Here is a 56,539-nt window from a genome sequence, read left to right as displayed (position 1 = left end):
CAAGGCTCCCTGGCTACCGCTGTTGCGCCCGCTGTCTGCCCTGTATCGCCATCTGGTGGTTCGCCGACGGCAGGCTTATCTGAGCGGCGAGCGGGCTCAGTGGCAGCCACCGGTGCCGTTGATTGTGGTCGGTAATATCACCGTGGGCGGGACCGGCAAAACGCCCATGGTGGTCTGGTTGATAGAATTTCTGCGCGCGCGTGGTTATCGCGTAGGAGTGGTCAGTCGAGGCTATGGGGCTCGGCCGCCACGGTATCCGTGGCACGTATCGGCAACGGATGAGCCCGCGCTTTGCGGCGATGAACCGGCGCTACTGGTTCGGCGCTGCGATGTGCCGGTGGTGATCGATCCGGACCGACCGGCAGCCGCACGGCATTTGCTAGCGACCACGGATGTGAACCTGATTATCAGCGATGACGGCTTGCAGCACTATGCGCTGGGTCGGACGGTCGAGCTGGTGATGCTTGATCATTTGCGTGGCTTGGGAAACGCTCGCTGTCTACCCGAAGGCCCACTGCGTGAGCCAGCCGAGCGGCTGGATGCCGTAGATCTGGTGGTCAGAAATGGCGCTGCGAACGACTCCGTGAAGGGCTTTGCCATGCAGCTGGTACCGCTGACGCTAGTCAATCTGGCCAGCGGGGAGCGGGTTGCTGCGGCGCGCTGGTCTGGGCCCCGTCAGGTTACCGCGATGGCCGGCATCGGCAATCCTCAGCGTTTTTTTCGGACGCTTGAAACCCTCGCCTTCGAGTTTGATACTCGCATTTTTCCCGATCATGCCAATTATGACGCGTCGACCCTCAGCACCCTGCCGGTAGATCGGCCGGTGCTTATGACTGAAAAGGACGCGGTAAAATGTGCTGGTTTGGCGCAGGACAACTGGTGGTACCTCAGTGTTGAGGCGCACCTGAGTGATGCTTTCGAGGCGGCGCTGCTGGGTTTGCTGCCGTCGTCTCACCCCGATGAAATCAAGCAGGAGTAACTGATGGACCCTAAATTGCTGGATGTGCTCGCTTGCCCCCTGTGCAAGGGACCGCTGGTGCTGAGCGACGACAAGCAGGAGCTTTGGTGCCGTGCTGACGGCCTGGCATTCCCGGTGCGTGATGGTATTCCGGTGATGCTGGAGACCGAGGCGCGCCCCCTGAATGCCGACGAAAAGCTGGGTGACTGAGCATGTTTCACGTCATCATTCCGGCCCGCTACGCCTCAACTCGGCTGCCGGGCAAGCCGCTGCAACTGATCGACGGCAGGCCGATGGTGCAGCACGTTTGGCAGCAGGCCTGCAAGAGTGGTGCCGCCTCGGTGATAGTGGCCACGGATGATCAGCGCATCCTGGATGCCTGTGCGAGCTTTGGTGCTACCGCAATCATGACGCGCGCAGACCATCCTACCGGCACTGACCGGCTGCAGGAGGTAGTCAGCCAGTTGGGTCTGGCGGACGACGCCTGTGTGGTCAATGTGCAGGGTGATGAACCATTGATCCCGCCAGCGGTGATCGACCAGGTCGCAGCTAACCTGATGGCAGCCAGGGACGCGGGTATAGCCACGCTGGCTGAGCCAATACGGGATAGCGAGACCCTGTTCAACCCCAACGCGGTCAAAGTGGTCTGCGATCATCAGGGTTACGCACTGTACTTCAGTCGCGCGCCGATGCCCTGGTGTCGTGACCAGTTTGCCAATGGTCCGGCCGCGTTGCCTGAGGGTATTCCGTTCCGCCGTCACGTCGGTATTTACGCCTATAAGGTCAGTTTCCTGCATGCCTATGTGGGTTGGCCAAGCAGCCCGCTGGAAACGGCTGAATCGCTGGAGCAGCTCAGAGCACTCTGGTTTGGTACGCGGATCCATGTTGCCGACGCATGCGAGACGCTGCCGGCTGGGGTGGATACGGCAGAAGATCTTGACCGGGTGCGAGCGCTGTTGGGGGCGTCATGAAGCGCGTTCTGTTTGTCTGTCTCGGCAACATTTGCCGGTCTCCATCGGCTCAGGGAGTGTTTGAGTCGATGGTTTCAGCGCGTGGCCTGCAATCACAGTTTGAAATCGACTCGGCTGGTACCGGCGGCTATCACGCTGGCGAGCCGCCTGATCGGCGTGCTCAGGCCGCGGCGCGGCGGCGCGGATATGACCTGAGCGGGCAGCGCGCGCGTGCGGTGCGCCCATCAGATTTTCAGCAGTTTGACCTGATTCTGGCTATGGATCGTAGCAACCTGGAGAATTTGCTGCGGGTCGCTCCAGCCAATTGTGCGGCCCGGGTCAGGTTGTTCATGAGTTACGCGCCGGCATGGCCGGCAGAGGTTCCTGATCCGTACTTTGGTGGCGATCAGGAGTTCGAGCAGGTGCTCGATATGCTGGAGGCTGCTTCTGAAGCGCTACTGGACGAGGTCGCCAGTTGATGTTGACGGTTGAGTCGGGAGTGGGTCTGCAGCCGTTCAATAGTATGGCTATCAAGGCACGAGCCGAGCATCTGGTGCGGGTTCAGTCCGACGCCCAGTTGCGTCAGGCACTAGAGCTGGCTCAGGCCAGTGGTTGGCCAGTTACCTTGTTGGGTGGTGGCAGCAATGTGGTGCTTGCGGGTGACGTCGCCGGGCTGGTGGTGGTGATGTGCAGTCGCGGGCGTCGTGTGCTGGCGCGCGAGCCCCATGGTGTGTTGATTGAAGCCGAGGCAGGGGAGAACTGGCATCAGCTTGTGTGCTGGACGCTTGATCTCGGCCTGGCCGGGTTGGAGAACCTGTCGCTGATACCGGGTACCGCAGGTGCGGCTCCAGTGCAGAACATCGGTGCCTATGGTGTTGAGGTTCGAGAGTTATTTGACAGCTTGGACGCACTGGATCGAGAGACTGGCGAGATTCGTTCTTTTTCGCTTCAGGAGTGTGCCTTTGCTTATCGTGACAGCCTGTTCAAGCGAGCAGCCGGGCGTTATGTGATCCTCCGCATTCGGCTTTGTCTGCAGAGCAGGCCGTGCTTACGGGTCGACTATGCTCCGCTCGCTGCAGCTTGGCAGGCGACGGGCTTGACCCGGGCGGATGCGCGGGTTGTTGCCGAGCTGGTGATGTCGATTCGGCGCAGTAAGTTGCCGGATCCTGCCTTGATTCCCAATGCTGGCAGCTTTTTCAAAAATCCGCTGGTGTCGGCCCGGGTCGCAGACGAGCTGGCTGCGCGGTTTCCGACGATGCCGCAGTTCCCTCAAGAAGGCGGTGAGGTCAAGCTGGCGGCTGGCTGGTTGATTGATCAGGCGGGCTGGAAGGGGTTCAGGGACGGGCCGGTTGGGGTCCACCGAGAGCAGGCGTTGGTGCTGGTCAATCCGGGTGGTGGTACTGGTGCCCAGGTGCTGGGGCTGGCGGAGAAGATCAGGCAGGACGTGTTGCAGCGCTACGGTGTCTTGCTGGAGCAGGAGCCGCCTGTGGTTGGCGGTTAGAGCGTCAATCGCGGGGTATAAAAAAAGGGGATGCAATGCATCCCCTTTTTCGTGGCTGACTATCAGGGCTTGCCGCCCTCGGTCAGCTCAGGCTTGCGAGGAGCTTCCTCTGCGTCAGTCTGCTCCGAAGCTTGCTCTGCTGTTGCTTCAGTTTGCTCGACTTCTTCAGCGGCGGCCGTTTCCGTGCTCGCGGCGGTTTGCTCTTCAGTTGCGCTGTCGAGCAGATCGACCTGCCGAGGTTGGCTCGGTTCGGCGGGGGCTTCAACCGTCGGAGCCGGCTCAGAGGATTCTGCTGCGGTCTCTGCTGTTTCGGCTGGAGCCGCTTCTACAGCTTCCTCTGGCTGGGCCTGTGCAGCTTTTGCTGCCTCGGCTTCGGCCTGGCGCTTTGCCTCAAGTTGGCGCTTGCGAATTTCGCGTGGGTCGTTGTAGGCACGGCCACTTTCGGTCAGCGCCGGGATGGTGGTTTCAGCTTCAACAGGTTGCTCCGCAACAACATCGGCCTTGGGCTCTTCCGCTGCTACGGGCGGAGTCGCCTCAGTGTCGGCTTCGACGACCACTTCGGCTACTTCGGTCGTAGCGGCAGGGGTGGTCGGCTCGGCAGCTTGCTCGTCCGCTGCGGCTTCGCTGACGGCCGGTGCCTCGACGCTCTCTGCTGGTGAGTCGGCCGGCGTGCTTGCGGCTTCGGCCTCGACCTCTGTTTCCTTCGGTTGGGCCTGGCTGAACGCTTCGACTGCGGTTTCGATGGAGGCTTCGACCTTGGTTACTGCCTCGGTCAGGCCGGTCTCGACCGGTGTCTGCACGTCTGCAACATCGTCTGCGCCTTCTTCTGCCGCTTTCTGCTCGACTGGCGTTGCTTCTGCCTGTACGGACTCAGTTGCGGCGACGGTTGCTGTGGCCGCTACTGGTTCGGCACTGCTTTCTGCTGCGGCTGTTTCGGTCGCTTCGTTGTTGCCATCTGCATCGGTAGCGCCTTCGCTCTGCGGGCGGCGGCGGTTGTTGCGGCGACGCTGGCTGCTGCGTGAGCGGCGTTTCGGACGCTCACCTTCTGCACCGTCGCTGTCCGCGCTGGCAGCTTCGTTGGTCACATCAGCCACGTCTGCGGCGCTGACCTGCTCTTCAGCCTGCTCGGCCTGCTCAGGTCGCGGCTGTTGTGGACGGCGCTCACGCTGCTCGCGAGGCTGGCGCTCCTGGGTGTTGTCCTCACGGTTGCCGCGTTGGTCTGCTTCGACAGCGGCGGGGGCTGCTGCTGAGCGACGGCGGCGACGTTGCTGGTTGGTACCTTCGCTGCGCGTTGCTTCAGTATTTTCTGCTTCGCTGCGTTCGGCGCGCGGCGGTTGCTGCTTGCGCTCGCTGTCCTGACGGTTGCCGCGCTCGTTGCGCTCAGTGCGTTCGCCTCGTTCGGCGCGCTCACCACGTTCACTGCGGTCGCCGCGCTGACGGCGGTTACGGTTGTTGCGGCGCTCGTCTGCGTTGCGGCTGCTGCGCTCGCGCTTGCGTTCAGTGCTCGGTTGCTCTTCCTGCTTAGCCGGCTCTTCCGCGGGTTGCTCGCTGGCGAACAGGCCCACCAGGCTCTTGATCAGACCTTTGAACAGGTTCGGTTGGGCAGCTTGAACCGCTTCAACGGCGGCCGGCGGAGTCGGCGCAGGGCGTGCCGGGGAGAGTGCCTTGACAGCGGCTTCCTGGCGGACAATGGCGCGGGTCTGGCTGACCGGGGTCGGCTCTTCCACTTCGACTGTGCTGGTCGCGTTATAGCTGGTTTCGCCGTTGAGTACCGATTCGTGGTCGTCACGCAGGCGCTGAACGTCGAAGTGCGGGGTGTCCATGTGCGGGTTCGGCAGAACCAACACGCGAACACGGGTGCGGGCTTCGGTCTTGGCCAGCACATCGCGCTTTTCATTCAGCAGGAAGGTGGCAACCGGCACCGGCACATGGGCGCGGACTTCGGCGGTGCGTTCTTTCAGGGCTTCTTCTTCGATCAGGCGCAGAACAGACAGCGACAGGGATTCGACGTCGCGGATGGTGCCGCGGCCGTTACAGCGGGGGCAAACGATACCGCTGGTTTCACCCAGCGACGGACGCAGGCGCTGACGGGACATTTCCAGCAGACCAAAGCGGGAGATTCGGCCTACTTGTACGCGGGCGCGGTCGGCTTCAAGGCTTTCACGGACACGCTCTTCAACTGCGCGCTGGTTCTTGGCCGGAGTCATGTCGATGAAGTCGATGACGATCAAGCCGCCGATGTCGCGCAGACGTAGTTGGCGAGCGATCTCTTCGGCCGCTTCCAGGTTGGTCTGCAGCGCGGTTTCCTCGATATCGCCACCCTTGGTTGCGCGGGCGGAGTTGATATCGATGGAGACCAGTGCTTCGGTGTGGTCGATCACGATGGAACCGCCGGAGGGCAGCTTCACTTCGCGTTCGAAGGCGGTTTCGATCTGGCTTTCGATCTGGAAGCGATTGAACAGCGGTACGCTGTCTTCATACAGCTTCACCTTGCTGGCGTACTGCGGCATCACCTGGCTGATGAAGTTGAGCGCTTCTTCCTTCACGGTTTCGCTGTCGATCAGCACTTCGCCGATGTCCTGGCGCAGGTAATCGCGGATGGCGCGAATGATGACGTTGCTTTCCTGGTAGATCAGGAAGGGCGCGCTGCGCTCGGCGGAGGCGCCTTTGACTGCGTCCCAGAGTTGCAGCAGGTAGTCCAGATCCCATTGCAGTTCTTCAGCACTGCGACCCAGGCCGGCAGTGCGCACGATCATGCCCATGTCGGCAGGCACGTTGAGGCTGTTCAACGCTTCGCGCAGTTCGTTGCGCTCTTCGCCCTCAATGCGGCGGGAAATACCACCGGCACGCGGGTTGTTCGGCATCAGCACCAGATAGCGACCGGCGAGGCTGATGAAGGTGGTCAGGGCGGCGCCCTTGTTGCCACGTTCTTCCTTGTCGACCTGGACGATGACTTCCTGGCCTTCTTTCAGAACATCTTTGATGTTGACGCGACCTTCAACCTGTTTGGAGAAGTATTCGCGGGAGATTTCCTTGAGCGGGAGAAAACCGTGGCGTTCGGAGCCGAAGTCAACAAAGGCGGCTTCCAGGCTGGGTTCAACGCGGGTGATACGGCCTTTGTAGATGTTGGCCTTTTTTTGCTCGCGGGCGCCGGACTCAATGTCCAGATCGTAGAGGCGCTGGCCGTCTACCAGGGCGACACGCAACTCTTCGGGTTGAGTTGCGTTAATGAGCATTCTTTTCATGAAGTACCGTTGTGTTTCCGATGCTTTCCGGTCTACACGGGCACGGCACCTGCGACTCTCTGGTTCGGTGTCAGGTGTGTTTCTGTCATCGGCTAAAGGCCGAGATGCAGAGTTCACATCGCCATGTTCTGACGACAGTTCATTCTGTTACAGCTACTGCATACAGAGAAACTGCTTCTGGACCCCCGGCAGAACGGTTCTGGCGGGCGCGGCAGCGGGTGGCTGCCGGAAGGGGCTCTAGGGTGTCAGCGCATTGTCTGCGGGGGCCTTCGAGCCATACAGCCGTCGCACCTGGCGCGGCTGCCGGGAATCCTTGGGGAGGAATCAGCTGGACTGGGGACGGGGACACGCTGTTTGGCAAGTGTCTACGCTCGTCACATCATCCTGAAGCTGTGCATCTCCACCTAAACACGTACCCATCTGAATCGGGTGCCGCTCCGTTGTTGGTCGGTAGCGGGTTAATGTTCTGGCCTTCATCACGATGGCCAGGGTGTAAACATGAGCCCTGTCGGCGGCGGGTGTTGCCTGCTGCGACCGGGCTGCATGTAGTTGTTTCTGGGGTTTGGCAGGTGGTTTTGACCTGGGATCCCCGGCTGCAGAATCGGCAGCTCGCCGGACTATAGCAGTATTTTTTAAGTGCTTCAATTGAATGAAAAATTGTATGATGCACCGATGAAAAACACCTCTCCAGAACTGCCTGCCCAGGTTCAATTCGATGATATCTCCGCCGACCAGGCGGGGCAGCGCATTGATAACTATCTAATCACCCGCCTAAAGGGCGCGCCCAAGACACTTGTCTATCGCATTTTGCGCAAGGGTGAGGTGCGGGTGAACAAGGGACGGGTCAAGCCGGATTATCGTCTGCAGGCGGGTGATCAGTTGCGCATCCCGCCGGTGCGCTTGCCTGCGCCAAACGAGCCAGTGCTGGTCGGGCAGGGCATTCTCAATGCGCTTGAACAGAATATTTTGTTCGAGGACAAGGGGATTATCGTGGTGAACAAACCGGCTGGTCTGGCGGTTCATGGCGGTAGTGGTCTGCATTTCGGCGTCATTGAAGCGATGCGCCAGTTGCGCCCGGACTGTCCGCAGATGGAGCTGGTTCACCGGCTGGATCGCGATACCTCTGGTTGTCTGATGATTGCCAAGAAGCGCAGTGTGCTGCGGCACCTGCATGCGGCGCTGCGAGGTGATGGTGTTAACAAGCGTTACTGGGCGCTGGTGCGCGGGCGCTGGCCAGGCTCGACGAAAAAGGTGCATGCGCCTTTGCAGAAAAATAACCTGCGCTCCGGCGAGCGCATGGTTGAAGTGGACCCGGCTGGCAAGGAAAGTCTGACCGAGTTCAAGGTGCTGCAGCGCTTTGCCGATTACGCCACTTTGGTTGAGGCGCGGCCGATTACGGGGCGTACCCACCAGATTCGGGTGCACGCCAAGCATGCGGGGCACCCCATTGGTGGGGATCCCAAGTACGGTGATGACGACTTCTCTCGCGAGCTGCGTGAGCTGGGTGGCAAACGCCTGTTTTTGCATGCCCGCTCGTTATCGGTGGAAATGGCTGATGGCAGTATGCTGGAAGTTGAGGCTGAGCCGGGAGCTATGTGGGACGATACGTTGCGCAGGTTGGTCAATGCCGGTAATTGATACGCTGATCTTTGACTGGGACGGCACTCTGGCTGATTCGGTGGGTCACATCGTTCGTGCCATGCAGGCGGCGGCGGAGGCGGTCGGGCTGAATGTACCCAGTGCGCACGCGGTGCGCGGCATTATCGGTTTGGCGCTGCCGGAGGCTGCAGAGGTGCTGTTTCCGCGAGATCGCCACCTTGCTACGGCGGTGGTCGAGGCCTACAGGGATTTCTATCTCTCCGGTGAACAGGTTCCTGTCGGGCTGTTTCCTGGTGTGCGTGAGGCGTTGGATGACTGGCGTGCGCAGGGTTTTCAGTTGGCAGTGGCGACCGGTAAAGGCCGCAAGGGCTTGGCTCGAATTCTCGAGCAGCACCAGATGCTAGATTACTTTGATGCTACCCGCTGTGCCGATGAGTCGGTCAGCAAGCCGGATCCGACTATGTTGCATCAGTTGGTTGGCGAGTTAGACACGTCAGCGTCTCGCGCGTTGATGGTTGGTGATAGTGGATTCGATATTCAGATGGCGCATAACGCCGGGATGCGCGCGCTGGCAGTTAGCTATGGTGCGCAGTCGAAGGAGCAGTTGCTCGCCTTGTCGCCGCTGCACTGCATTGATGAGTTTGCCGAGCTGCCGGTTTGGTTGCGAACTCAGGGTGTTGTGGCGGCGCATAAATAGACAGAGAGGATGTGATGGATCGGGATCGCTGGACTGAGGGTGAGATGGTTGCGTCGGCAGGCTCGAAAGGTGCTAATGAAGACGCCAAGGCATGGAAGCTGCTGGAGAAAACGCTTACTGCGTCGCTGCAGGAGCAGCGGCGTTCGCGTCGCTGGGGGATCTTCTTCAAACTGCTGACTTTTACCTATCTGTTTGTGGCGCTGCTGCTAATTTCGCCGCTCGGCCGGCTCGGCTCGGCCGCGGCGGTAGGTCCACATACGGCGGTCATTGAGGTGCGCGGGGTGATTGCTGATCAGGAGGAGGCTAGCGCCGACAATCTGGTGGGGGCTTTGCGTGAGGCTTTCGAGGACGAGAATACTAAGGGTATTGTGCTGCGCATCAATAGTCCGGGCGGCAGTCCTGTGCAGTCCGGCTACGTATACGACGAAATCAAGCGTCTGCGCGCACTGCATCCTGATGTGAAGGTGTATGCGGTGATTACCGATATCGGCGCCTCGGGTGCGTATTACATCGCTTCTGCTGCAGACGAAATTTACGCCGACAAGGCTAGTTTGGTGGGCTCCATTGGGGTAACCGCGGCCGGCTTCGGATTTGTCGGTACCATGGACAAGCTGGGTGTTGAGCGGCGCACTTACACCGCCGGTGAACACAAGGCCTTTCTGGATCCCTTCCAGCCGGAAAAGCCTGATGAGCGCGCCTTCTGGCAGCAGGTGCTGAACACCACCCATGAGCAGTTTATTCGCAGCGTGCGTGAAGGGCGTGGTGATCGCCTGAAGGAAACGCCGGACATGTTCAGCGGCCTGGTCTGGTCGGGCGAACAGGCGCTGGAGCTTGGTTTGATTGATGGGCTTGCGAGCACTTCTGCGGTGGCACGTGATGTTATCGGTGCCGATGAGCTGGTCGACTTTACCCGCCAGGAATCACCGCTGCAGCGTTTTACCCGCCAGCTGGGTGCTAGTGCCGGGGCGGAATTGGCGACACGTCTTGGGCTGGAGGGGCCGTCGCTGCGCTGACTTTAGGGCAGGGCCAGGCCTTCCTTTGCTAGCATGGCGCGCAGGCGGATCAGTGGGAGCCCGATCAGGCTGGTCGGGTCATCACCCTGCATGCGGGCGATCAGGGTGATGCCGTAGCCTTCCGATTTGAAGCTGCCGGCACAGTCATAGGGTTGTTCCTGGCGCAGGTAGCGCTCGATTTCTTCTGCTTGCAGGTCACGAAAGGTGACGTGCACGGGCTCGATGCAGGTTTGCTCGTGACCGGTTGTGCTGTTGAGAACGCAAAGGGCTGTCGAGAAGGTCAGTGTGCGGCCGCTGCTTCGGGTCAGCTGGTCGACCGCTGCGGCATGGTTTAGCGGTTTGCTGACGGGCTCGCCGTCGAGCTGTAGTACCTGGTCCGAGCCGATGATCAGGTGGTTGCTGAACTGGTTGCGCAGTGCTCGGGCCTTGGCTTGCGCCAGGCGTTGGGTGAGTTGCTCGGCAGATTCACCGGGTTGAGGTGTTTCGTCGATATCTGGTGAGGCGCACTCGAACGGCTGCTGAAGGCGTTCAAGCAGGCTCTTGCGATAAGGTGAGCTGGAAGCAAGAACCAGTTTTGGCATGGTGTATCTCCGTGGTGGTGAGGCGTTTATGGTAGCCGCTGCGATCATCCTTGCGCGAGCCGCCGAACGGCATGCCCAAGGGCTTAAATAGTTTTGACAGGCGGGGCTTGTGCCCCTAGAATTGCGCGCTTATGTCTGGAACCATACCCTCGCACATTGAGCCGGCTCGACTGGTTGACCGCAGAATTACGCTGAAAGGCGTAGTGAAGGTGGGCAGTCTTGAGCGTTTTGCGGCGGTGTTGCAGGCCGCAACCGGAGAGGTTCAGGTTGAACTGTATTTCTCCCGGGATGAGCAGCGTATAGCAACCATGCATGGCCACTATCAGGTTGATGCGCCGTTGCTGTGTCAGCGTTGTCTCGAGCAGGTTGTTGTGCCGATCGACAGTGAATGTGATGTGGGTTTTGTAACGAGCGATGAGGCAGCCAAGCAGCTTCCTCGTCACTATGAACCGGTTATTGTGGGTGAGGAACCGCTCGATCTGTTTGCGCTGATCGAGGATGAACTGCTTCTGGCTTTGCCTGCAGTTCCGATGCATCCGCAACAAACATGTCAGCATCCGCCAGGGTATCGCCCTGAGACGGCGGAGCTGGAGGAAAAGTCTGAGAAGCCTAATCCTTTCAGCGTGCTGGCCAAATTAAAACGCGATACCTGAGCTTAGGAGCTTATTAGTCATGGCTGTTCAGCAGAACAAAAAGTCCCGTTCCGCACGCGGCATGCGTCGTTCGCATGATGCCCTGTCCGCCGCCGCCTTGTCCGTTGACAAGACCACTGGTGAAACTCACCTGCGTCACCACGTTTCTCCTGACGGTTTCTACCGTGGTCGTCAGGTGATCAACAAGGACAACGACGAATAAGTCTTGTCCACGTCAATCCGCATTGCGATTGATGTGATGGGCGGGGACCGTGGTCCCCGCTGCATTATCCCCGCTGCGCTGCGCAGTCTCTCGCTGTATCCCTCCCTGCACATTACTCTGGTTGGCGCTGCCGACGTTGTCGAGCCGTTGCTGGCCGATGCTGATTTCGATCGTCTTTCGTTCCGTCCTGCCCGAGAGCAGATTCTTGCTGATGACCCGCCTGCCAGTGTGTTGCGCGGCAAGCGCGATGCATCCATGCGTATCGCTCTAGAGCTGGTTCGTGACGGCCAGGTTGATGGTTGTCTGAGTGCTGGTAATACCGGTGCGCTGATGGTCTTGGCGCGCGCGGTCCTGGGTACGCTTGAGGGTATCCGGCGACCTGCAATCATGGCTGCATTGCCTGTGTCCGGGCGGTTATGTCATGTGCTTGATCTGGGCGCGAATGTGGATTGCCCGGCCGACCAGCTGGTTGAGTTCGCGATCATGGGCGCTGCTGCTGCGGCCGAGCTGAGTGGAGGCTCGGCACCACGGGTCGGATTGCTCAATATTGGCAGTGAGACGCATAAGGGGAATCGTCAGGTTCGCGAGGCGGCCGCGCTATTGCAGGCCTGTCCGGCGCTGAACTACGTTGGCCCGATCGAAGGTGATGGGTTGTTTCGTGGTGAAGCCGACGTGGTGGTCTGCGATGGCTTTGTCGGTAACGTGCTGCTTAAGGCGAGCGAGGGTGTGGCGGGTTACCTGCAAGCTGAGCTGCGTAGTGCGGTCGCGGGCAGTTGGCTGTTGCGCTGGTTGGCGCCACTGGTCCTGCATGCGACCCGGCGCACACGTGAACGGCATGATCCAGCACGTTACAACGGTGCCAGTCTGCTTGGTTTGCGCGGGGTAGTAATGAAGAGTCATGGTGCCGCTGATGAGGGTGCGATACTGGCAGCCATCGGGCATACCGTGAGGGCGTGCGAGGCGCGTTTGCCGGAGCGCATCGCTGGTCGTATACGCGAATGCAGGTCGACGCTGTGACCTCGGACGCATGGCTGGCATCCAAATTCCAATGTCACACGCATGTGTCTAGACTCTCTGCAATCTTTTGATAACAGGATGATGTTATGACTAACTCCCTTGGCTTTGTATTTCCCGGTCAGGGCTCGCAGTCCGTTGGCATGCTCGGCGAATTGGCTGAGCAGCACGCGATTATCAAGGACACCTTTGCTGAGGCATCCAGTGCGCTGGGTTACGACCTCTGGGCGCTGAGCCAGAATGGTCCCGAAGCTGATCTGAATCGTACCGATCGCACCCAGCCGGCAATTCTCACTGCGTCCATCGCACTATGGCGTCTGTGGTGTGCCGAGTCTGCAGTGCGTCCCGGATTTGTGGCTGGCCACAGTCTGGGTGAGTACTCGGCGCTGGTCGCTGCCAATGTGCTGGATTTTGCCGATGCTGTACGTTTGGTTGAACGTCGCGGCCAACTGATGCAGCAGGCTGTGCCCGAAGGGCAGGGCAGCATGGCGGCCATTCTGGGGCTGGAAGATCAGCAGATCATCGATATCTGCGCTGCAGCGTCGCAAGGCGACGTGGTGAGTGCGGTCAACTTCAATGCACCCGGTCAGGTAGTGATTGCCGGTCAGGCTGATGCGGTTGCTCGTGCAATTGACGGCTGCAAGGCTGCCGGTGCCAAGCGTGCGTTGCCGCTGCCGGTCAGTGTGCCGTCGCACTGTGCGTTGATGCAGCCGGCTGCTGAGCAGTTGGCTGCTGATTTTGCCGCCCTTAACTGGCGTGCTCCGGAACTAACCTTGGTGCAAAACGTCAACGCTCGACCGGCCTCTGATGTTGCTGCGCTGCGCCAACTGCTGGTGGAGCAGCTGTACAGCCCGGTTCGCTGGGTTGAGTCGGTTGTCTACATGGCTGAGCAGGGCGTGACCGATCTGGTTGAATGTGGTCCGGGCAAGGTGCTGGGTGGTCTAAACAAGCGTTGCGCCAAGGGCGTCAACAACCACAGTCTGGAAAGCGTCGCGGGTTTTGAAGCATCCCGTGCGCAGTTTGCTTGAGGAGCGAGACATGAGTCTGGAAGGAAAGGTTGCACTGGTCACCGGTGCCAGCAGAGGGATTGGCCAAGCTATCGCCCATGCGCTGGCTGCTCAGGATGCGGTGGTTGTGGGTACGGCGACCAGCGATGCGGGTGCTCAGGCTATCGCGGACAAGCTGGCCGAAGCGGGCTACAAGGGTACCGGGATGAAGCTTGATGTACGTGATGCTGAGTCCATCAGTGCAGTGCTGGCGGCGATCACCGAGGCTTACGGTGCGCCCGCGATTCTGGTCAATAATGCCGGTATCACCGCCGATAACCTGCTCATGCGCATGAAAGATGATGAGTGGGATGATGTGATCGGCACCAACCTCAGTTCGGTCTACCGTTTGTCCAAGGCCGTTCTGCGAGGCATGACCAAGGGGCGCTGGGGGCGTATTATCAACATCAGTTCCGTCGTGGGCTGCATGGGTAACGCTGGCCAGTCCAATTACGCAGCAGCCAAGGCGGGCATGGAGGGCTTTACCCGTGCGCTGGCCCGCGAAGTGGGCTCGCGTGCCATTACTGTGAACGCAGTAGCACCGGGCTTTATTGACACTGACATGACGCGTGCGCTTAATGACAGCCAGCGTTCGGTCATGCTGGAGCAGATTCCGCTCGCTCGCTTGGGTCAGGCTGAAGAAATTGCTGCGGCTGTGGCTTTCCTGGCAAGCGAAAGTGCTGGCTACATTACCGGTGCTACACTGCCGGTCAATGGTGGCATGTACATGTAATTCATCGCTGTGACGGCATGCGCTGGCACAGCGTGAGTTCCAACGGGTGGAAGCCGCAGGCTTTGACCTCTTTGCGTCAGAGACGATTCGCGCTTGAAACCAAGAGAATTGTTTCTATAAACTACCCGCAGTCCGGCTTCTCGGAACTGCAAATAGGAGTGAGAACAAGGTATGAGTACCATCGAAGAACGCGTCAAGAAAATCGTGGCCGAGCAGCTCGGTGTCAAAGAAGAAGAAGTAACCAACAGTGCTTCTTTCGTTGAAGATCTTGGCGCTGACTCCCTGGACACCGTGGAGCTGGTGATGGCTCTCGAAGAAGAATTCGAGACCGAGATTCCGGATGAAGAAGCCGAGAAGATCACCACTGTTCAGGAAGCTATCGACTACGTGAACGCTCACCAGAAGTGATCGCGTAGCCTGCTTGCAGGACATCAAGAAAGCCGCAGTACTGGTTTCCAGGCTGCGGCTTTTTTGCATCTGGATGTTTGTACCTGTCGGGCACGCCGCTGTTCGTGTTGCCGATAACGGCATTTGCACGGACAATAGGGCGATTTTGCGCAGGCGCTGAGCCTGTGGCGCTTTTCACGAGTTGAATAAGGAGTATGCCGTGTCGCGCAGACGCGTCGTTGTAACTGGTCTGGGTATGCTGTCGCCGCTGGGTAATACCGTTGAGAGCAGTTGGCAGGCAGCCTTGGCGGGCAAAAGTGGCATTAGCCAAATTGAACACATGGATGTGAGTGCCTTCGCGACCCGCATCGGTGGCTCTGTCCGCGATTTCGAAGTAGAGCTCTACATGGCAGCAAAGGAAGCGCGCAAGCTGGATCTGTTCATTCAGTACGGTCTGGCCGCGTGCATCCAGTCGATTCAGGATTCTGGTTTGGAAGTGACCGACGAGAACCGTGATCGCATCGGTGTTGTCATGGGCTCAGGTATCGGCGGCCTGACCAATATCGAGAAAAACTGTGAGCAGTTGCTGAACAGTGGGCCTCGCCGTATCTCTCCGTTCTTTGTGCCCGGCTCGATCATCAATATGGTTGCCGGCTATCTGTCTATTCAGTATGGCCTGCAAGGCCCGAACTACGCGCTGACCACCGCATGTACCACCGGTACTCACAGTATTGGTATGGCGGCACGCAACATCGCCTATGGTGAGGCCGATGTCATGGTCGCTGGTGGTTCCGAGATGGCCACCACCGGTCTGGGACTGGGTGGGTTTGCTGCCGCGCGCGCCATGTCGACTCGCAATGATGATCCGCAGGGTGCCAGCCGTCCTTGGGACCGTGAACGTGATGGTTTCGTGCTGTCTGACGGTGCCGGTGCCATGGTGCTGGAAGAGTATGAGCACGCCAAGGCCCGTGGCGCGCGTATCTACGCCGAGCTGGTCGGTTTTGGTATGAGCGGTGATGCCTACCATATGACAGCGCCGCCAGAAGACGGTCGCGGTGGCGCCAAGTGCATGGTCAACGCGCTCAAGGATGCCGGTCTCAATCCGGATGAAGTGGATTACATCAACGCACACGGTACCTCGACCCCGGCGGGCGACATCGCTGAGACCTGCGCAGTCAAATCGGTATTCGGTGCGCACGCCAGTGAATTGGCGATCAGTTCGACCAAGTCGATGACTGGACACCTGCTGGGCGCCGCCGGCGCGGTAGAAGCGGTCTTCAGTGTGCTGGCGCTGCGTGATCAGGTGGCACCGCCAACCATCAATCTGGAAAACCCGGACGAGGGATGTGATCTGAACTACGTTGCGCATCAGGCGCAGCAACGCAAGATCGAGGTCACGCTGTCCAACTCCTTTGGGTTTGGCGGGACCAACGGCAGCCTGGTATTCCGTCGCTGCGAATGAGCCAACTGACACCAGTGGCGACGACATGGGTAAACGGGCAGGTTGCTGATAACCTGCCCGTTACTGATCGCGGACTCGCCTACGGTGACGGTTTGTTCGAAACCCTGCGTGCGAGTCATGGCAGCTTGCCGCTGCTGTCGTTACACCTTGAGCGTTTGCAGCGCGGGTGTAGCGCACTGCGGATCCCTTTTCAGGGAGAGCGTATTGAGGCAGAGCTCAACATGGCTGCGTCTGTGGTGGGCGACGGGGTGGTCAAACTGGTGCTGACCCGCGGTAGTGGTCAGCGCGGTTATGCCATGCCTGTCGATGCGGTACCTACTCGTATCCTCGCCATTTCGCCGTTGCCGGTATACCCGGCAGATCGCCGCGACGGTATTCGGCTTTATTCCTGCGCAACGCGATTGTCTGACCAGCCGCTGTTGGCTGGTATCAAGCACCTCAATCGACTGGATCAGGTGCTTGCACGCAGCGAGTGGCAGGATCCGGCGTTCGCTGAGGGGCTGGTCTGTGATCAACAGGGGCAGGTTATCGAGTGCACGATGAGCAACCTGTTTGCCCGCGTTGATGGGCAATGGGTCACGCCCGACCTTGGCCGTTGTGGTGTACAAGGCGTGATGCGCGAGTATCTGTTGGCTCGGTTAGTCGAGCGAGGAGAGCCGGCGGCTGTGTCGCGGCTTGGTCTCGGCGCGCTGCATGAGGCGGATCAGGTGTTGTGCTGTAACAGTTTGATTGGTGTCTGGCCGGTCGTGCGGCTGGGCGACCGGGTCTGGCAGGTGGGTGATGAAACCCGTCTGCTGCAATCCCTGGCTGAACAGGTTTATCAGTGAAGATTTTTGGCAAGTTCTTGGTTGTGTCGCTTTTCCTCGTCATCCTGGCCGGCTTGACCGGCGGTGTGTGGGGGTTTCTCACCCTGCAGCGTGCGCTGCATCAGCCGCTGCAACTGAATGAGCCGCAGACGCTGGTGGTCGAGCCCGGTAGTTCCCCCGGACGGGTGTTTGCCCGGTTGGAGCAGCAAGGCGTGCTTGAGGGGGGGAGTTGGCTACGCCGCTACTGGCAGTGGCAGATGAAGGGCGCGGTGTTGCATGTGGGCGAGTATGCGCTGGAGCCTGAAATGACTGCGGCAGAGCTGTTGCACATGATGGAGCGCGGTGATGTCGTACAGCGTAGTTTGACCCTGGTTGAAGGCTGGAACTTTCGTCAGGTTCGGGGCGCGTTGCGCAACGCCGAGCAGTTGCAGCAAACCCTGCCGCCGGAAATGAGCGATGCAGAGGTGATGGCGGCTCTGGGGTATGAGGGCGAGCATCCGGAGGGGCGCTTTTTCCCCGACACCTATCAGTACACGCTCGGTATGAGTGATCGGGATATTCTGCAGCGGGCGCATGAGCGCATGGCGGTGGTGCTGGAGGAGGCCTGGGCAGGGCGTGATGAGGGCTTGCCGATCAGCTCTGCCTACGAGGCGCTGATTCTGGCTTCGATTGTCGAAAAGGAAACCGGTGTACCGTCCGAGCGTCCTGCGATTGCTGGTGTTTTTACCCGACGTTTGCGAATTGGCATGCGACTGCAGACTGACCCCACGGTGATCTATGGTCTGGGCGCGGACTATCAGGGCAACATCCGCCGGCGCCACCTGCAGCAGCCGACACCCTATAACACCTACGTGATTGATGGGCTGCCACCGACGCCGATTGCGATGCCAGGACGAGAGGCCATTGAGGCTGCGGTTCATCCGGCTGATGGCAAAAGTCTGTATTTTGTCGCCAAGGGAGATGGCTCGCACGTGTTCTCCAATTCGCTGGCAGAGCACAACCGGGCGGTGCGGGCCTATCAACTCCAGCGTCGCCAGGACTATCGATCTAGCCCAGCTCCGGAGAGCACGCAATGACCGGTGTATTTGTCACCCTGGAAGGACCTGAAGGTGCCGGCAAGTCGACCAATCTGGCCTACATTGCCGACGCATTGCAGCGTGCTGGTTGTGAACCGTTGCTGACCCGTGAGCCCGGTGGTACGCCGATTGCTGAGCGGGTCCGTGGCATCTTGCTTGAACACCACGAAGAGCCAATGGACCCGGATGCCGAGTTGTTGCTGGTATTTGCTGCCCGGGCCCAGCATCTGAGTCGGGTCATCATGCCAGCGTTGGCGCAGGGGCAGGTGGTGATCAGCGATCGTTTTACCGATGCGACCTATGCCTATCAGGGGGGCGGAAGGGGGATCGACTCAGCCCGTATCGCTGCGCTCGAAACCTGGACTCAAGGTGCTTTGCGTCCCGACCTGACGCTGGTGCTGGATGTGCCGGTTGAGGTGGGGATGGCCCGGGCCAGAGCGCGCAGCGCGCTTGATCGCTTCGAGAGCGAGCAGCGTGCATTCTTTGACGGGGTGCGTTCCACCTACCTCCAGCGGGCTGCAGACAACCCCGGGCGCTATCGGGTGATTGACGCAAGTGGTGAGCTGGCTCAGGTACAGCGCAAACTCGAACCGGTGATCGAACAGATTCTGGAGCGCTGGCGTGCTTGAGCAGGCAAAAACATCGCTACCCTGGCATAGCGCGCAATGGAGCGCGCTGGTCAGTCAGCCGCACTTTGCCCATGCCTATCTTTTCTGTGGCCCGTCGGGTGCGGGCAAGCGCGCCTTTGCCAGTGCCTTTGCCGCCTGGTTGATGTGTGACCGTCCGGCTGCTGAGGGCGCCTGTCAGCAGTGCCGCAGTTGCCTGCTGCGTCAGGCTGGGAGTCATCCCGATCTGCTGCTGATCGAGCCGGAAGAGGCGGGTAAGGCCATTCGCGTCGATGCCATCCGTCAACTGGTGGACTTCATTTCTCAGACCGCGCAACAGGGCGGTCGCAAGGTCGTAGTGCTGCACCCTGCTGAAGCCATGAATCAGAACGCGGCCAACGCGCTGCTCAAGTCACTGGAAGAGCCTACCGCCGAGACCTATCTGCTGCTGGTAAGCGACCAGCCGAGTCGTTTGTTGCCGACTATCCGCAGCCGGTGTCGGGTGCAACCGCTTGGGTTGCCGGCCGAACAGCCAGCGCAGGACTGGTTGCAGGCCGAGTTGCCTGACGTCGACGAGAGGCAGCGCAGGCTGTTGTTGCAGATGGCTGCCGGTGCGCCGCTGAAAGCGCTCTTGCTCAAGGAGCAGGACGCGATCGCGCAGCGCGAAAAGGTCGTCGAGGGAGTCAAGGCCTTGCTCAAGGGGCAGGTGTCGGCGCCCAAGCTGGCTGAGCAGTGGAACAGCGTTGCCCTAGACCTGCTGCTTGACTGGTTTGCTGCCTGGACGCTGGAGCTCCTTAAGCTCAATCAAGGCGCGCAAGAAATCGCAAACAGTGCTGATATGGACAAGGTGCTGGGCTATCTGGCGCCACGTGTTAGCGTGAGCGCGTTGCTCGATTGGCAGGATTGGCTGCTGCAACACCGTCGACAGTTCGACAACAAGGCCAACCTTAACCGTCAGCTGTTCCTCGAAAAGCTGCTCGCACGCTGGAAAGTGTTGGCCGAAAGGCGTTAATCTGGCCGCCATCGCGTTGAGTTAAAGGAATGATCAATGAGTAAACCAATGGCTCCGGGGCCACGCAACGGCATTCTGTCGCTGACCATCAAGGACAAATCCGTTTTGTATGCGGCTTACATGCCGTTCGTGAAGCACGGCGGTCTTTTCATTCCCACCAACAAGAACTACCACCTCGGCGACGAGGTGTTCATGCTGCTGAACCTGATGGATGAGCCGGAGAAGATTCCGGTTGCCGGCAAGGTGATCTGGGTCACTCCGAAGGGGGCTCAGGGCAATCGTGCGGCAGGTATTGGTGTCCAGTTCAGTGATCAGGACAATACCGCGCGCAGCAAAATCGAAACCTATTTGGCCGGTGCGCTGCAGTCGGATCGGCCGACCCATACCATGTAGTCTTCATGCTTATTGATTCACACTGTCACCTTGATCGTCTTGATTTAACGCCCTATAACGGCTCTCTTGATGCATTGCTGGATGCGGCGCGCGCGCGTGGCGTCAGCAAGTTTCTTTGTATTGGCGTCGATGCCGATAACGCCGCCACGGTGCAGCAGCTGGCGGACCGTTACGAGGACGTATTTTGCAGCGTCGGTGTTCACCCGCTTGATCTGAAAGACGGCAAGGCAACCGATCTGAACTGGTTATTGGAGATGCTGACTCATCCGCGAACCGTTGCGATAGGTGAGACCGGGCTGGATTATCACTACGAGCCGGAACTGGCAGAGCAGCAGAAGACCTCTTTTGCGATTCACCTGCAGGCTGCGCAGCAGACCGGTAAGCCGGTTGTGATCCACACCCGGGCCGCACGCCAGGACACTCTGGATATGTTGCGTGAGGCTGACCTGCCCAATGCCGGGGTACTGCATTGCTTTACCGAAGACTGGGAAATGGCGCGTGCTGCGCTGGATATGGGGTACTACATTTCACTCTCCGGCATTGTGACCTTCCGTAATGCCGATGCCCTGCGTGACGTCGCTCGACAGGTGCCAGCCGACCGGCTGCTGGTCGAAACGGATTCCCCTTACCTGGCACCGGTTCCGCACCGGGGCAAGCCTAACGAGCCCCAGTTTGTGTGCGAGGTGGCGGCGTTTCTCGCAGATCTGCGGGGGGAGTCGCTGGAGTGCCTTCAGCAGCAAACGACCGATAATTTCCACCGTCTTTTCCCGTTGTCCCAGACCTGAAAACCGGGCAAAAAAAACCCGAATTCTGGGGGAGGAATTCGGGTTAAGACCATTAGGAGTGATACATCGGCAGGACAGAGCCTGCCAGTACAGGAACGACGTTTGGGGGATGTGTCGTTCCTGATAGCTTCAGTATTGTCGAATTTACCTGTCTTTCCACCGAGCTTTGCCGCTTTTATAAACTGATTTGGAATACGTTCCAGGTATCTTATCGTGAAGCGTTGTTATCGTCGGTGGCCTCAAGCAAATCCCTGAGGCGGCTCACTGCCAGCTCCAGGGTCGCCCTGTCGGTGTAGAAGTGGGGAGACCAGCGAATGCCTCCGCCACGCAGTGCGCAAATGACTCCCTGATCCATCAGTTGTCGATGCAGCGATTGCAACGCCACTCCCTTAACCGAGAAGGTGATGATGCCGGAGCGGCGGTGCGCGGTGAGGTCGCTGAGCAAGGTCACGTCGGGCAATGCCGTCAGCAGCTCGGCCAGCAGACAGATTCGCTTGTCCAGTTCCGCTGCGACTGTTTCCATCCCGGCTTCCAGCAGCAGCGACAGGCTAGCTGACAGAGCTTGTTGGGCCAGCGTGTTCGGGCTGCCAGGCTCAAAACGCCGTGCTGAACTGGCCGGACGCCAATCATGGCGGTCATAGTCGCCCATCGCCTCGACCATATGCCAGCCGTGCTGGGTTAGTTTCAGTTGCTCACGCGCCCGGGCATGACAATAAAAAACGCCCAGGCCTTCGGGGCCCAGCAACCACTTGTGGCCGTCAGCCATGGCAAAGTCGCAATCAACGTGTTGCACATCAAGCGGTTGTGCGCCGAGGGTTTGGATTGCATCCACACAAAACAGAACCCCGCGTTCGCGGCAGGCAGCGCCGAGTCGCGGCAGGTCGATACGCAGCCCGGTGCCGTATTGCACCGAGCTGATGCTGAGCAGGCGGGTACGCTCGGTCATTGCGTTGATGAGGTTCTGCTCCGGCTGGCTGTCAAGGCTGACCGGCCGGACCTTGACGCCCTGGTCGCGCAGCGCTTCCCAGGGAATGCGGTTGGATGGGAATTCTTGATCGCTGATCAGAATTTCGTCTCCGGGCTGCCATGTCAGTCCCTGTGCAACGAACGACAGGGCCTCGGAGGTGTTCTTGACCAGCGCGATGTCCTCCGCTGCTGGAGCGTTGAGCAGGGCGGTGAGCTGCTCGCGCAGGTGCTTCTCGGTGCGACTCCAGCGCGGGTAGTCACGGGCACCTTGCAGCATGTTCTCCTTGGCGAAGGCACTGACCGCCTCGGCTGCGCGTTTGGGCCAGGGCGCCACGGCTGCGTGGTTGAGGTAGCAGATCGCAGGATCCTGGGGAAATTCAGATTGCCAGCTATTGTTCAGCGCCATACTGCGCCTCCTCGGTGGTGTCGTTGTTGGCAAAGCTCAGGCTCGTGGCTCAGGGTGGAGCAGCAGTGGCCTATGGCTCCACAATGTAGACGTAGCTGAACTGCATAGTCAGCTTGTAAGCAAATCTGGGCACAGGGTCATCAACTTGGCATAATGGGGCACTTTGCCAATTTGAATCTGGGTACCTTGATGCAGAAAGAGTCACGTAAAGTTCGCGAATTTCGTCGTCGCGAGCAGGAAATCCTCGACAGCGCATTGCGTCTTTTCCTTGAGCAGGGCGAAGACAGTGTAACGGTTGAGATGATCGCCGACGAAGTCGGGATTGGCAAAGGCACCATTTACAAGCACTTCAAATCCAAGGCGGAAATTTACCTGCGGCTGATGCTTGACTATGAGCGAGCACTTGCCGAGTTGATGCATTCAGAAGCCATCGAGCGTGATAACGCCGCGTTACCACGGGACTATTTCGAGTTTCGGATGAGCGACCCGGAGCGTTATCGGCTGTTTGATCGGTTGGAAGAGAAAGTCGTCAAATCCAACCAGTTACCGTCGATGGTTGAAGAGCTTCACCAGATTCGCACCTCCAACTTCAATCATGTAACCGGTCTGATTCAGTCGCGTATCGACGACGGCAAGCTGGAAGATGTGCCTGCCTATTTTCACTACTGCGCGGCCTGGGCTCTGGTACACGGTGCAATGGCCATGTATCACTCGCCGTTCTGGCAGGATGTGATCAAGGATCAGGAAGGCTACATGCAGTTTTTGATGGATGTTGGTGTTCGCATGGGCAATCGTTTTAAGCGCCGCAAGGAGGGCGAGCAGGCCTGACATGGCTTGTGTCTGCTGAACTCCCGTCCCTCGCAGCAGTCAGATCAGGGGCAGTCATGACAGGAGTCAGCCCTTGTTCAGATCACCCATTGTGTTGGCCGGTGTACTCGCCACCGGCCTGCTGTCGTCATCTGCGCTGACGGCAAGAGAGTACCGCTACAGCGACGCCCATTTGCATTATGTCGACTTCTTTCAGGAGTCAGAGGGCATGGAGGCATTACTGCAGGCGATGGACGACGCCGGCGTCGATCACGCGATGCTCAGTGGGGTGCCGGTTGCCAAGCAGTGGCATGAAAATGAGCCCAAGCGACCACGCTATTACGCTGGCGATGACGGCGGCGCCTACTGGTTCAGTGCCACCGATGTGTTGGTCGCCAAGGCACTTGACTCCTTGCCGCCGGACCAGCGTCGGCGTTTTCACCCGTTTCTTTCCGGTTTCAACCCCAACGACAAGAACGCCGATGCCCACATCCGTCGCATGCTGGAGCTGTATCCCGGTGTTTGGCAAGGGCTGGGCGAGGTGTTCACCCGGCACGACGATCTGACGGCGCTGATCCATGGAGAGCCGCCTCGGGCCAATAGCGAGGCGATGCATCGGGTCTACATGCTGGCGGCCGAATACGATCTTCCGGTGCTGGTGCATAGCAACATCACATCGCAACGCGAGCGCAATCCGCTGTATCTGGCCGAGATCGAAGAGCCTCTGCGAAACCATCCGCGGGTGCGCTTTATCTGGGCCCACGCGGGCACCAGCATGGAGATTCATCGTCATCAGACCCGCTTGGACTTCTTGCTGCCAACATTGCGTCGACTGCTGACAGCGTATCCGAACCTGTACATCGACTTGTCCTGGACGGTGCGCGAACCCTACTTGCTCAATCAGGAGGGTGAGCCCGATCCAGACTGGGTGCAGTTGGTAGAGGATTTTCCCGAGCGCTTCATGCTGGGGTCGGACGTGGTAGGGCAGTTTGGTAGTGTCGAGAAATACATGACGGGCTTTGATCCGTTTCTGGATGCATTGCCCGAGAATGTTGCCCGCGCGGTCGCGCGGGACAACTTTCTGGCCGTGCTGCCTGATCCGGCCTCACCAACCGAGGCCGTGAGCGAGGATCAGGGCACCAGCAACGGAGGGTTGGCCCAGTAGCCGCAATGGTGATAGCCGAGGAAGCTCAGCGTGCTCACGCTGCTGGCGTTGGGTACATCAAGCATCAACAGATTGCCAGTGGCCGCCTGTGGCCACGCGGCTGCTACGCCGTCGGTGGTGCTCGGGTTACCGTCCTTGGCAAACTGGGTCCAGTAATCGACCATCTCTCCCGACAGGCTGGACAGGTCGTTTAGATCGCCCGTGTAGCGCTGCTCCATCAAACTCTGGGCGTAGAGTACGTAGGGGATTTCCCCTGCGTGGGTGGCGCCCAGCGGGAAGGTCACGGCGAGTGGCGGCACCAGCGTCCAGGGTGCGTCCTCATCGCGGAACCAATACTGGAAGGTGTTCATGCTGGCGCCGGCAAATGTGGTCGCTTGTGAGTAGGCGTTGCAGGCGAACATGAAGTCGGTCCAGATGCCTGAGAGGGCTTCGCTGTACAGGGAGGTAGATCCGTCATAGAAGTTAAGGTAGTCGGTAGCGATCTGGTCATCGTCGAACGGAATGCTGGCCTGATAGGGCTGGAAGAACGCTGCCACGCGATCACGGTATTCCGCCTCGTCGTCGATAGGGTCTCCGCCGACCTCATCCAGTGCGACAAACAGGGTGCCTTCGTTCTGGTTGCTGCCGATCATGATGTCGAGTGTGTCGTTGAACTCGCCGTCAGTCAGGGCCTGCTGGATCGACTTGGGCAGCAGGTCGCTGGATGCGTCGACAACTGGGATCGATTGAGACCCCTGGGCTGCCAGCAGGGCCGAAACCGGCAGTGCACGCAGGCAGTCTGCGGCGGTAGTCGGTTCGTTGCAGCCCAGCCCGTTGGCAACGCCGATGCCAATGGCCTGGGCCGTTGCCTTGGGCATCTGGAACGGTGCATAAGAACCGCTCTGGACGATGGCTCGCTGGAACAGATCTGCGTCGGCGGCGCGGGGGGAGACGATATGGCTCATGACGCTGTGACCGCCGGCGGATTCGCCGAACAAGGTGATATTGGCTGGATCGCCGCCAAAGGCCTCGATGTTGTCCTTGACCCAACGCATTGCCAGTTGCTGATCCATCAGGGCGAAGTTGCCAGCGTCGGATTCCAGTGCCGGGTGTGCTAAAAAGCCAAGGTTGCCAAGACGGTAGTTGAGCGTGACGACAATGACGTCCTGCTCAACCAGACGGGTGGGGTCGTACTCGCCGCTGCCGTTGCCGAAGACAAACGCGCCACCATGAATCCAGACCATTACGGGGAGGTCTGCAGCATCGGCGGGAGCGTAAACGTTCAGATACAGGCAGTCTTCGTCACCGACCGCGGCGCCGGTGGTGAGGTCTGATTGCGGGCAGCTGTTACCAAAGCTATCGCTCAGGCGCAGTGTATCGCTACGGGTTGCTGGCGGCTGCGGAGGGGCAAAACGCAGCTCTCCAACCGGTGGCTGAGCGTAAGGAATGGCACGGAAGATCCGGATACCGTTCTGGCGGATACCGACGACCGAGCCCTCCGTGGTCTGAACGGCGAGCGGGTCAGGGGTGCTAGAGCCTCCACCGCCGCCGCCAGTCAAGCAGGCAGACAGCGACAGCGTCGCGACGGCCAGGCTGAGGGCCTTGAGGGTTGGCAGGGAGGTGGCGCGTGAGCGGGCAGTACTCATTATTATTGTCCTGTACTGTGGGAGGTTTCGAGGCAGAGTTGGAAATTGCCCCGGTTCGGGGCTAATGCGTTTTCTGCACGTGCCAGAACTATATGTGAACCCTGTCACGTCTCGCTAAACACGTCCGGGTGGTTTGCTTCGTCAGGTGTACTGGCTATGATGGGCGGTTTTTTGCAGCGCAGTGTTCAGCAACAGGAGAGCAGTCATGGCGGTACAAGAGTCATTTCCGGTCAGTTACATCGAGCCGGTATTTCGCCCGCCGAGTGAAGCGCATTCGCTGATTCTGCCGGTTACCAACGGCTGCTCTTGGAACAAGTGCACGTTCTGTGAGATGTATACCGCGCCGCAGAAGAAGTTTCGTGCACGGGACGAGGCAGAGGTGCTTGATGAGATTCGCCGGGTGGGGGAGCGCTATATCGTGCAGCGTATATTCCTGGCTGACGGTGACGCGATGGTGCTGCCGACACACCGCTTGCTGCGGATTCTCGAAGCCATTGCCGAGCACATCCCGAGCGTCGAGCGGGTGACATCCTACTGTTTGCCGCGCAACCTCAAACGCAAGTCAGTCGAGGAGCTCAAGGAGTTGCGCGAGGCCGGCCTGGCGATGCTGTATGTTGGTGCCGAATCGGGTGACGACGAGGTGCTGGAGCGGGTCAACAAGGGAGAGACAGCCGCTTCGACAGCTGATGCTCTGATCAAGGCGGGCGACGCTGGATTGAAGCGCTCGGTGATGATTCTCAATGGTCTGGGTGGGGCGAGCCTCAGTGCACAGCATGCGTTGAATTCTGCCAAACTGCTGAACGAGACACAGCCCGAGTTCGTCTCGACGCTGGTTGTCAGCTTCCCGCAGGGGATGGCACGTTTTCAGCAGCGCTATCCTGATTTTGTTGAGTTGAACCAGCAGCAGTTGTTCCGCGAACTGCGCGAGTTCGTGGCGGCGCTGACGCTGGACAACAGCACTTTTCGCAGCGACCATGCCTCTAACGCCCTGGTGTTGAAGGGCGAGCTCGGGCGGGACAAGGAACGGCTGTTGGCGCAAATAGATCAGGCGATCAGTCGCCCCGAACAGGCTGGCCTGCGTCCGGAGTGGATGCGCGGACTTTAGGAGGTTTTATGCGCAAGGCTTTGATTCTGCTAGGAATGATCATGCTTTCCGGATGCATGAAGCCGTCTGATATGCAGGATCAGGCCAGCTACTATCTTGGTGACGCAGGGGTGCTAAACCACTATCGCATCCAGCGCAGCAGTACCTGGGTTTTACAATCCGATTCCAAGCTATACATTGCTCAGGGCCACTTCCTGCCGGTCGGTAACCCGTATGCTCGCCCCAACGTGGTAGCCGAGGAAGCGTTTGCGGCGGCAGTAGAAGTGTTTCCTATCGTGCGTCGAGCGGAGCAGCCGCTCGGTCTCGAAGAGGCGTTGACTGAAGCGCGTAGCTACGGATACGACTATTTGCTCTACACCCGGTTTGCCTCTGCAGAAGATGCCGTTGGCAGCGTTGAGCAGTGGGAAGACTCCGGACGCTGGGAGGATCTTGGTCTGGACCGCGCCGTATTGCAGTTGATGGTCTTTGAAGTGGGCACCCGGCACCTGGTTGACTACGCCCGGATTGAAACCCGGGGCGGGTTTCTGCAGTTTTACAAAGCGTCACCGGACGATTTGCTGCGGCCGCCATTGCAGGACTACACAGGCCAGTTGCTTGGCCGCTGAAAGTGACCACTCAGGAGGAACGATGCCGGACCGTGCGCCACCCCCACAATCCCTGTTGAACAGCCTGCCGCAACGCAGCGAACTGCAGCGTCGCGATCCGGCGCCGGTACATCTGTGGCATCCGGAGCTGAGTGGCGAAATGGATATGCGTATTGCCCGGGACGGCACCTGGTATCACGAGGGCGACCCGATCAAGCGTTTGGCGCTGGCTCAGCTGTTTTCCACCATTCTGCGGTTGGACGAGGACGGTCGTTACTATCTCGTGACTCCGGTCGAACGCTGGGGCATTCAGGTTGATGATGCACCTTTTGTCGCTACCGGCCTAACGGTGAGTGGTCAGGGCGAGCAGCAACAACTGACGTTCACAACCAATCTGGAGGACTCTATTCCTCTGGATGCCGATCATCCGTTGCGGGTTGAGTTGGACCCGCAGACGGGGGAACCCTCCCCATACCTGCGTGTGCGTGCAAATCTGGATGCACTGATAAGTCGCACGGTCTTTTATGAGCTGGTCGATCTTGCCGTCGAGACCGAGGTCGCAGATCAGCTGCGTACCGGGGTCTGGAGTGGGGGGCAGTTCTTTCCGATGGACGGCGCCGAATAGGTGCATCCTGCGTGCCGCCGCGTCATTGCTGGGCACCTTTGGCAGCCGCTTTCCCGACGTAAACACTCCGCCTGATTGTCAACCCGAAAAACGTGAAAAAGCGTGTTTTTTTGATGTTGATATTTACCATATGTGGGTCTAGCATTGCCCGGAATGCACAACAAATAGTGTTTTGTCGGCCGGGATGCGTACAGGTCAAAAGCCTCTGCGTCAAGCCCTTGGGAAGCGCTGATTAATTCCACACGCTCTCGCCCTGCGGGGCGACCAAGCTAGGCCGCACGCTGTGTTGTGGTTGCTCGACAGGTCCCGACATACCTTCGAAACCACGCCTTGATTGCGCTCGGCCTGAGCGCCAGAGGGCATGCGGAATTAACCAGCGCTTCCCTGAATGGTGGTTCAGGTCGCGTATTTCAGGAGACAGAAATGAGTCAAACAGCCAAGGTGCAGCGCCTGCATAATGTGGTTACCAGCATCCCCCTGCAGCCCGCGTCAGAAGATATCTGGGATACCAAATACCGACTCAAGACCAAAGACGGCACCGCCATCGACAAGTCTGTCGATGAGACTTTCCAGCGTGTCGCACGTGCTCTGTCTGAAGTAGAAGCGCCGGAGCTGCGTGAAGAGTGGTATGAGAAATTCCTCTGGGCTCTGCGTCATGGCGCTATTCCGGCTGGCCGTATTACCTCCAACGCCGGTGCACTTGAGCACAAGCCGGCAACATCGACCATCAACTGCACCGTGTCTGCGACCATCGGTGACTCGATGGACGATATTCTTGCCAAGCTGCACGAAGCTGGCCTGACCCTGAAGGCAGGCTGTGGTATCGGCTACGAGTTCTCCACTTTGCGCCCGAAAGGTGCCTACGTCTCTGGCGCCGGTGCCTATACGTCCGGCCCGCTGTCGTTCATGGATATCTACGACAAGATGTGCTTTACCGTGTCCTCTGCCGGTGGCCGTCGTGGCGCCCAGATGGCGACCTTTGATGTTGGTCATCCGGACGTGATGGACTTCATTCGCGCTAAGCGTGAAGGCGGGCGTCTGCGTCAGTTCAACCTGTCGCTGCTGATCACAGAAGAATTCATGAAGGCGGTTGAGGCCGATGCCGACTGGCAGCTGGCATTCCCGCTGAATCAGGCTGAAATGGAAGCGGACGGCGTTGATGTCAACGACGCTGAACAGGTGATCTGGCGCGAGTGGCCGAGCAATGAGCGCTATGTCAGCCGTGAAGATGGTCTGGTTGCCTGCCGTATCTTCCGCACCATGAAGGCACGTCGTATCTGGGACATGATCATGAGTTCCACCTACGACTTCGCCGAGCCCGGCTTCATCCTGATTGACCGTGTCAACGAGATGAACAACAACTGGTTCTGCGAGGAAATTCGTGCGACCAACCCTTGTGGCGAGCAGCCGCTGCCGCCGTATGGTGCCTGCCTGCTGGGCTCTATCAACCTGACCCTGTTTGTCCGCGATCCGTTCACCGACAAGGCGCGCTTCGACTGGGATGAGTACCGTCGCGTCGTTGATATCTTTACCCGCATGCTGGACAACGTGGTTGAGATCAACGGTCTGCCGCTGGAGCAGCAGCGCAACGAAATTTACCGCAAACGTCGTCACGGCATGGGCTTCCTCGGTCTGGGCTCTACCATGACCATGCTGCGTATGAAGTATGGCGAAGCCGACTCCCTTGAGTTCACTGAGCAGGTTTCCCGCGAGATGGCCATGCAGGGCTGGCGCACCGGTCTGGCGCTGGCAGAAGAGAAGGGCGCTGCACCGATCATGGACGAAGAGTTCGTGGTGACCGAGGCGATGCTGGCGAAGCGTCCGGAAATGGTCGCAGATGGCATCAAAGCGGGTGATACATTGGCTGGTAAGGTGCTTTGGGCCAAGTACAGCCGTTACATGCAGCAGGTAGCAGGTGAAGATGCCGAACTGGCTGCAGCGCTGGCCGAAAAAGGCTCTCGCTTCACTCACCACAGCTCCATTGCGCCGACCGGTACCATTTCGCTGTCGCTGGCCAATAACGCGTCCAACGGCATTGAGCCGAGCTTCGCGCACCACTACTTCCGCAACGTGATCCGCGAAGGCAAGAAGTCGAAGGAAAAGGTAGACGTGTTCAGCTTCGAGCTGCTGGCCTACCGTCATTTCATCAACGCCGATGCGCTGCCGAGCATGGATGCCGAGTCCCGCAACCTGCCGGAGTACTTCATCGCCGCTGATGACGTGTCCCCGACCCAGCACGTTGACGTCCAGGCTGCGGCGCAGAAGTGGATTGACTCGTCGATCTCCAAGACCGCTAACGTACCGACCGATTACCCGTATGAGTCCTTCAAGGACATCTACATGTACGCCTTCCACAAGGGCCTGAAGGGTTGCACTACCTTCCGCTTTAACCCGGAAGCGTTCCAGGGCGTACTCGTGAAGGAGCAGGATCTGGCCAACACCACCTACCGCTTCAAGCTGGACGATGGCACTTTCATCGAGGCCAAGGGTGGTGACGAGATCGAGTATGATGGTGAGCTGCATACCGCTGCCAACCTGTACGATGCCCTGAAAGAAGGCTACTACGGCAAATTCTGAACCCGTGCCGCTTCGGCGGCACTCGGTAGTTCGCAAATCTGATGAATCGGCCGCGCAGACGCGTGGCGAGGAAGTGAAAGACATGGCACTGAAGATCAACAGCAAGATCGTCGACTATGCTGTAGTCAAACCTGATGAACCGGCCAAGGCGCCGGAAGCCAAGGCCGCTCCGGCGATCGAAGAAATGCACGAGAAGCTCAAGCGCCCCGAGTTTCTTGAGGGCTCGACCTACAAGATCAAGACTCCGACCTCGGAGCACGCGATCTACGTCACCATCAACGACGTCGTGCTCAACTCCGGCAGCGACCACGAGACACGTCGTCCCTTCGAAATCTTCATCAACTCGAAGAATATGGAACACTACCAGTGGATCTCAGCCCTGACGCTGATTATCTCTGCTGTGTTTCGCAAGGGCGGTGACTGCACCTTCCTGGTTGAAGAGCTGCGCAGCGTGTTCGATCCCAAGGGCGGTTACATGAAGCGCGGTGGCCGCTGGAGCCCTTCGCTGGTGGCTGAAATCGGCGATGTGCTGGACCAGCACCTCAAGCGTATTGGCATGATCAAGGACGAAATGGACGAGCATCAGCAGGCGTATCTTGAGCAGAAGCGTGCCGAGTTCGCCAGTCTGAAGCCGCAGGGCCAGACCGAAGCAGACTGTGATGACAGCGCTTCTGCCTACCCGGAAGGTGCTCAGATGTGTGGCAAGTGCCACACCAAGGCTGCGATTCAGATGGACGGCTGCCTGACCTGCCTGGCCTGCGGCGATAGCAAGTGCGGCTGATCAAGCTCGCTCTCAGCGCCTAAATAACGCGTCCTTCGGGGCGCGTTTTTTTTGAGCCGCAAGCCGCTGTTGCAAGCCCCAAGCCCCAAGCCCCAAGCCCCAAGCCCCAAGCAAAAAGCAAAAAGCAAAAAGCAAAAAGCAAAAAGCAGAGCCAAGCCGGACGTTTTGGTTGGGCGTGGGTGGCTGATGTTTATCCGTGGCGGACGCGACATGTGGCGTCCCTAAAGACGGGTGCGGCCCAAGCTGCAAGTCAGGGACTACCGCGCAACAGGGGTAACGTTCTTCTCTTTGCTCAACCTCAGACACAAACTCTTGGCTTCCAGCTTGGTTTTGCTTGTCGCTTGCGACAGCGGCTCTCCGCTGTTGCCGGTCATTCATTTGCCCCATATCCCCCAACAGGGGGGGTGAACCCGTTTAGCCCCTGTCCCTAGCATCAAGCTTCGAAAGATGACGCGGAGCCTGCCCCATGGCCTATCTGACGGTGAATGATGTCCGTCTGCACTTCGAACGCTTCCCCCAACCGGGTAAACCGGTGCTGGTGCTCAGTCATTCGCTTTTTTTTGACTGGCGGATGTTTCAGCCGTTGATTGAGCTATTGCACCCGCACTTTGAGATTCTGGCCTACGACCATCGTGGACAGGGCCTCAGCAGTCGAAGTGGGACGCTTGATATGGATACCCTGACTGACGATGCGGTGGCGTTGATTGATGCACTTGATCTGGCGCCTTGCTACTTCGCTGGCAACTCGATGGGGGGCTTTATCGCGCTGCGCCTGGCAGCGCGTTCCCCCGAGCGTTTGGCTGGCTGCATCGTGATGGGTAGCAGCGGTGACCTGGAGCACCAGTTGCCCGAGTTTGAGCCGCTGGTTCAGCAGTTGGCACAGGATGGAGCGGCCGACCAGGTCGACACCCTGATGTACATCATGTTCGGCGACCACACACTGCGCAGTCCTGAATACACCGCCCTATGTGCGCACTGGCGCAATCAGATGCGCCAGTTGGGGCCGGAGATTGGCGCCGCAGCGATGGAGGTGATTCATCGCAGCAGTGTACTGAGCGAGTTGAAATCCCTCCGCGTGCCGTTGCTGGTACTGGCAGGGGAACAGGACCACGCCTACAGCCAGGCTCTGTCGAAGCAGATAGTCGAATACGCCGGACACGGTGAGTGCAAGGTTATTACTGGGGCGGGCCATTCGCTCGCGCTCGAGCAGCCCGTTCAGGTGGCGGACGCCATTCACGCATTTGCGCTGAGCGCCGGTTGAGCAGTAACGAACAGAAAAATAACGACAACAACAGAAGAGTCATACCCATGAAGAAGTTGATTGCCTTTCCCCTGGTTACATCGCTGCTTGGTATTGCCGCAGCGGTGCACGCTGGCGTGGTAGATACCGCCGCCATGCTTGCGGTCGAGAACGACGGTAGCGAATGGCTGAGCTACGATCGAACCTGGTCACAGCAGCGTTTCAGTCCATTGCAGCAGATCACCACCGAAAACGTCGATCAGCTGGGGCTGGCTTGGTCGATTGATCTCGACAACACCCGTGGGCTGGAGGCAACCCCGCTTTACCATGAAGGCGTCCTTTACACCTCGTTGTCCTGGAGCCGGGTACTGGCTGTTGATGCCGAGACCGGCAATATCCTGTGGAGCTACGATCCAGGTGTCGATAAATCCGGCGCGCGGCATGCATGCTGTGACGCGGTTAACCGCGGCGTGGCGCTGTGGAAAGGCAAGGTGTACGTGGGCACCCTGGATGGCCGCCTGGTGGCGCTGGATGCGAAAACGGGCGAGCCGGTATGGACGCAGCAGACGACCGACCCAAGCAAGCCTTACACCATTACCGGTGCTCCGCGGGTGCTGAATGACATGGTGCTGATCGGTAATGGCGGTGCTGAATACGGAGTCCGTGGCTACTTCTCCGCCTATGACGCGGCGACCGGCGAGATGCGCTGGCGCTTCTACACCGTGCCGTCCGATCCGGCAGAAGGCCCACAGGCGACACCCGCACTGGAAGAAGCCCTGAAAACCTGGAGCGACAAGACGCGCTGGGACCTGGGTGGTGGCGGCACCAGTTGGGACAGCATGGCCTATGACCCCAAGCTGAACCTGCTGTATGTCGGCACTGGTAACGGCTCGCCCTGGAACCGCGAAATTCGCAGCCCCGGTGGCGGTGACAACCTCTACCTGTCGTCGATTTTGGCCTTACGGCCGGAAACCGGGGAACTGGTCTGGTATTACCAGAGCACTCCGGGCGAGAGCTGGGATTACACCGCAACCCAGCAACTGACGCTGGCTGAGCTCGAAATTGACGGCAAGCCGCGTCAGGTCATCATGCAGGCACCGAAGAATGGGTTCTTCTATGTCCTTGATCGGGCCACCGGCGAGCTGTTGTCGGCCGAGAAATTTGGCAAGGTCACCTGGGCTGAGAAGATTGATATGGCGACCGGCCGTCCGGTCGAGGTGCCGGGCTCGCGCTATGAGAGTGGAGAGCCAGTGACCATCTGGCCGAGTCCTCTAGGTGCGCATAATTGGCATTCGATGTCCTACAGCCCTCTGACCGGGTTGGTCTACATTCCATATCAGGAAATGCCGGCAACCTACGCCAATGAGGGGGGGGACTTCGTCGTTCATAACGGTTTCAACACGGGCGCGGGTCTTGAAAACAGGGAGTTGCCGCGCGAGTACGCAACGGGTGCGCTGATCGCCTGGGACCCGGTAAAACAGGCGCCGGCCTGGCGCGTCGAGCGGCCCAATCACTGGAACGGCGGTACGCTGGTGACCGCAGGTAATCTGGTTTTTCAGGGCACCTCGGCTGGTCAGCTTGAGGCGTACAGTGCCGATATGGGGGCGCCGCTTTGGCACTTTCCGACCCAGACCGGGGTAATTGCCGCCCCTATGACCTACCAGCACAACGGTGAGCAGTACATTGCGCTGATGGCTGGCTGGGGTGGGTCTGGCGGATTGTTCGGCGGTGATGCAGTGCAAGCTGCCGGAGCGCGCAACGTTAGCCGAATGATGGTGTTCAAGCTGGGCGGCAAGGCGCAGCTGTCTGCACCGCCGGCAGCCGCGCCGCTGCCTGATCGGGTGCCGCAGCCTGTGGTGGCCGCTGCCAGTGATATTGATGCCGGCTCTGATCTGTATGCGTCCTACTGCATGATCTGCCACGGCGTGGGTACCGTAGGTAACGGTATTCTGCCGGATCTGCGTTACTCCAGCGACGCCATTCGTGACGCCTGGGAGGCGATCGTGTTGCATGGGGCCTTTCAGAACAAGGGTATGGCGTCGTTCGCAGACAGCCTCTCTGCCGAGCAAGCGCAGCAGATCAAGCTCTATATCATGCAGCGTGAATACGAGAGTTGGATGTCAGCCAAGCAGACCGAGGCCGAATAAGCGGTCGGTGGTCAGGGTATGACTGATATTGCCAATTGAGTATTTACTCTAAAGAGGGTGGTTCGTATGATGAGGTAGCCAGCGGCAGCCGGCTGCCTCACGATCGCATTCAGGCTGACTTGCTGTGCACGCTGCTATCTGCCTGCTAAGGTGGATGGTGTTAATAACAAAAAGAGGCTGCCTTACGCAGCCCGTGCTCGGCATGGATCGACTTCATGAACAGGAAACAGGTGGCCTGGATTGCCCCGCAATCCTCCCCCGTGCAGAACCGGGGTGCCGATCTACCAGTGCTGCTGATGACCAAGATCACGCCTCCGCGTCGCGGTCGCGGCATTCTTCCACGCCCTCGTCTTGAGCAATTCGCTGAACAGCTGAGCGAACGTCGGCTCGCGATTCTCGAAGCCCCACCCGGGTTTGGCAAAACAACGTTGGCTACCATCTGGGCAGAGCGGCTTACTGCGTCGGGGCATGCGGTTGCCTGGCTATCGCTGGATACCGAAGACGATAGTGCCCAGCGGGTTCTCTACTATCTTAGTGCGGCGATAAACCGTGTTTGTCCTGCTGTGGGAACGCGTTGTCTGGAGGTGGACGCCAGTCAACACAGCCCCCAGGTTCTGGCCAGCTGGCTGATGAGTGAGCTGGAGCAGCAGCCGGAGCCGATTACGCTGTTTCTGGATGACTATCACTGTATTGATGACACTGTGCTGGTTGAGGCGCTGCGCTTTCTGGTGCATCGCGCACCAGAGCATGTGCACATGGTCTTTATCGGTCGCCGGGACCTGCCTGAAGCCATCGTTGAGCACTTCTACGCTGATGAGCGTCTTGAAGTCGATGCGGCGATGCTGCGCTTTGAGCCTGAGGAGACGCGAGACCTCTTGCGTAAGGGCGGTTTGCAGCCAGAGCAGGGCGGTGACCTCTGCAGCATACAGGCTGTGGCGGATGGCTGGATTGCGGCACTACGCGCTTATCTGCTGACACCAAACTCGACCGGTACACGACAGCTGCCGCGCAGTATCGCCAGCCTGTTTGACGACATCCTGGTCCAGCTGGATGAGGCGACCTGTCGTTGCCTGTGTTTTCTGGGCCTGCTGGACAAATTCAGCCCCGCGTTATTGCGCACCCTGTTTGGTGACCATGCTGCGGAGGAGCTGCTGGCGTTGCTGCGTCGACGTCAGCTGTTTCTGAATGTGCTGGATGAGCAGGACAGCTGGTTCAGTTTGCATCCGATGTTCCGTGAGCATTTGCGGACGGCTTCCTTCAGTCACGACGAAGTAGCGGCGCGCGCATTCCTGCTCAAGGCAGCCAGATGGTTCGCCGAACGGGAACTCTGGTTTGACGCCATTCAGTTGGGAATGGACAGCGGAGACGTTGCACAGCTACGTGCGTGGATGCAGGAATGCGCCAGCATCCTCATGGAACAGGGTGATTTCAGTACGCTGATGTTGCTGGAAAAACGCTGGAAAGCACAGCCGGGTGACAGCTCAGTGCCGCTCAAGATTACCCGTGCTTGGGCAATGGGGCTGGCGTTGGAGCACGGTACTGCAATGCGCCTTGCTGATGAATTGGAGGCCGAAATTCGTCAGTTGGCGGTTGGTGACGAGGCGGTTGCCATGCATTGGGAGGTCCAGGCAATCAAAGCCATGGTGCTGGCGCTGGATGATCGATTTGCCCATGCTGCTCCGCTTGCTGTCGCCTGTTTTGAGTCGGGACATTGCACGGCCTGGGCCCAGAATGTACTGGTCAATGTCATTTGTGCCGCGCACATGCGGTCTTGCCGCTGGGACCAGATGTACGCTTTGCCGCCGACGCAGGGCATTGGTGAGGGCAATCGCGGCTATTTCATGCACGAGTGCTATCGCAAGTCGCTGTATGCTTTGAGCGAGTTTTACCAGGGACGCATTGTGCAGGGTATGGCAACGCTTGATGGTCTGGTGGAGGAGGCTGCCGAGCTGTTTGCCTGCAACCTGCGCCAGCCGAATCCGGTGCTGACCGCACTACCCAAGGGGTTCAGTGCCACGGGGCACTACCTGCGCGGCGAGTTCACCGAGGCCGAGGCGCTGTTGCAGGAGTGTATGCCCTATATCAAGGCTGGCAGTTTCATCGAGTGCACTGCCTTTGCATATATGGCTCAAGTGCGTTTGTTGGCCCATCAGGGCCGATTTGCCCAGGCTCGGCGCATGCTGGACGACCTGGAATCGCTGGCGTTGGCTCGGGACTGGCCGCGCTTGCAGTCGCGGGCGTTGTTGGAGCGGGTACGCCTGCATCTGCTGGAACGCAAGCCGCGCGAAGCCCGCGTTTGCTGCAGCATGCTGCAGCAACTGGCCAGCCTTGAATGGCCGGATCAGTGGTTGGACCGTGAATACTTCGCGTTGCTGTCGCGACTTTGGCTGGCATTGGAGGTTGAGCGCTGCGAGCCTGAGTTGCTGGATCAGGCCGAGCAGATGCTGGCGCGGCTCGAGAGTGCCGAAATTTGCCTCTACTACGCAGAACTGGGGGCGGTAACCGGCCTGTTATTGGGTCGAGAGCGCGGAGTGGATGTTGCAACTCCGTTATTGGGTTCGGTACTGCAGCTCGTCAAGGATACTGGCATGGTCAGTCTTTTGAGTGATCTGCCCAGCCAGGATGCCTGTGGGCTGTTTGTCCGGCATTGCCCGGTGCCCTTGCAGCAACTGGCCACTGAGTTGCTGGGCATTGATGTACAGGGTGAGGGAGTAGGGGGCAGCGAGGCGTTGCTGGCGCTGACGGTCAAGGAGCGTCAGGTGGTACAGCTGGTTGCTGAGGGCAAGTCAAACAAACAGATTGCCCGCGACCTGAATGTGACGCCCGAGACGATCAAGTCGCACATGAAAAACATCTTCGCCAAATTGAAAGTGGACAATCGTGCCCAGGCTGCGGTCATGCTGCAGCAGTACGCATTGGTCTGACGTTTTACTTTTAACCTTCGATACGGGGCGGTCTGATGGCCGCTCCCGCTATTTGTGTGCGGACCGTTCCGCTGGCTGCTTTGGGTTGCGTTCAGGGCAGCTGAAAAAAGAAAGCCCCTGTCGTCCGGAGCAGCGGAAACGACAGGGGCCCGGTGCTGCTCAGATATCAGCGAATACCGGATGCCCGCAGCGCGTTGGGAGTAAAGTCTGCCGACGACGCTCGGAAGCTGAAGTCGTAGTTCTTACGCTCCTCATTGGTCATGCCCAGTGCCATGTAGCGACCGTTTTGCAGGTCATACAGGGTTTCGATGGCGTAACCTGGCACTTGCTGGTCAAACCGTTGCATTGCAATCGCCTCTGCCACGCGCCACAGTCCGCCGCGGCCGTCATAGTGATCGATCGCACCTGCCTGCCAGTTATCCTCATCAATGAAGAAGTGACGCTTGGCGTAGACGTGGCGTTGACCTTCCTTCAGGGTCGCTTCAACCTCCCAAACGCGGTGCACTTCGTAGCGCACCAGGTCCTGGTTGATATGGCCCGGCTGGATGATCTGATCGTACTCAATGTCGCGCGAGGCGATGGCAAAGTTGTTGTACGGAATCAACAGCTCGCGCTTGCCGACCAGTTTCCAGTTGTAGCGGTCCGGTGAGCCGTTGTAGAGGTCGTAGTTGTCCGATACCCGAGTACCGTCAGCGCTGAACGCCGGGCCGTCATAGGCGACCTGGGGCGCACGGCGTACACGACGCTGACCGGCGTTGTACATCCAGGCGGCGCGCGGCTCCTTAAACTGGTTGATGTTTTCGTGCACCAGCAGGACGTCACCGGCCAGACGCGACGGTGACAGGATGCGCTGGGTGAAATAGAACATCAGATTATCGGAGATCTTCGGGCCGTAATCGGTCAGTGCGGTGGCAAAGCAGAACTCATCCTGCAGGATCACCATGGTGTTCGAGCCATTTGCTTGCGGGGTGGCCTGTGCCATGACGCGGGTGAAACTACCGCCACGGTAACGGGTAATGTGGTTCCAGATCACCTCAACGCCATTCTGCGGAATAGGAAAGGGGTAGGCTGTGTCGAAATTCTCGAGACCGTTGCCACCTTCGGCCAGCGTTGTGTTGACGGCGTTGCGGGCAATGGCATCAAACACTTCCTGGGGCACGGTGGCGCTGCGGTTGGTCTCGAAAACGCGCAGCTTGTAGGTGTCAGGATAGCGCTTGAGCATCGCCTTCTGCCCGTCGGTGAGCATGTCGGCGTACTGATCCATATTGGCGGCGGAGACGGTGTACAGTGGCTGGTCGCCGGCAAAGGGGTCGGCATAAAAACCATCCGAATCAACCGCCGCAGCGTCTTTGGCCATACCGCCGGTCCAGGCCGGGATGGTGCCGCTGGCGTTGCCGGCACGTTCCGCGCCCATCGGGGTCAGGGTGGTTTGCAGCTTGGCAGCCTCGTCGGGCGAGACGGCAGCACTGACTGACAGCGCCAGCGCGCTGAGCATGGCGCCGCCGAGAAGCTGAAGGGATCGTTTAGGAATCTTTTTCATTGCTTGCTCCGTTTCTTATTAGAAGTTAACGCCGACGCTGACAGCCACGAAATCGCGGTCTGTGTTCGGGTTATAGTCTCCACCGAAGAAGTTGGTGTAGTTGATGCTGGCGTTGTACTTGTTGTTGTAAACGCCGGTCAGACCGACGCTGGCGGCCATTGAACCTTCAACAAAGTTCGGGCCAGTGCCGTTGACGTCGTGGGAAAACGCAAAGCTGGGCTTGAGTGCCACGCCAGCGAAGCCTTCGTACTCCATGTTGACCAGTGCTCGGTAGCCCCAGGAACTGCTGGTGTAGAAACCGTCGTAGGTACAATCGGACGGGTCAGCGGCATTGAGCACGGCCTCACAGGCACCGAGTGGAAGTGGACCGGATCCGTACAGCGAATCGCGACCATAGCGCAGCTCATCAAGACCTCTCTTGATGCCGCTGATGTGGTTGTAGCCAACCTCGCCAATCACCGTCATGCTGCGGGCACCCAGAATGTTGTCAAAAATTCTGATGGCGGTTACCTGTGCTTGCGTTACAGGCATGCGGGTATAACCCTGAATCACTGTGCCGGCGGGAATGGTTGAACCCAACGATGCGCCAGGAACGTGGCCGCTGGTATTGATCGGGCTGATGTGGTTTGTCAGCGCGGCTCCGGTCAAGTCGTTCGAACTGATCTGGACTGGCTGGTTTGGCCGGTAGCTGACTTCGCCAGACAGTGCCGTGCCGCCGACGTTGGTCTGGAAGCTTACACCGTAGATACGGATATCTTCCGGGTAGGCGAGGAAGTAGTTACCCAGCAAAGGCACATCAACTTGCCCGGTCTGGTTATTGGGTTCTGCTCCAATCGGTGTCGGAGCGCCGCCGTTGCCGGCAGAAATGGTGTTATAGGTCGGTAAGCGGCTGTGAATGTTCATGAAATACAGGCCAAACTCGGTCTGATTCAGCTGCTCGGCGTAGTAGCGGAAGGACACACCAAACTGACCCTCATCCTTGGCGTCACGGTCCCCAGCGCGTGGCAGGTAGACAAACGTCGGGTCGCCGTTGGCGCCGTTCTGACTGCCACCAACGCCGACCTGATAGCAACCGTCAGCCAGGGTGTCGCTCGGTGAGAAAAAGGTGCCGCAGTTGTCGATGACGGTCTGATCCCACTCCAACTGGTAGAACGCTTCCATGCCCAGGTTGTCAGTCAGGCTCTGCGACAGATAGAGCATATTGACCGGGATCAGACCTTCCTTGATCTCGGCACCGGGACGGCGGAACGCGGCAACGTCGATGGGGTTGATGCTGTTGATGCCGTTCTGAATAAAGGTGCTTTCACCCCAGCTCACCACCTGTTTACCGATACGCACTGAGCCCGGCATGTCGCCAATGGTGTAGTTGTGGTAGAGGAAGGCATCCAGTAGCTGAATGCCGGATGCCTTGGCGGCAGTCTTGCGGTTGTCGTCACTGATGTCGTAAAGGTCCTGATGGCCGTCCTTCAACTCGAAGTCGTACCAGTACTTGCCACGCAGAAATACACCGGTGTCCCCGTATTGCAGCGACAGGTCGTGGATGCCCTTGAAGATCGTGGAGAACGCATCGCCCTTGTCGAAGTTCAGCCGGTTATCGTCGGTGTTGGCAGCGTTTGCATTGCCACCGCTATTGGCCCAGATGAAGTCTTTGTCGGGGCTGGCAGTTGCCCAGCTGGAGCCGATGGAAATGCTTGAGTCGAACTGTCCTTCGATGTCACCAATATCAAATCGCACCGCATGCGCGGGCAGCGCTGAGGCCATTGCGATGGCGACTACCATGGGTTTTAGGCTGCACTGTAAGAGCTTTCTTGTTTTTATGTTTTTCATGTTGTCCTCGCGCCGGGCGCTTGTTGTTATTGAGGATCCCAGGCTCGCAGCAGTGCTCGAAGGCGGTTCTGCCGCTGGATTTGACTCTATGCCGATACTTTTTCTGTTTATCCCCCCCTAATGGGGGAGCGGCGGGGGATGGGGTGCTTACAGGGAAACGCCGCTCGTCCATAATGCGGGCGGGTGTCGAGCCAGACCAACGGAGAGTGGGAAATGACTACCAGAGCGTTGTTGATCGGCGGTAATGCAGAGGGAACGGTTGCCATAGAGCCGCGTATGGCCAACCGCCACGGGCTGATTGCAGGCGCAACCGGCACTGGCAAAACGATCACATTGCAGGTGCTGGCACAGGCTTTCTCGCAACTGGGTGTCCCGGTGCTGGTCCCTGATATCAAGGGCGACTTCTCGGGCATTGCCAAACCGGGTGTAGTGTCGGAAAAGCTTCAGCAGCGCGCGCTGCGCGTCGGTATTGAGGCGCTGGAACCCAAAGGCGCGTCGGTAGTGTTTTGGGATGTGTATGGTGAGAAAGGGCACCCGCTGCGCCTGACCATCTCCGAGCTAGGGCCGCAATTGCTGTCGCGGCTGTTGGGGCTGAATGAAACCCAGAGCGGCATCATCGATATTCTGTTCCGGGTCGCTGATGATCAGGGCTGGCTGCTGCTCGACATGAAAGACCTCCGGGCGATGCTCAATCATGTCCACGAGCACCGTGCCGAGCTGGGGCCACGCTACGGCAATATCTCGCCAGCCAGCGTTGGTGCTATCCAGCGCTCGTTGCTGCGCCTGGAGCAACAGGGCGGGGAGCAGTTGTTTGGCGAGCCTGCCGTCTCGCTGGATGACTTTCTCCAGGTCGACGAGCACGGTCAGGGCGTGGTCAATATCCTGCATGCCGAGCGTCTGTATCGGGAGAGCCCGCTGGGCTATGCCTGTGTCCTTCTGTGGCTGCTGTCCGAGCTGTTTGAGCAACTGCCGGAGGTTGGCGATGCCGACAAGCCCCGGTTTGTACTGTTCTTCGACGAGGCCCACCTGTTGTTCAATGACACGCCCAAGGCGTTGCTGGATCGTATCGAACAGGTCGTGCGTCTTATCCGTTCCAAGGGCGTGGGAGTGTATTTTGTAACCCAGAGCCCGCTCGACCTGCCGGATACCGTGCTGGCGCAGCTAGGCAACCGGGTGCAACACGCGCTGCGCGCGTTTACCCCGCGAGACCAGAAAGCCGTCCGTGCTGCGGCCCAGACCTTCCGCGCCAATCCGGATCTGGATACCGAAGCCGTGATCACTGCACTGGGCGTGGGTGAGGCGCTGGTCTCTGTTCTGGATGAAAAAGGCTCACCGTCCATCGTGCAGCACGTGTGGGTGCGACCGCCGGACAGTCAGATGGGGCCGATTACGGACGCCGAGCGCGCTGCCATGCTCGCCGCTTCACCGCTCAAGGGAGTGTACGACGAGCTGGTTGATCGCGAGTCTGCCTATGAATTGCTGCAACAGCAGGCCGAGCGTTCGATGTCAGAAGAAAAACCGGAAACGCGCAAACAGGGCACCACGCGCAGCCGGCGTGAAAAGAGCATGGCCGATGAAGTGACGGACATGATCACGTCGTTTGGCCGCAGCGCCATGAGCTCCATCGGCACTCAGCTTGGCCGGCAGATAGTACGCGGATTGCTGGGTTCACTGCGCAGTCGCTGAGGGCGGTTACATTCAGTCGCGAGCACAGGGATAATGGCGGCAGTTAAAGGAGAATTGAATGCCCGCGCTTGATCTGACTCTGTTGTTACCTGTGCTTTCCCTCGCATTGCTGGCTGGCTGGGGGCTTACCGCCTGGCTGTTAATGCGCCGCAGCAGCGCGCTGCAGGAGCAGCTTGGCGAGGTGCAGTCGCAGCTCGGGGAGGCGCAGATTACCGCGCAGCAGGCCCAACTGGAGTTGCATCAGCAGGGCAGTGAGCGCGGCGCACAGCTGACTCGCATTGAGCACCTGCAGGAGTCCCTGACCGAGCTGCGTGAGCAGCAGCAGCAGCTGCAGTCGCGGCTCAGCGAGCAGCAGGCCCAGCAGCAATACTGGCAACTTCAGGCTGAGCGTGCGCAAACGCTGGGCACAGAGCAGGGGCGTCAGCTGGAGGAGCTGCGCAGCGAGCGTCAGCGTCTGCAGGGGCGATTGGATGAACTGCAGCAGGAACACGAAGCACTCAAGGTGCGTCACTCCACCCTGGAAAGCTCGTTGGAACAACGGCAGCAGCACTTTGCCGAGCAACAGCAACTGCTCAAGGACAGCCGTGAGCAGCTGAAGATGGAGTTCGAACAGCTGGCGGGCAAGATCTTTGAGGCCAAGGGGCAGGCTTTTTCGCAGACCAGTCAACAGTCGCTGGGCGCCCTGCTTAAACCCTTCCGTGAGCAGATCGACCAGTTCCGCGCGAAGGTCGAGGATATCCACCACAAGGACACCCAGCAACAGGCCACGCTGGCGGCAGAGCTCAATCACCTGAAGGAGCTGAACCGTCAGATTACCCAGGAAGCCCACGATCTGAGCACCGCGCTACGCGGCCAGAAAAAGACCCAGGGTAACTGGGGCGAACTGATTCTGGAGAACGTGCTGGAACGCTCCGGGCTGCGCGCCGGCAAGGACTTCCAGCGTGAGGTCAGCATCAACAACGCCGAAGGCAAACGCCAGCGTCCGGACGTGCTGGTCTACCTGCCGCAGGACAAGCACCTGATCATCGACGCCAAGGTGTCGCTCAACGCCTACACCCGCTATATCAACAGCGAGGACGAGGCCGAGCGGCGCATTGCCCTGAGCGAGCACGTGCAGTCGGTCAGCGACCGTATCCGCGAGCTGTCGGATCGCAACTACTTTGAGCTGCCGGGGCTGAATGCGCCGGAGATGGTGTTCATGTTCATCCCCATCGAATCGGCCTTTGTTGAGGCGCTGAAGGCGGATGAGAGCCTGTTCCAGAAGGCGATTGAACAGAATGTGCTGGTGGCGACTCCAACCACGTTGCTGACCAGTCTGAATATCGTGCGCCAGCTGTGGCGCTTTGAAGACCAGAACCGGCACACCGCGGAGCTGGCCGACCGCGCCGGCAAGATCCACGACAAGCTGCGCACCTTTCTGTCCAGCATGGACGGCATTGAAAGCAGTCTGGACAAGGCCTCGCAGGCCTATCGCAAGGCGCGGGACCAGCTGGTCGACGGACGCGGCAACCTGGTCAAGCAGGTCAACGAGTTCAAGGAACTGGGCGTCTCGGTCAAGGCAGAGCTGAGTGAGGAGTGGACCGAGCGAGCCGCGCTGGAGCTGTCGCACGAACGCGGCGAAGAGACGCCCTGATACAGTGCATTGCCCCGGGCTGGGGCAAATGCATCAGAGGTGGAAATCACCATTGGCTTCTGGCTGATAGAGCACATCGATAATTTTCAGCCGCAGGGGCCGCCCGGCCGGGCCCTGCCAGTTGATGCTCTGACCGATCTTCAGGCCCAGCAGCGCCATGCCAACCGGCGCGAGCACGGAAATGGTGCCGGGGCGGCCAGCCTGTTCCGGGTAGACCAGGGTCAGCACAAACTCCCGATCGCTGGCCTCGTCAATGAAACGCACCGTCGAGTTCATCGTAACCACGTCCTTGGGAATCTGTCGGTGGCTGATGACGCGTGCGCGCAGCAGTTCGTCCTCCAGCGCTTCGAGCATTTCCAGCGGGGCCGGTATATCGGCCATTACCTTCTCCAGGCGTTGAACATCCAGACGGGTCAAGACGATTGCAGGGGATTTGTTCATGGCGAACGGCACTACTCCTTGATCAGAGTTGGGTAAAAATAAGGTAAGGGAAAACGTCGACAGGACGCCGACCTGTCGACCCTAACAGATTGACGCTGAGTTGCAAGGCGGTGAATGTTTCCAATTGTGCTCCAGAGTAGTGCATAAGAAAGCTGTCCAAATGGTCAGTGACCTGAATTGGTGCGCGCCTCACTGCGCCGTCCTCGTGCATCCCCCGGAACTCGGGAGCGCTTATGTGGCATGGCACTTGCTCTGTAAAAACCGATATTGGGTTGGAAACGAGTACGCATGACACACGCCTGGCACCTTGAGCAGCATGACAGCGCATTGAACTGGCAGGCCGGGTTGCGGCTTGGTTTTGTGCGATGCGGCGCGCGCACCCAGCTGGCTCACACCAGTCACCGCGGCCCGTTGCGCGTGCAGCGTCCGTTTACTCCGGAAGGGGTTGATTGCCCGCATTTGTACATTTTGCACCCACCGGGCGGGCTGGTCAGTGGCGACAATCTGCGTCTGCAGGCCGACATGCAGGAGAACGCTTGTACTGTCCTGACTACGCCATCCTCCGGCAAGTTCTACCGGGCCCGTGATAACGGTACCCTGCAGGTGCAGCACAATCGGTTCTCGCTGGCGCCTGGCAGCAGCCTTGAATACCTTCCGCAGGACACCATCGCCTTCGAGGGCTGCAACGCGCGCATGATCACCCGCATCGATCTTGCCGCTGATGCCCGCTGCGTGGCCTGGGATTTGCTCTGCCTTGGGCGCCCGGCAGCAGGTGAGGGCTTCAACTATGGTCAGGTTGACCAGCGTCTGGATGTCTGGCGCGATGGCCGGCCGATCTACATCGAACGCAACCAGTTCGTCGGTGGCGATCCGTTGTTGGCAGCCCGCTGGGGACTTGGCGGCTGTGGCGTCAGTGGTACCTGGCTGGCGACTGTGCAGCTGGACCGCCAGCAGATGGATGATCTGCGTGAAAGCTTGACCGATTGCCCGGAGCTGGCGCTGACCCAGCGCAACGGGCTGCTGATTGGGCGTTATCTCGGCCTGCATGCCGAGCATGCGCGCAATACCTTTATTCGTCTGTGGCGGCAGCTGCGTCCGTTGATCAACGGCCGTGAACCCTGTGCACCACGCATCTGGAACACTTGAGATGGAGCCCTCTTCATGGAGCTGACACCCCGCGAGAAAGACAAGCTGCTGCTGTTTACCGCCGCGCTGCTGGCCGAGCGCCGGCTGGCCCGTGGCGTAAAGCTGAACTACCCCGAGTCGATGGCCTATATCAGCGCCGCCATCATGGAAGGCGCGCGCGATGGTCGCAGCGTGGCCGAGATGATGAGTTATGGCCGCACGCTGCTGACCCGCGAGCAGGTCATGCCCGGTGTGCCGGAGCTGTTGGCCGAGGTGCAGGTCGAAGCCACTTTCCCGGACGGCACCAAGCTGGTCACCGTCCATAACCCGATTCCCTGAGGAGCCCGTCATGATTCCAGGAGAAGTGCAGACCCGGCCCGGCGTGCTGCAACTGAACGAAGGGCGCGAAACACTGGTGATCAGCGTCGCTAACAGCGGTGATCGTCCGGTGCAGGTCGGCTCCCATTACCACTTTGCCGAGACTAACCCGGCGCTGCAGTTTGATCGCGATGCGGCGCGAGGCTTTCGTCTCAACATCGCCGCCGGCACCGCGGTGCGCTTTGAACCGGGGCAGAGCCGCGAGGTAGAACTGGTGGCGCTGGCGGGTGAGCGCAAGGTCTATGGCTTCCGTGGCGACGTCATGGGCAGTCTCTGAGCAGATCTGGGAGAAGCGAACAATGGAAATCAGCAGACAGGCCTATGCGGAAATGTACGGCCCAACCACCGGCGACCGCGTTCGCCTCGGTGATACTGAGCTGTGGATCAGCGTCGAGAAGGACCTGACCCGCTACGGCGAAGAAGTGAAATTCGGTGGTGGCAAGGTCATCCGTGATGGCATGGGGCAAAGCCAGCGTACCCGCGCCGAGACGCCGGATACCGTCATCACCAACGCCCTAATCGTCGATTGGTGGGGCGTCATCAAGGCCGACGTGGCGATCAAGGATGGCAACATCCAGGCGATCGGCAAGGCCGGCAACCCGGACATCCAGCCCGGCATCGACATCATCGTCGGGCCGAGCACCGAGGTGATCGCCGGTGAGGGCATGATCCTTACCGCTGGCGGCATTGATGCGCATATTCACTTTATCTGCCCGCAGCAGATTGATGAGGCGCTGATGTCCGGTGTGACCACCATGATCGGTGGCGGTACCGGCCCGGCCACCGGCACCAACGCGACGACCTGTACGCCGGGTGCCTGGCACATCGGCAAGATGCTGCAGTCGGCCGAATGCTTTCCGATGAACCTGGGCTTTCTCGGCAAGGGCAACGCCAGTCTGCCGGACCCGCTGGAAGAGCAGATTCAGGCCGGTGCCATGGGCATGAAACTGCACGAAGACTGGGGCACCACCCCGGCGGCCATCGACTGCTGCCTGAGCGTGGCCGATGCATTCGACGTACAGGTGGCGATCCATACCGACACCCTGAACGAATCAGGCTTTGTTGAAGACACCCTGGCGGCCATCAACGGTCGGGTGATTCACACCTACCACACCGAAGGTGCCGGTGGCGGTCACGCGCCGGACATCATCAAGGCCTGCGGCGAATCCAACGTACTGCCGTCCTCGACCAACCCGACGCGGCCCTACACCATCAACACGGTCGACGAGCACCTCGACATGCTGATGGTCTGCCACCATCTCGATCCGGCCATCGCCGAAGATGTGGCCTTCGCCGATTCACGTATTCGCCGCGAGACCATCGCCGCCGAAGATATCCTGCATGACCTGGGCGCCTTCTGCATGATCTCCTCCGACTCCCAGGCCATGGGCCGTGTTGGTGAGGTGATTACCCGAACCTGGCAGACCGCGCACAAGATGAAAGTCCAGCGTGGCCCGCTGGAAGGCGACGATGATTGGTCCGATAACGCGCGGGTCAAACGCTACATCGCCAAGTACACCATTAACCCGGCGATCACCATGGGCGTCGGTCATGTGGTCGGCTCAATTGAAGTCGGCAAACTGGCGGATCTGGTGCTGTGGAAACCGGCGTTCTTCGGCACCAAGCCGAGCCTGATTCTCAAGGGCGGGGCCATTGCAGCGGCGCCCATGGGTGATCCGAATGCCTCCATCCCGACGCCACAGCCGGTGCATTACCGGCCAATGTTTGGCGCCTTCGGCCGGGGCATGGACACCACCTGCCTGACCTTCGTCTCGCAGGCGGCGATTGATGCTGGCGTGGCGGAAAAGCTGGGCCTGAAGCGTCGTCTTGAGGCCGTGCGCAATACCCGCACTATCAGCAAGGCCGACATGAAACTGAACGATTATCAGCCGGACATCAGCGTCGATCCGCAGACCTATGTGGTCAAGGCCGACGGCGTTGAGCTGCTATGCGAGCCGGCTGACGAGCTGCCATTGGCGCAGCGTTACTACCTGTTTTAAGGAGAGCACGATGCTGGAATGTCATGCCTGGCTGGAGGACGAGTCCGGTCCCCATGACCACGTACTGGAACTGACCTACGAGCTGCGTACCCGCAGCCGTCTGCGTGCCAAAACGGTTGCCGGAGACGAAGTCGGTCTGTTTCTGCCCCGTGGTCGCGTGCTGGCGCAGGGCGATCGTCTGCAGTGCCTAGACGGCAGTGTGCTGATGATTGCCGCCGCGCCGGAAAAACTCTCGCGCGTTGTTTGTGACGACACCCTGAAACTGGCCCGCGCTGCGTATCACATGGGCAACCGCCACGTGGCGCTGGAGGTGCATGCGACCGAGCTGCGCTACCAGTGCGATCATGTGCTGGACGCCATGCTGGTGGGCTTCGGACTGGAGGTCGAGCAGATCACCGCACCGTTCAACCCGGAGAAGGGCGCGTATCACAACCACAGCCACAGCGTAGCCACGCCGGCCGCGCCGCTGCTGCGCCTCGCTGGGCATGCCCATGACTGAGGTGAGCCCGGTCGCTGATCTGGCCCTGCTGCGTGTGCTGCAGCTGGCCAGTCCGGCGCTGCCGATTGGTGCCTACGCCTACTCGCAAGGGCTGGAGTACGCCATCGAGCAGAACTGGGTGAGTGACATCGACAGTGCCGCCCACTGGCTTGGCGGTTTGCTCGGTCACTCGCTGGCGAAGCTGGATATTCCGTTGCTGCTGCGCCAGTACGATGCGCTGGAGCGTGATGACGAAGGCGCGCTGTTTTCCTGGAACGACTGGCTGCTGGCCAACCGGGAAACGGCAGAGTTGTACCTTGAAGACAGCCAGCAGGGCGGGGCGCTGCTGCGCCTGCTCAAGTCGCTGGCGGTGCCGGCGGCGATGGAATGGCCGCAGGGCGAGCCGATTGCGCTGATGACCGCACTGGCAATGGCCGGCCAGCACTGGCAGACCGGCGCTCGTGCGCTGGCGCTGGGTGCGCTCTGGAGCTGGCTGGAAAACCAGACCGGCGCCGCAACCAAATTGATTCCGCTCGGGCAGACCGACGCCCAGCGGTTGCTGGATCGCATGCTGCCCGATTTGCCTGCTGTGGTGGATACCGCCGCCACGCTGTCAGCCGATGATCTCGGCGCAGGATTACCGGGCCTGGCCTTTGCCAGCGCCCGCCATGAACATCAATACACCCGATTGTTTCGATCTTAAGGAGCACTGACACATGACTTCCAGACCTGCACTGCGGGTAGGCATCGGCGGACCGGTCGGGTCCGGCAAGACCGCGCTGGTTCGCACCCTCTGCGAGCGCCTGTACCCACACTACAACCTGGGCGTGATCACCAATGACATCTACACCCGTGAAGACGCCGACTTCCTGCTGCGCCATCAGGCCCTGCCGGAAGACCGCATTCTCGGGGTAGAAACCGGCGGCTGCCCGCACACCGCGATTCGCGAAGATGCGTCCATGAATCTGGCGGCGGTGGCCGAATTGCAGGAACGCTTCCCGGACATGGAGCTGGTGCTGGTGGAGAGCGGCGGTGACAATCTGGCTGCAACCTTCAGCCCCGAGCTGTCGGACCTGACGCTCTACGTGATCGACGTGTCTGCCGGCGACAAGATTCCACGCAAGGGCGGCCCGGGCATCACCCGCTCCGACCTGCTGATCATCAACAAGACCGACCTGGCCCCGCTGGTTGGTGCCGATCTGGATGTGATGGACCGTGACGCCAAGAAGATGCGCGGCGAGCGTCCGTTCGTGTTCTCGAATCTCAAGAGTGGTCAGGGCGTGGACCAGATCATCGAATTTATCGTACGTCAGGGCATGCTCAAGGCTCTGCCGGACACTGCACAGCAACAAGGAGCCTGACATGACACTGCTGAACAAACGCCTTGGCTTGATTGCCACTCTTGCCCTGCTGCCTGGACTGGCACAGGCGCACCCCGGCCATGATGTCTCGGGACTGGCCGCCGGGATCACGCACCCGTTGATGGGCATGGATCACCTGCTGGCGATGGTGGCTGTTGGTCTGTGCGGCGCCAAGCTGGGCGGTGCTGCCCGCTGGCTGCTGCCGCTGCTGTTCGTTTCCGTGATGCTGGTGGGCGGTGCGTTGGCGATGGCGGGTGTGCACCTGCCGGGTGTTGAACTGGGCATTGTTGGCTCGGTGATTGTGCTGGGGGCGTTGCTGGTTGTGGCGCAACGCGGTCAGACCGCGCCGGTCGCGCTGCTGGTGGCTGGCTTCTCGCTGTTCCACGGCTACGCCCACGGTGCGGAAATGCCGGCATCGGCTGGCGCATTGAGCTATGCACTGGGCTTTGCTCTGGCCACTGCCGTGCTGCATGCTGCCGGCCTGTTCGGTGGTCTTTGGCTGCAGGAGCGCAAGGCCGCCCGTGTGGTCATGGGCAGCCTGGGCGCGCTGATCAGCCTGGCTGGCGTTGGGATGGCCGTCGGCATGTGATTGGCTGCGATACCGGCGGGGTGTGTCCGCCGGTATCGTGTCTCTGCGTTTAACCTCTTCGTTCCCTTTCCTTCCAGCGTCGCTCGGTCTTCTTTCAGGGCTTTCGGCTTGTGCCGTTGGCTGTTGTGGTGCTTTCCCTCGCTCGTGCAGTTTCTTCCTGGTTGGTGCAGCCTGAGGCGACGGCCGAATCAGTGCTGACTCGCTGGCCGCCATCTCGCTTGCCGTGCCGGCTGACAAAGCAATTGACCTGCTCAATCACCGGTGCCCAGTCCTGAAATGGCGCTGCCAGGGTGAGCAGAATTTTGATGTGCCCCATGTCGTTCAGCACTGCGCTTTGCGTGGCTACCTTGTTTTCTCTCAATGCCTCGGCGAGTTGCCGGGTGTTGTGTGGGTCAACCAGGCTGTCATCGGCCCCTGCAAGCAGCAGTGCGGGCGGGCTGGCAGCACTGGCATGGATCAGTGGCTGGGAGTCAACCGGTGTCTGCGGATGATAGAAAACCGGCTGCACATTGGGGTTGATGATCGGCAGAAAGTCATAGGGGCCGGCGAGGCCTATCCAGCCACTGAGCACCTCAGGGGCAAGCTGTTCCTGTGCCAGCCAGCGCGGGTCGAGCGCGAGCATGGCGGCGTTATAGGCGCCGGCACTATGGCCCATGACGAACAGCGGGCCGGATGAGCTTTGCCAGTCGCTCTGGTTAGCCCGAGCCCAGGCCAGCGCCTTGGCACTGTCGCGCAGAAAGTCGGGATAGCGGACCTCCGGATACAGTCGGTAGTCGGGGATCACCGTGATGATGCCGCGACTGGCCAGCGCCTGGCCGACAAAGCGGTAGTCGGCGCGTTCGCCGTTGCGCCAGCTGCCGCCGTAATAGAACACCACTACCGGGGCGTTGGCTTTCAGGTCCAGCGGCAGGTACACGTCCAGCAGCTGACGCGGCAGCTCGCCGTAACTCAGGTCGGTGAGAGCTTTATAGCCGCTGTTGGGTACCAGCCAATTGACCGGGGCCAGCGCCGAGCAGCCGCCCAGCAGGCTCGTCAGCAGCAGGACCATCGTGCGAAACAGCGACATTCAACCACCTCGGATTTCCTGATGGGTGATGTGCAGGCTGTTACAAGCTATTGCATTTGGCTTTCGCGTAACAGCGCTTGCACCTACCATGGCATGGTAGCCCGGAGAAGAGGTGAGCATGAAGGATGTGTTAAGTGCGGCGCAGGACGCGATAGGTGAGGTGCTGCTGGGCAAATCCCAGGCAATCAAGTTGGCGCTGGTCTGCATTTTGGCCAAGGGGCACCTGCTGATTGAGGATCTGCCCGGCATGGGCAAGACCACGCTGTCGCAGGCGCTCGCCAGAGTACTGGGCATGAGTTATCAGCGTATTCAGTTCACCAGTGACCTGCTGCCCGGCGACATTCTGGGCACCTCGGTGTTTGATCGCAATACCGCTCAGTTTGTCTTTCATCCAGGCCCTATCTTTGCCGAACTGGTGCTCGCTGACGAGATCAACCGTGCGACCCCGAAGAGCCAAAGCGCTCTGCTCGAAGCGATGGAGGAGGGCCAGGTGACGGTTGATGGGGCGACTCGCCCGCTGCCCGATCCGTTTTTCGTGATCGCCACCCAAAACCCGGTTTCCCAGTCCGGCACCTTTGCCTTGCCGGAGTCGCAGCTGGATCGGTTTTTGATGCGCCTGTCGCTCGGTTACCCCAGCGAGGCGGCCGAGAAGAGCCTGCTGCAGGGCGATGCCCGACGGGTTCGTCTGGACGGAATCGATACCGTGCTCGGCCGTGAACAGCTCTGTGCGCTGCAGGCCCTGGTGCCGCAGGTTACCGCCAGCGACGCGCTGATCGACTATATCCTGCGGCTGGTCAACCACACCCGCAACAGTGACGCGTGCGCTTGGGGGCTGTCGCCACGTGCCAGTTTAGGGCTGCTGGCCGCGGCCCGCGCCTGGGCACTGCTGGAACAGCGCAATTACGTGATTCCCGAAGACGTGCAGGCGGTATTGCCTGCGGTGGTCAGCCATCGTCTGCGCGCCACCCACGATCCGGCCGGGCATGGTGGCGACAGTCTGGCGCGCTGGTTGCTGTCCGAGGTGTCGCCGGTGTGAACGTTGGGGTGAGCAGTCGCCTGCGTCAGTGGCACCGGGGTTGGTTGCGTCGCCGTATTCCGCCGGCGCAGCAGATTCGGCTCGATCACCGGCGTATTTTCATCATTCCGAGCAAGGCCGGCGGCGCCTTCCTGTTGCTGCTGGCCATCATGCTGGTGGGTGCCATTAACTATCAAAACAGTCTGGTCTACGGCCTGACCTTTACTCTGCTCAGTCTGTTCTGGGTAGCGTTGCATCATACCTACCGGAATCTGGGCGGGGTGCAACTCAAGGCAACCGGCGGCAGACCGGTGTTCGCCGGTGAGCAGGCTCCGCTGAGCCTGGTGCTCAGCAGCATGCGGCGGGAGCATCAGGCGCTGCGTCTAAGCTGGCCGGAGGTCGCCACGCATACGGTGGACATACCTGCTGCAGGCGAACAGGCCGTTACGCTCTACCATCCCACCCTTCGTCGCGGCTGGCTGCCGCTCGAGCGCCTGCGTATTGAAACCGTGTATCCGCTTGGCTGGTTCCAGGCATGGAGTCTGCTTGATCTGGACTGGCAGGTACTGGTGTATCCAAAGCCGGTCAAATGCCCGCTGCCGAGGGGGAGTGCGCCGGATGGTGCTGAGCATGATCAGGACCAGATGCTGGTTGAAGGCGTGGACGACTTTCAGGGCCTGCGGGCTTACCAGCCGGGCGACTCGCGACGGCGGCTCGACTGGCGCGCCTGGTCACGCGGGCAGGGGCTGCACAGCAAGGTATTCGCCGAGCCGCAGCAGCAAAGCCTGTGGCTGAATCTGGGCGATGCGCCGGGACATGATCTGGAGGAGCGCCTCGGTGTCATGACTGGCTGGGTGCTGGCGTTGGAAACCGATCGTCGGCCCTATGGCCTGAGCCTGCCGGGACAGCAGATCGAGCCAGCGCTGGGGGATGTCCATCGTGAGCGCTGTCTGCGTGCGTTGGCACTGTACGGACCGGGAGTGCCAACATGAGGGCGCTGATTCCGCGAAATAGTCTTGCCTGGCTGCTGATTGCCCAGCTGGTGGTGCTGGTGCCGCATCTGCCTCGACTGCCCTGGTGGCTAGCTGGGCTGTGGTTGGGGTGTGCGCTATGGCGGGTCCAGATTCAACGCATGCGCTGGGGCTATCCGGGGCGTCTGCTGCGCGTAGGCGGGCTGCTGCTGACCGGGCTGGCGGTGTTTTTTACCCAAGGCACGCTGATCGGGCTCGATGCCACGGTGATGCTGTTGCTGCTGCTGTTCATGCTCAAGTTGCTGGAGATGCGCAGCCCGCGCGATGCGCTGGTAGTGATTTATCTGGGCTTTTTCATCGTCGCCACCGCGTTTTTGTTCGATCAGGGTATTCCGTTGGCGCTTTACCAGTGCTTCAGCTCGCTGGTTCTGGTTGCTGCGTTGGTCGGGTTGCAGCAAAGCCCTGCGCGTAATGACCCGCTCGCAGCGCTGCGTCACGCCGGCGGCATGCTGTTGCAGGCGCTACCGCTGATGCTGTTGCTGTTTCTGTTCTTTCCCCGACTGGCGCCGTTATGGTCGGTGAACCTGCCCAGCAACAGCGCGCGGACCGGACTGTCTGAAAGCATGGCCCCGGCGGATATTGCCAATCTGGCGCAGTCGCCGGAGCTGGCGTTTCGGGTGCAGTTTGACGGTCAGACGCCGCCAGCCGCGACGCTGTACTGGCGTGCTCTGACCATGAGCCGCTTCGATGGCAGGGCCTGGTCGCAGGATCGGAGCCTTGAGCGGCGAGCGGCACCACCGACAGTGGCGGAGGGCGACCCGCTGCATTATCAGGTAATTGCCCAGCCCAGCGGCCGCAGTTGGTTGTACAGCTTGAGAGGCAGCAGCAGTGATACGCCACAGGTAACAAGGCTGGCTGACGACACTCTGCGCGCGCGCATGCCGTTGGGCAGCACCTTTGCCTACGAGGCCTCATCCTACAGTGCGGCGCGATTGCAGCCGGATGGCCTGTCGGCGAGGGAGCGACAGCGCGAACTGCAGTTGCCCGCCAGCGGCGACCCGCGTGCGCGTGCCTGGGCCCAGCAGTTGCGAGCAGAACATGCCAGCGATGCCGGGCTGATTCAGGCGCTGCTGCAGCAGTTTGCCGAACAGCCCTTTCACTACACACTGAAGCCCCCTGCGCTGGGGCAGCACGCCAACGACGAGTTCCTGTTCGACACCCGACGCGGTTTCTGTGAGCACTATGCTGGCGCCATGGCGTTTGTGTTGCGTGCCGCAGGTATTCCCGCACGGGTGGTTACGGGATATCAGGGCGGCGAGTTGAACCCGCGAGGTGGGTATCTGCTGGTCCATCAGTTTGATGCCCATGCCTGGGTTGAGGCGTGGCTGCCGAATAGCGGCTGGACAGCCTTTGATCCAACCTTCCAGGTGGCGCCGACGCGAATCGAGCGGGGCCTGGAAGAAGCAATGCGCGAGGAGGGCAGCTTTCTTGCAGAATCGCCGTTGTCCAGCGCGCGTTACCGTGGGGTCAGTTGGCTTAACAGCTTGCGTCTTGGCTGGGATGACCTGAACTATCAGTGGCAGCTGCGAGTGCTGAACTTCCGCTCAGAGGAGCAATTGGCCTTATTCCGCCGCTGGTTGGGTACCGCGGACTGGCAGCGGGTAGGAGCCGTTGTACTGGTGCTGGTGTTCAGCCTCATGCTGGTGCAGGCGTTCATTTGGCTGCGCCCGCGGCGGCTGACCGGGACGCCAGCGCAGCGGGCCTGGCAGCGCCTGGATCGGCGTCTGCGGCCACTGGGACTGGGCGCCAAGACAGGCGAAGGGCCGCGCGACTGGCAGCAGCGCATCAGCCGTGCCTTGCCGTCGCAGCAGGCTGAAATAGCGGCATTTTTCGACTGCTTTGTTGCCCAGCAATACGCTGGCGGTGAGGCGGATGCGGCGATGCTACGCCAGCGGCTGAAAACGTTGTTACGACGGCTACCGCGCCGCCGCACACCAGGCTTGTCGGTACCCGGCAAGGCCCTATAATTAATCCGGTTTTCAGGACATTTTGCAGCGGAGTTTGCATGCATCCATTCGGCGCGACACGCCCCCCACGCCTTGCGCTAGGGCTGGGGTTGGCTGGGCTAATACCCTTTGTATCCGGTGCTTTGAGTCTGTGGGTGACGCCCGAGGCGTGGCGAGATCGTGTGCTCGAGGAGTTGCTGGCCTACGCCGCTATCACCCTAGCTTTCATGGGCGCTATCCACTGGGGACTGGCCATGCGTGCGGAGGAGAACAGCGACAAGGCACCTGTGCAACTGGGGCTGTCGGTGATTCCGCCATTGCTGGGGTGGGTGGCGTTGGCGCTGCCAAATGCGCTTGGCCTGCCGGTCATTCTTGTTGCCTTTGCGGCGCTGTATTTCGCCGACATCTGGGCGGTTGAGCACGGCGTTGCGCCAGTCTGGTATCCGGCGCTACGCAGACCGTTGAGCATCATCGTGGTCTGTTCGCTGCTGGTGGCCTGGCTGGCGACCGTGTTTGTCAGCTGAGGGTCACCACTTCGGGTGATGGGCCCGCTGGGCGGGCTGTGATCAAGTGTGTAGCACAGCCATCACTGCGGATATCCTGTGCATCCTGACTCTTCCTTACACTGCGTTGACGGGCGTTGGTTACTCGCGCTCTATTGCGTCATTCCGCTGTCTTTTATTGTGGTTGCACTGGATACCTTGGTCTTGCAACGGACCTTGCTGCATGGCCTGTTGCCCGACGACCCGAATG

Annotated in this window: 54 protein-coding genes (2 of these 54 only partly in view); 46 read left to right on the top strand and 8 right to left on the bottom strand. The window is 60.0% G+C overall.

All coding sequences use genetic code 11. From position 1 onward, the window contains the following. The 5 genes in view from lpxK to murB are tightly spaced (at most 3 nt apart) and all read left to right on the top strand, a layout consistent with a single transcriptional unit that may run on beyond the window. A protein-coding gene (gene lpxK, locus C1949_RS06400) for a tetraacyldisaccharide 4'-kinase (protein ID WP_104737640.1) crosses the window boundary here: on the top strand, positions 1–979 show its 3' portion. The gene continues 47 nt to the left of window position 1, outside the view; 979 of the gene's 1,026 nt are visible here — the last part of the coding sequence; the start codon falls outside the window, past its left edge; the stop codon is at positions 977–979. A gap of 3 nt (positions 980–982) precedes the next feature. Next, positions 983–1,168, top strand: coding sequence for a Trm112 family protein (locus tag C1949_RS06395; protein WP_104737639.1), 186 nt, complete (start codon positions 983–985; stop codon positions 1,166–1,168). A gap of 2 nt (positions 1,169–1,170) precedes the next feature. Continuing rightward, entirely contained in the window at positions 1,171–1,929 is a 759-nt protein-coding gene (gene kdsB, locus C1949_RS06390) for a 3-deoxy-manno-octulosonate cytidylyltransferase (protein WP_188656497.1), read from the top strand. After that, positions 1,926–2,387: a low molecular weight protein-tyrosine-phosphatase gene (locus C1949_RS06385; protein ID WP_104737637.1), complete on the top strand. Its 462-nt coding sequence runs from the start codon at positions 1,926–1,928 to the stop codon at positions 2,385–2,387. The genes kdsB and C1949_RS06385 overlap by 4 nt, the downstream gene beginning before the upstream one ends. After that, positions 2,384–3,409, top strand: a complete 1,026-nt coding sequence (murB, locus tag C1949_RS06380) for a UDP-N-acetylmuramate dehydrogenase (protein WP_211287091.1) — start codon at positions 2,384–2,386, stop codon at positions 3,407–3,409. The genes C1949_RS06385 and murB overlap by 4 nt, the downstream gene beginning before the upstream one ends. Before the next feature lie 62 nt (positions 3,410–3,471). Here the strand turns inward: murB and rne are convergent, their stop codons facing one another. Beyond that, positions 3,472–6,654 carry a ribonuclease E gene (gene rne / locus C1949_RS06375; RefSeq protein WP_104737635.1) on the bottom strand — a complete coding sequence of 1,061 codons (3,183 nt, stop codon included), beginning with the start codon at positions 6,652–6,654 and terminating at the stop codon, positions 3,472–3,474. A gap of 672 nt (positions 6,655–7,326) precedes the next feature. On the opposite strand from rne, the gene rluC reads away from it, so the two are divergent. The 3 genes from rluC to sppA are packed head-to-tail and all read left to right on the top strand — an operon-like array spanning position 7,327 to position 9,963. Further along, positions 7,327–8,292 carry a 23S rRNA pseudouridine(955/2504/2580) synthase RluC gene (gene rluC / locus C1949_RS06370; RefSeq protein WP_104737634.1) on the top strand — a complete coding sequence of 322 codons (966 nt, stop codon included), beginning with the start codon at positions 7,327–7,329 and terminating at the stop codon, positions 8,290–8,292. Beyond that, the gene (locus tag C1949_RS06365; RefSeq protein ID WP_104737633.1) at positions 8,279–8,950 is read left to right on the top strand and encodes an HAD-IA family hydrolase; all 672 of its coding nucleotides are present in this window, start codon (positions 8,279–8,281) and stop codon (positions 8,948–8,950) included. The genes rluC and C1949_RS06365 overlap by 14 nt, the downstream gene beginning before the upstream one ends. Before the next feature lie 44 nt (positions 8,951–8,994). Beyond that, entirely contained in the window at positions 8,995–9,963 is a 969-nt protein-coding gene (gene sppA, locus C1949_RS06360; protein ID WP_104737783.1) for a signal peptide peptidase SppA, read from the top strand. 2 nt (positions 9,964–9,965) lie between these two features. On the opposite strand, the gene C1949_RS06355 is transcribed toward sppA, so the two are convergent. Further along, positions 9,966–10,544: a Maf family protein gene (locus C1949_RS06355; RefSeq protein WP_104737632.1), complete on the bottom strand. Its 579-nt coding sequence runs from the start codon at positions 10,542–10,544 to the stop codon at positions 9,966–9,968. 209 nt (positions 10,545–10,753) lie between these two features. Here C1949_RS06355 and C1949_RS06350 point away from each other — a divergent pair, with 209 nt between their 5' ends. The 13 genes from C1949_RS06350 (at position 10,754) to C1949_RS06290 (ending at position 20,718) form a co-directional block, all read left to right on the top strand. Beyond that, positions 10,754–11,197 (top strand): YceD family protein, encoded by a 444-nt coding sequence (locus C1949_RS06350; RefSeq protein WP_170063013.1) that lies wholly within the window; start codon positions 10,754–10,756, stop codon positions 11,195–11,197. 19 nt (positions 11,198–11,216) lie between these two features. Continuing rightward, positions 11,217–11,399, top strand: a complete 183-nt coding sequence (rpmF, locus tag C1949_RS06345; RefSeq protein WP_104737630.1) for a 50S ribosomal protein L32 — start codon at positions 11,217–11,219, stop codon at positions 11,397–11,399. Positions 11,400–11,402: 3 nt separating this feature from the next. Then, positions 11,403–12,416, top strand: coding sequence for a phosphate acyltransferase PlsX (gene plsX, locus C1949_RS06340; RefSeq protein ID WP_104737629.1), 1,014 nt, complete (start codon positions 11,403–11,405; stop codon positions 12,414–12,416). A gap of 86 nt (positions 12,417–12,502) precedes the next feature. Then, positions 12,503–13,441 (top strand): ACP S-malonyltransferase, encoded by a 939-nt coding sequence (gene fabD, locus C1949_RS06335; protein WP_104737628.1) that lies wholly within the window; start codon positions 12,503–12,505, stop codon positions 13,439–13,441. Between the two features lie 10 nt (positions 13,442–13,451). After that, positions 13,452–14,192, top strand: coding sequence for a 3-oxoacyl-ACP reductase FabG (gene fabG, locus C1949_RS06330; RefSeq protein WP_104737627.1), 741 nt, complete (start codon positions 13,452–13,454; stop codon positions 14,190–14,192). 171 nt (positions 14,193–14,363) lie between these two features. Beyond that, the gene (gene acpP / locus C1949_RS06325) at positions 14,364–14,600 is read left to right on the top strand and encodes an acyl carrier protein (RefSeq protein ID WP_088275384.1); all 237 of its coding nucleotides are present in this window, start codon (positions 14,364–14,366) and stop codon (positions 14,598–14,600) included. Positions 14,601–14,799: 199 nt separating this feature from the next. Then, positions 14,800–16,041 carry a beta-ketoacyl-ACP synthase II gene (fabF, locus tag C1949_RS06320; protein ID WP_104737626.1) on the top strand — a complete coding sequence of 414 codons (1,242 nt, stop codon included), beginning with the start codon at positions 14,800–14,802 and terminating at the stop codon, positions 16,039–16,041. Next, on the top strand, positions 16,038–16,868 hold the full coding sequence (gene pabC, locus C1949_RS06315) for an aminodeoxychorismate lyase (RefSeq protein WP_104737625.1): 831 nt from the start codon (positions 16,038–16,040) through the stop codon (positions 16,866–16,868). Before fabF ends, pabC begins: the two co-directional genes overlap by 4 nt. Before the next feature lie 2 nt (positions 16,869–16,870). After that, entirely contained in the window at positions 16,871–17,923 is a 1,053-nt protein-coding gene (gene mltG, locus C1949_RS06310) for an endolytic transglycosylase MltG (RefSeq protein ID WP_104737782.1), read from the top strand. After that, positions 17,920–18,552 carry a dTMP kinase gene (gene tmk, locus C1949_RS06305; protein ID WP_104737624.1) on the top strand — a complete coding sequence of 211 codons (633 nt, stop codon included), beginning with the start codon at positions 17,920–17,922 and terminating at the stop codon, positions 18,550–18,552. The genes mltG and tmk overlap by 4 nt, the downstream gene beginning before the upstream one ends. Beyond that, entirely contained in the window at positions 18,545–19,540 is a 996-nt protein-coding gene (locus C1949_RS06300; RefSeq protein ID WP_104737623.1) for a DNA polymerase III subunit delta', read from the top strand. Before tmk ends, C1949_RS06300 begins: the two co-directional genes overlap by 8 nt. 36 nt (positions 19,541–19,576) lie before the next feature. After that, entirely contained in the window at positions 19,577–19,933 is a 357-nt protein-coding gene (locus C1949_RS06295; RefSeq protein ID WP_104737622.1) for a PilZ domain-containing protein, read from the top strand. A gap of 5 nt (positions 19,934–19,938) precedes the next feature. Beyond that, the gene (locus tag C1949_RS06290; RefSeq protein ID WP_104737621.1) at positions 19,939–20,718 is read left to right on the top strand and encodes a TatD family hydrolase; all 780 of its coding nucleotides are present in this window, start codon (positions 19,939–19,941) and stop codon (positions 20,716–20,718) included. 208 nt (positions 20,719–20,926) lie between these two features. Here the strand turns inward: C1949_RS06290 and C1949_RS06285 are convergent, their stop codons facing one another. Continuing rightward, positions 20,927–22,090 carry an aminotransferase class V-fold PLP-dependent enzyme gene (locus C1949_RS06285; protein ID WP_104737620.1) on the bottom strand — a complete coding sequence of 388 codons (1,164 nt, stop codon included), beginning with the start codon at positions 22,088–22,090 and terminating at the stop codon, positions 20,927–20,929. 189 nt (positions 22,091–22,279) lie between these two features. Here C1949_RS06285 and C1949_RS06280 point away from each other — a divergent pair, with 189 nt between their 5' ends. Together C1949_RS06280 and C1949_RS06275 are read left to right on the top strand one after the other, a co-directional pair. After that, a complete protein-coding gene (locus C1949_RS06280; RefSeq protein ID WP_104737781.1) occupies positions 22,280–22,918 on the top strand; it encodes a TetR/AcrR family transcriptional regulator in 639 nt (212 codons plus the stop codon). 88 nt (positions 22,919–23,006) lie between these two features. After that, entirely contained in the window at positions 23,007–24,062 is a 1,056-nt protein-coding gene (locus tag C1949_RS06275) for an amidohydrolase family protein (RefSeq protein ID WP_373289793.1), read from the top strand. On the opposite strand, the gene C1949_RS06270 is transcribed toward C1949_RS06275, so the two are convergent. Next, a complete protein-coding gene (locus tag C1949_RS06270; RefSeq protein WP_104737618.1) occupies positions 24,029–25,687 on the bottom strand; it encodes a carboxylesterase/lipase family protein in 1,659 nt (552 codons plus the stop codon). The genes C1949_RS06275 and C1949_RS06270 overlap by 34 nt on opposite strands. Before the next feature lie 205 nt (positions 25,688–25,892). Here C1949_RS06270 and C1949_RS06265 point away from each other — a divergent pair, with 205 nt between their 5' ends. The 8 genes from C1949_RS06265 to C1949_RS06230 all read left to right on the top strand — a co-directional run bounded on the left by C1949_RS06265 (position 25,893) and on the right by C1949_RS06230 (position 37,670). Continuing rightward, on the top strand, positions 25,893–26,792 hold the full coding sequence (locus C1949_RS06265) for a radical SAM protein (RefSeq protein ID WP_104737617.1): 900 nt from the start codon (positions 25,893–25,895) through the stop codon (positions 26,790–26,792). An 8-nt stretch (positions 26,793–26,800) separates the two neighbouring features. Then, the gene (locus C1949_RS06260; protein ID WP_104737616.1) at positions 26,801–27,397 is read left to right on the top strand and encodes a DUF4823 domain-containing protein; all 597 of its coding nucleotides are present in this window, start codon (positions 26,801–26,803) and stop codon (positions 27,395–27,397) included. A gap of 22 nt (positions 27,398–27,419) precedes the next feature. Next, a complete protein-coding gene (locus C1949_RS06255) occupies positions 27,420–28,001 on the top strand; it encodes a DUF1285 domain-containing protein (protein WP_104737615.1) in 582 nt (193 codons plus the stop codon). A gap of 423 nt (positions 28,002–28,424) precedes the next feature. Further along, positions 28,425–30,578 carry an adenosylcobalamin-dependent ribonucleoside-diphosphate reductase gene (locus C1949_RS06250; protein WP_104737614.1) on the top strand — a complete coding sequence of 718 codons (2,154 nt, stop codon included), beginning with the start codon at positions 28,425–28,427 and terminating at the stop codon, positions 30,576–30,578. 82 nt (positions 30,579–30,660) lie between these two features. Beyond that, a complete protein-coding gene (locus C1949_RS06245; protein ID WP_104737613.1) occupies positions 30,661–31,359 on the top strand; it encodes a TSCPD domain-containing protein in 699 nt (232 codons plus the stop codon). A gap of 466 nt (positions 31,360–31,825) precedes the next feature. Continuing rightward, on the top strand, positions 31,826–32,620 hold the full coding sequence (locus C1949_RS06240; RefSeq protein WP_104737612.1) for an alpha/beta fold hydrolase: 795 nt from the start codon (positions 31,826–31,828) through the stop codon (positions 32,618–32,620). A 47-nt stretch (positions 32,621–32,667) separates the two neighbouring features. Continuing rightward, on the top strand, positions 32,668–34,746 hold the full coding sequence (locus C1949_RS06235; RefSeq protein WP_104737611.1) for a PQQ-dependent dehydrogenase, methanol/ethanol family: 2,079 nt from the start codon (positions 32,668–32,670) through the stop codon (positions 34,744–34,746). A gap of 215 nt (positions 34,747–34,961) precedes the next feature. Then, complete coding sequence (locus C1949_RS06230; protein WP_104737610.1) at positions 34,962–37,670, top strand: LuxR C-terminal-related transcriptional regulator; 2,709 nt, start codon at positions 34,962–34,964, stop codon at positions 37,668–37,670. A 166-nt stretch (positions 37,671–37,836) separates the two neighbouring features. Here the strand turns inward: C1949_RS06230 and C1949_RS06225 are convergent, their stop codons facing one another. Next, complete coding sequence (locus C1949_RS06225; RefSeq protein WP_229744348.1) at positions 37,837–39,210, bottom strand: DUF1329 domain-containing protein; 1,374 nt, start codon at positions 39,208–39,210, stop codon at positions 37,837–37,839. 18 nt (positions 39,211–39,228) lie between these two features. Beyond that, a complete protein-coding gene (locus C1949_RS06220; protein ID WP_104737609.1) occupies positions 39,229–40,989 on the bottom strand; it encodes a DUF1302 domain-containing protein in 1,761 nt (586 codons plus the stop codon). 261 nt (positions 40,990–41,250) lie between these two features. On the opposite strand from C1949_RS06220, the gene C1949_RS06215 reads away from it, so the two are divergent. Together C1949_RS06215 and C1949_RS06210 are read left to right on the top strand one after the other, a co-directional pair. Continuing rightward, entirely contained in the window at positions 41,251–42,723 is a 1,473-nt protein-coding gene (locus C1949_RS06215) for a helicase HerA-like domain-containing protein (RefSeq protein WP_104737608.1), read from the top strand. A gap of 58 nt (positions 42,724–42,781) precedes the next feature. Continuing rightward, the gene (locus C1949_RS06210; RefSeq protein ID WP_104737607.1) at positions 42,782–44,356 is read left to right on the top strand and encodes a DNA recombination protein RmuC; all 1,575 of its coding nucleotides are present in this window, start codon (positions 42,782–42,784) and stop codon (positions 44,354–44,356) included. A gap of 33 nt (positions 44,357–44,389) precedes the next feature. Here C1949_RS06210 and rnk read toward each other — a convergent pair whose 3' ends face one another. Further along, entirely contained in the window at positions 44,390–44,797 is a 408-nt protein-coding gene (gene rnk, locus C1949_RS06205) for a nucleoside diphosphate kinase regulator (RefSeq protein ID WP_104737606.1), read from the bottom strand. Positions 44,798–45,085: 288 nt separating this feature from the next. Between rnk and C1949_RS06200 the strand changes: the two genes are divergently transcribed. From C1949_RS06200 to C1949_RS06165, 8 genes are read left to right on the top strand one after another with little or no spacing between them, the layout of a single operon-like run. Then, a complete protein-coding gene (locus tag C1949_RS06200; RefSeq protein ID WP_104737605.1) occupies positions 45,086–45,943 on the top strand; it encodes an urease accessory protein UreD in 858 nt (285 codons plus the stop codon). A 15-nt stretch (positions 45,944–45,958) separates the two neighbouring features. Then, positions 45,959–46,261 carry an urease subunit gamma gene (ureA, locus tag C1949_RS06195; protein WP_104737604.1) on the top strand — a complete coding sequence of 101 codons (303 nt, stop codon included), beginning with the start codon at positions 45,959–45,961 and terminating at the stop codon, positions 46,259–46,261. Between the two features lie 10 nt (positions 46,262–46,271). Beyond that, positions 46,272–46,577 (top strand): urease subunit beta, encoded by a 306-nt coding sequence (locus tag C1949_RS06190; protein WP_088275339.1) that lies wholly within the window; start codon positions 46,272–46,274, stop codon positions 46,575–46,577. Between the two features lie 22 nt (positions 46,578–46,599). Then, positions 46,600–48,300 (top strand): urease subunit alpha, encoded by a 1,701-nt coding sequence (gene ureC, locus C1949_RS06185; protein ID WP_104737603.1) that lies wholly within the window; start codon positions 46,600–46,602, stop codon positions 48,298–48,300. Between the two features lie 10 nt (positions 48,301–48,310). Beyond that, positions 48,311–48,799 carry an urease accessory protein UreE gene (gene ureE, locus C1949_RS06180; RefSeq protein ID WP_104737602.1) on the top strand — a complete coding sequence of 163 codons (489 nt, stop codon included), beginning with the start codon at positions 48,311–48,313 and terminating at the stop codon, positions 48,797–48,799. After that, positions 48,792–49,481 carry an urease accessory protein UreF gene (locus C1949_RS06175; RefSeq protein WP_229744349.1) on the top strand — a complete coding sequence of 230 codons (690 nt, stop codon included), beginning with the start codon at positions 48,792–48,794 and terminating at the stop codon, positions 49,479–49,481. The genes ureE and C1949_RS06175 overlap by 8 nt, the downstream gene beginning before the upstream one ends. Before the next feature lie 13 nt (positions 49,482–49,494). Then, complete coding sequence (ureG, locus tag C1949_RS06170; RefSeq protein WP_088275330.1) at positions 49,495–50,139, top strand: urease accessory protein UreG; 645 nt, start codon at positions 49,495–49,497, stop codon at positions 50,137–50,139. A 1-nt stretch (position 50,140) separates the two neighbouring features. After that, the gene (locus C1949_RS06165; protein ID WP_104737600.1) at positions 50,141–50,728 is read left to right on the top strand and encodes a HupE/UreJ family protein; all 588 of its coding nucleotides are present in this window, start codon (positions 50,141–50,143) and stop codon (positions 50,726–50,728) included. A gap of 94 nt (positions 50,729–50,822) precedes the next feature. Here C1949_RS06165 and C1949_RS06160 read toward each other — a convergent pair whose 3' ends face one another. Continuing rightward, positions 50,823–51,794, bottom strand: a complete 972-nt coding sequence (locus C1949_RS06160; protein WP_104737599.1) for an alpha/beta hydrolase — start codon at positions 51,792–51,794, stop codon at positions 50,823–50,825. 118 nt (positions 51,795–51,912) lie between these two features. On the opposite strand from C1949_RS06160, the gene C1949_RS06155 reads away from it, so the two are divergent. The 5 genes from C1949_RS06155 to C1949_RS06135 form a co-directional block, all read left to right on the top strand. Continuing rightward, positions 51,913–52,830, top strand: coding sequence for an AAA family ATPase (locus C1949_RS06155; protein WP_104737598.1), 918 nt, complete (start codon positions 51,913–51,915; stop codon positions 52,828–52,830). Next, positions 52,827–53,801, top strand: a complete 975-nt coding sequence (locus tag C1949_RS06150; RefSeq protein WP_229744350.1) for a DUF58 domain-containing protein — start codon at positions 52,827–52,829, stop codon at positions 53,799–53,801. Before C1949_RS06155 ends, C1949_RS06150 begins: the two co-directional genes overlap by 4 nt. Next, the gene (locus C1949_RS06145; RefSeq protein WP_104737597.1) at positions 53,798–55,807 is read left to right on the top strand and encodes a transglutaminase TgpA family protein; all 2,010 of its coding nucleotides are present in this window, start codon (positions 53,798–53,800) and stop codon (positions 55,805–55,807) included. Before C1949_RS06150 ends, C1949_RS06145 begins: the two co-directional genes overlap by 4 nt. Positions 55,808–55,845: 38 nt before the next feature. Then, a complete protein-coding gene (locus tag C1949_RS06140) occupies positions 55,846–56,310 on the top strand; it encodes a DUF3429 domain-containing protein (protein ID WP_104737596.1) in 465 nt (154 codons plus the stop codon). Positions 56,311–56,493: 183 nt separating this feature from the next. Next, positions 56,494–56,539 carry the 5' portion of a hypothetical protein gene (locus tag C1949_RS06135; protein ID WP_146040297.1) on the top strand. 851 nt of this gene lie beyond the right edge of the window, so only the first 46 of its 897 coding nucleotides appear in the window; its start codon is at positions 56,494–56,496; the stop codon falls past the right edge of the window.

This window comes from Halopseudomonas oceani (assembly GCF_002903165.1).
GTDB lineage: Bacteria > Pseudomonadota > Gammaproteobacteria > Pseudomonadales > Pseudomonadaceae > Halopseudomonas > Halopseudomonas oceani.
The sequence above is the reverse complement of the archived record's forward strand: the minus strand, read 5'-3'. Positions and strand labels throughout refer to the sequence as shown.

Bases quoted from the DNA above. Each gene is read 5' to 3' on its own strand.
- pabC (WP_104737625.1), top strand. From the start codon at position 16,038: ATGAGCCAACTGACACCAGTGGCGACGACATGGGTAAACGGGCAGGTT.
- C1949_RS06295 (WP_104737622.1), top strand. From the start codon at position 19,577: ATGAGTAAACCAATGGCTCCGGGGCCACGCAACGGCATTCTGTCGCTG.
- C1949_RS06175 (WP_229744349.1), top strand. From the start codon at position 48,792: ATGACTGAGGTGAGCCCGGTCGCTGATCTGGCCCTGCTGCGTGTGCTG.
- C1949_RS06220 (WP_104737609.1), bottom strand. From the start codon at position 40,989: ATGGTAGTCGCCATCGCAATGGCCTCAGCGCTGCCCGCGCATGCGGTG.
- C1949_RS06160 (WP_104737599.1), bottom strand. From the start codon at position 51,794: ATGTCGCTGTTTCGCACGATGGTCCTGCTGCTGACGAGCCTGCTGGGC.
- C1949_RS06225 (WP_229744348.1), bottom strand. From the start codon at position 39,210: ATGAAAAAGATTCCTAAACGATCCCTTCAGCTTCTCGGCGGCGCCATG.
- C1949_RS06215 (WP_104737608.1), top strand. From the start codon at position 41,251: ATGACTACCAGAGCGTTGTTGATCGGCGGTAATGCAGAGGGAACGGTT.
- C1949_RS06145 (WP_104737597.1), top strand. From the start codon at position 53,798: ATGAGGGCGCTGATTCCGCGAAATAGTCTTGCCTGGCTGCTGATTGCC.
- C1949_RS06365 (WP_104737633.1), top strand. From the start codon at position 8,279: ATGCCGGTAATTGATACGCTGATCTTTGACTGGGACGGCACTCTGGCT.
- C1949_RS06200 (WP_104737605.1), top strand. From the start codon at position 45,086: ATGACACACGCCTGGCACCTTGAGCAGCATGACAGCGCATTGAACTGG.
- fabD (WP_104737628.1), top strand. From the start codon at position 12,503: ATGACTAACTCCCTTGGCTTTGTATTTCCCGGTCAGGGCTCGCAGTCC.
- C1949_RS06230 (WP_104737610.1), top strand. From the start codon at position 34,962: ATGAACAGGAAACAGGTGGCCTGGATTGCCCCGCAATCCTCCCCCGTG.
- rne (WP_104737635.1), bottom strand. From the start codon at position 6,654: ATGAAAAGAATGCTCATTAACGCAACTCAACCCGAAGAGTTGCGTGTC.
- C1949_RS06240 (WP_104737612.1), top strand. From the start codon at position 31,826: ATGGCCTATCTGACGGTGAATGATGTCCGTCTGCACTTCGAACGCTTC.
- C1949_RS06165 (WP_104737600.1), top strand. From the start codon at position 50,141: ATGACACTGCTGAACAAACGCCTTGGCTTGATTGCCACTCTTGCCCTG.
- C1949_RS06285 (WP_104737620.1), bottom strand. From the start codon at position 22,090: ATGGCGCTGAACAATAGCTGGCAATCTGAATTTCCCCAGGATCCTGCG.
- C1949_RS06235 (WP_104737611.1), top strand. From the start codon at position 32,668: ATGAAGAAGTTGATTGCCTTTCCCCTGGTTACATCGCTGCTTGGTATT.
- acpP (WP_088275384.1), top strand. From the start codon at position 14,364: ATGAGTACCATCGAAGAACGCGTCAAGAAAATCGTGGCCGAGCAGCTC.
- rluC (WP_104737634.1), top strand. From the start codon at position 7,327: ATGAAAAACACCTCTCCAGAACTGCCTGCCCAGGTTCAATTCGATGAT.
- ureC (WP_104737603.1), top strand. From the start codon at position 46,600: ATGGAAATCAGCAGACAGGCCTATGCGGAAATGTACGGCCCAACCACC.
- C1949_RS06280 (WP_104737781.1), top strand. From the start codon at position 22,280: ATGCAGAAAGAGTCACGTAAAGTTCGCGAATTTCGTCGTCGCGAGCAG.
- ureE (WP_104737602.1), top strand. From the start codon at position 48,311: ATGCTGGAATGTCATGCCTGGCTGGAGGACGAGTCCGGTCCCCATGAC.
- C1949_RS06385 (WP_104737637.1), top strand. From the start codon at position 1,926: ATGAAGCGCGTTCTGTTTGTCTGTCTCGGCAACATTTGCCGGTCTCCA.
- C1949_RS06140 (WP_104737596.1), top strand. From the start codon at position 55,846: ATGCATCCATTCGGCGCGACACGCCCCCCACGCCTTGCGCTAGGGCTG.
- C1949_RS06265 (WP_104737617.1), top strand. From the start codon at position 25,893: ATGGCGGTACAAGAGTCATTTCCGGTCAGTTACATCGAGCCGGTATTT.
- C1949_RS06270 (WP_104737618.1), bottom strand. From the start codon at position 25,687: ATGAGTACTGCCCGCTCACGCGCCACCTCCCTGCCAACCCTCAAGGCC.
- tmk (WP_104737624.1), top strand. From the start codon at position 17,920: ATGACCGGTGTATTTGTCACCCTGGAAGGACCTGAAGGTGCCGGCAAG.
- C1949_RS06260 (WP_104737616.1), top strand. From the start codon at position 26,801: ATGCGCAAGGCTTTGATTCTGCTAGGAATGATCATGCTTTCCGGATGC.
- ureG (WP_088275330.1), top strand. From the start codon at position 49,495: ATGACTTCCAGACCTGCACTGCGGGTAGGCATCGGCGGACCGGTCGGG.
- C1949_RS06250 (WP_104737614.1), top strand. From the start codon at position 28,425: ATGAGTCAAACAGCCAAGGTGCAGCGCCTGCATAATGTGGTTACCAGC.
- C1949_RS06190 (WP_088275339.1), top strand. From the start codon at position 46,272: ATGATTCCAGGAGAAGTGCAGACCCGGCCCGGCGTGCTGCAACTGAAC.
- rnk (WP_104737606.1), bottom strand. From the start codon at position 44,797: ATGAACAAATCCCCTGCAATCGTCTTGACCCGTCTGGATGTTCAACGC.
- C1949_RS06395 (WP_104737639.1), top strand. From the start codon at position 983: ATGGACCCTAAATTGCTGGATGTGCTCGCTTGCCCCCTGTGCAAGGGA.
- C1949_RS06255 (WP_104737615.1), top strand. From the start codon at position 27,420: ATGCCGGACCGTGCGCCACCCCCACAATCCCTGTTGAACAGCCTGCCG.
- fabG (WP_104737627.1), top strand. From the start codon at position 13,452: ATGAGTCTGGAAGGAAAGGTTGCACTGGTCACCGGTGCCAGCAGAGGG.
- C1949_RS06355 (WP_104737632.1), bottom strand. From the start codon at position 10,544: ATGCCAAAACTGGTTCTTGCTTCCAGCTCACCTTATCGCAAGAGCCTG.
- C1949_RS06245 (WP_104737613.1), top strand. From the start codon at position 30,661: ATGGCACTGAAGATCAACAGCAAGATCGTCGACTATGCTGTAGTCAAA.
- rpmF (WP_104737630.1), top strand. From the start codon at position 11,217: ATGGCTGTTCAGCAGAACAAAAAGTCCCGTTCCGCACGCGGCATGCGT.
- C1949_RS06155 (WP_104737598.1), top strand. From the start codon at position 51,913: ATGAAGGATGTGTTAAGTGCGGCGCAGGACGCGATAGGTGAGGTGCTG.
- sppA (WP_104737783.1), top strand. From the start codon at position 8,995: ATGGTTGCGTCGGCAGGCTCGAAAGGTGCTAATGAAGACGCCAAGGCA.
- kdsB (WP_188656497.1), top strand. From the start codon at position 1,171: ATGTTTCACGTCATCATTCCGGCCCGCTACGCCTCAACTCGGCTGCCG.
- ureA (WP_104737604.1), top strand. From the start codon at position 45,959: ATGGAGCTGACACCCCGCGAGAAAGACAAGCTGCTGCTGTTTACCGCC.
- C1949_RS06290 (WP_104737621.1), top strand. From the start codon at position 19,939: ATGCTTATTGATTCACACTGTCACCTTGATCGTCTTGATTTAACGCCC.
- C1949_RS06210 (WP_104737607.1), top strand. From the start codon at position 42,782: ATGCCCGCGCTTGATCTGACTCTGTTGTTACCTGTGCTTTCCCTCGCA.